Source organism: Dolichospermum sp. UHCC 0260, assembly GCF_009711985.1.
Lineage (GTDB): Bacteria > Cyanobacteriota > Cyanobacteriia > Cyanobacteriales > Nostocaceae > Dolichospermum > Dolichospermum lemmermannii.
In genome coordinates, this window is record NZ_VIKZ01000026.1 from 1 (window position 1) to 47,991 (window position 47,991).

Annotated in this window: 47 protein-coding genes, 1 tRNA gene and 1 pseudogene; 29 read left to right on the forward strand and 20 right to left on the reverse strand. The window is 39.0% G+C overall.

All coding sequences use genetic code 11. The annotated features are described in order from the left end of the window. Positions 1–291 precede the first annotated feature (291 nt). Entirely contained in the window at positions 292–1,209 is a 918-nt protein-coding gene (locus FJR08_RS11915; protein WP_039200443.1) for a phytanoyl-CoA dioxygenase family protein, read from the reverse strand. 267 nt (positions 1,210–1,476) lie between these two features. On the opposite strand from FJR08_RS11915, the gene cysC reads away from it, so the two are divergent. Next, the gene (gene cysC, locus FJR08_RS11920) at positions 1,477–2,007 is read left to right on the forward strand and encodes an adenylyl-sulfate kinase (RefSeq protein WP_168633307.1); all 531 of its coding nucleotides are present in this window, start codon (positions 1,477–1,479) and stop codon (positions 2,005–2,007) included. Positions 2,008–2,075: 68 nt separating this feature from the next. Here the strand turns inward: cysC and FJR08_RS11925 are convergent, their stop codons facing one another. The 3 genes from FJR08_RS11925 to ispG all read right to left on the reverse strand — a co-directional run bounded on the left by FJR08_RS11925 (position 2,076) and on the right by ispG (position 5,343). Beyond that, positions 2,076–3,575: a family 10 glycosylhydrolase gene (locus FJR08_RS11925; protein ID WP_168633308.1), complete on the reverse strand. Its 1,500-nt coding sequence runs from the start codon at positions 3,573–3,575 to the stop codon at positions 2,076–2,078. 166 nt (positions 3,576–3,741) lie between these two features. Beyond that, positions 3,742–3,815 (reverse strand) — tRNA-Pro (locus tag FJR08_RS11930). A 301-nt stretch (positions 3,816–4,116) separates the two neighbouring features. After that, positions 4,117–5,343: a (E)-4-hydroxy-3-methylbut-2-enyl-diphosphate synthase gene (gene ispG / locus FJR08_RS11935; RefSeq protein WP_015078918.1), complete on the reverse strand. Its 1,227-nt coding sequence runs from the start codon at positions 5,341–5,343 to the stop codon at positions 4,117–4,119. 311 nt (positions 5,344–5,654) lie between these two features. Here ispG and FJR08_RS11940 point away from each other — a divergent pair, with 311 nt between their 5' ends. The 4 genes from FJR08_RS11940 to FJR08_RS11955 all read left to right on the forward strand — a co-directional run bounded on the left by FJR08_RS11940 (position 5,655) and on the right by FJR08_RS11955 (position 8,057). Beyond that, positions 5,655–5,930, forward strand: coding sequence for a ribbon-helix-helix domain-containing protein (locus tag FJR08_RS11940; RefSeq protein ID WP_015078917.1), 276 nt, complete (start codon positions 5,655–5,657; stop codon positions 5,928–5,930). Then, complete coding sequence (locus tag FJR08_RS11945; protein WP_015078916.1) at positions 5,927–6,274, forward strand: type II toxin-antitoxin system PemK/MazF family toxin; 348 nt, start codon at positions 5,927–5,929, stop codon at positions 6,272–6,274. The genes FJR08_RS11940 and FJR08_RS11945 overlap by 4 nt, the downstream gene beginning before the upstream one ends. 258 nt (positions 6,275–6,532) lie before the next feature. Further along, positions 6,533–7,138 carry a hypothetical protein gene (locus FJR08_RS11950; RefSeq protein ID WP_168633309.1) on the forward strand — a complete coding sequence of 202 codons (606 nt, stop codon included), beginning with the start codon at positions 6,533–6,535 and terminating at the stop codon, positions 7,136–7,138. A 166-nt stretch (positions 7,139–7,304) separates the two neighbouring features. After that, positions 7,305–8,057 carry a cobalt-precorrin-6A reductase gene (locus FJR08_RS11955; protein ID WP_174783076.1) on the forward strand — a complete coding sequence of 251 codons (753 nt, stop codon included), beginning with the start codon at positions 7,305–7,307 and terminating at the stop codon, positions 8,055–8,057. Between the two features lie 3 nt (positions 8,058–8,060). Here FJR08_RS11955 and FJR08_RS11960 read toward each other — a convergent pair whose 3' ends face one another. After that, on the reverse strand, positions 8,061–10,967 hold the full coding sequence (locus FJR08_RS11960; protein WP_168633310.1) for a tetratricopeptide repeat protein: 2,907 nt from the start codon (positions 10,965–10,967) through the stop codon (positions 8,061–8,063). A 697-nt stretch (positions 10,968–11,664) separates the two neighbouring features. Beyond that, entirely contained in the window at positions 11,665–12,321 is a 657-nt protein-coding gene (locus FJR08_RS11965) for a hypothetical protein (RefSeq protein ID WP_168633311.1), read from the reverse strand. 221 nt (positions 12,322–12,542) lie between these two features. On the opposite strand from FJR08_RS11965, the gene dnaX reads away from it, so the two are divergent. Further along, positions 12,543–14,909 carry a DNA polymerase III subunit gamma/tau gene (gene dnaX, locus FJR08_RS11970; protein WP_168633312.1) on the forward strand — a complete coding sequence of 789 codons (2,367 nt, stop codon included), beginning with the start codon at positions 12,543–12,545 and terminating at the stop codon, positions 14,907–14,909. A gap of 687 nt (positions 14,910–15,596) precedes the next feature. Beyond that, a complete protein-coding gene (locus FJR08_RS11975; RefSeq protein WP_168633313.1) occupies positions 15,597–15,833 on the forward strand; it encodes a DUF6737 family protein in 237 nt (78 codons plus the stop codon). Between the two features lie 6 nt (positions 15,834–15,839). Here the strand turns inward: FJR08_RS11975 and FJR08_RS11980 are convergent, their stop codons facing one another. Further along, positions 15,840–16,847, reverse strand: coding sequence for a sodium:calcium antiporter (locus FJR08_RS11980; protein WP_168633314.1), 1,008 nt, complete (start codon positions 16,845–16,847; stop codon positions 15,840–15,842). Between the two features lie 96 nt (positions 16,848–16,943). On the opposite strand from FJR08_RS11980, the gene FJR08_RS11985 reads away from it, so the two are divergent. The 5 genes from FJR08_RS11985 (at position 16,944) to FJR08_RS12005 (ending at position 21,661) form a co-directional block, all read left to right on the forward strand. Then, positions 16,944–17,657: a TIGR04283 family arsenosugar biosynthesis glycosyltransferase gene (locus FJR08_RS11985; protein WP_168633349.1), complete on the forward strand. Its 714-nt coding sequence runs from the start codon at positions 16,944–16,946 to the stop codon at positions 17,655–17,657. Between the two features lie 3 nt (positions 17,658–17,660). Continuing rightward, on the forward strand, positions 17,661–18,350 hold the full coding sequence (locus FJR08_RS11990) for a TVP38/TMEM64 family protein (protein ID WP_371415555.1): 690 nt from the start codon (positions 17,661–17,663) through the stop codon (positions 18,348–18,350). Positions 18,351–18,494: 144 nt separating this feature from the next. Further along, the gene (locus tag FJR08_RS11995) at positions 18,495–20,042 is read left to right on the forward strand and encodes a mercuric reductase (protein ID WP_168633316.1); all 1,548 of its coding nucleotides are present in this window, start codon (positions 18,495–18,497) and stop codon (positions 20,040–20,042) included. A 136-nt stretch (positions 20,043–20,178) separates the two neighbouring features. Continuing rightward, the gene (locus tag FJR08_RS12000) at positions 20,179–20,946 is read left to right on the forward strand and encodes a sterol desaturase family protein (RefSeq protein ID WP_168633317.1); all 768 of its coding nucleotides are present in this window, start codon (positions 20,179–20,181) and stop codon (positions 20,944–20,946) included. A gap of 115 nt (positions 20,947–21,061) precedes the next feature. Beyond that, positions 21,062–21,661, forward strand: a complete 600-nt coding sequence (locus tag FJR08_RS12005; protein ID WP_148763212.1) for a tRNA-(ms[2]io[6]A)-hydroxylase — start codon at positions 21,062–21,064, stop codon at positions 21,659–21,661. Here FJR08_RS12005 and FJR08_RS12010 read toward each other — a convergent pair. Beyond that, the gene (locus FJR08_RS12010; RefSeq protein WP_168633318.1) at positions 21,658–22,584 is read right to left on the reverse strand and encodes an Rpn family recombination-promoting nuclease/putative transposase; all 927 of its coding nucleotides are present in this window, start codon (positions 22,582–22,584) and stop codon (positions 21,658–21,660) included. The two genes, FJR08_RS12005 and FJR08_RS12010, sit on opposite strands and share 4 nt — an antisense overlap. Positions 22,585–22,702: 118 nt before the next feature. Between FJR08_RS12010 and recR the strand changes: the two genes are divergently transcribed. From recR to FJR08_RS12035, 5 genes and pseudogenes are all read left to right on the forward strand, one after another. Further along, a complete protein-coding gene (recR, locus tag FJR08_RS12015) occupies positions 22,703–23,302 on the forward strand; it encodes a recombination mediator RecR (protein WP_168633350.1) in 600 nt (199 codons plus the stop codon). 23 nt (positions 23,303–23,325) lie between these two features. Continuing rightward, the gene (locus FJR08_RS12020; protein ID WP_168633319.1) at positions 23,326–23,946 is read left to right on the forward strand and encodes a tetratricopeptide repeat protein; all 621 of its coding nucleotides are present in this window, start codon (positions 23,326–23,328) and stop codon (positions 23,944–23,946) included. 62 nt (positions 23,947–24,008) lie between these two features. Further along, positions 24,009–24,737: pseudogene (locus FJR08_RS12025) on the forward strand (DNA polymerase I); the annotation flags it as partial. Positions 24,738–24,888: 151 nt separating this feature from the next. After that, positions 24,889–26,055: a GTPase gene (locus FJR08_RS12030; protein ID WP_168633320.1), complete on the forward strand. Its 1,167-nt coding sequence runs from the start codon at positions 24,889–24,891 to the stop codon at positions 26,053–26,055. Next, on the forward strand, positions 26,048–26,635 hold the full coding sequence (locus tag FJR08_RS12035; protein ID WP_168633321.1) for a GTPase: 588 nt from the start codon (positions 26,048–26,050) through the stop codon (positions 26,633–26,635). The genes FJR08_RS12030 and FJR08_RS12035 overlap by 8 nt, the downstream gene beginning before the upstream one ends. Before the next feature lie 107 nt (positions 26,636–26,742). Here FJR08_RS12035 and FJR08_RS12040 read toward each other — a convergent pair whose 3' ends face one another. Next, on the reverse strand, positions 26,743–26,949 hold the full coding sequence (locus tag FJR08_RS12040; protein ID WP_168633322.1) for a hypothetical protein: 207 nt from the start codon (positions 26,947–26,949) through the stop codon (positions 26,743–26,745). Between the two features lie 278 nt (positions 26,950–27,227). Between FJR08_RS12040 and FJR08_RS12045 the strand changes: the two genes are divergently transcribed. Then, a complete protein-coding gene (locus FJR08_RS12045; protein WP_168633323.1) occupies positions 27,228–27,440 on the forward strand; it encodes a cold-shock protein in 213 nt (70 codons plus the stop codon). 255 nt (positions 27,441–27,695) lie between these two features. On the opposite strand, the gene FJR08_RS12050 is transcribed toward FJR08_RS12045, so the two are convergent. Beyond that, positions 27,696–28,718, reverse strand: a complete 1,023-nt coding sequence (locus tag FJR08_RS12050) for a hypothetical protein (RefSeq protein WP_168633324.1) — start codon at positions 28,716–28,718, stop codon at positions 27,696–27,698. A 252-nt stretch (positions 28,719–28,970) separates the two neighbouring features. On the opposite strand from FJR08_RS12050, the gene holA reads away from it, so the two are divergent. Then, the gene (gene holA / locus FJR08_RS12055) at positions 28,971–29,723 is read left to right on the forward strand and encodes a DNA polymerase III subunit delta (RefSeq protein ID WP_254435742.1); all 753 of its coding nucleotides are present in this window, start codon (positions 28,971–28,973) and stop codon (positions 29,721–29,723) included. A gap of 92 nt (positions 29,724–29,815) precedes the next feature. On the opposite strand, the gene FJR08_RS12060 is transcribed toward holA, so the two are convergent. After that, the gene (locus FJR08_RS12060) at positions 29,816–30,472 is read right to left on the reverse strand and encodes a Uma2 family endonuclease (RefSeq protein WP_323294514.1); all 657 of its coding nucleotides are present in this window, start codon (positions 30,470–30,472) and stop codon (positions 29,816–29,818) included. Positions 30,473–30,698: 226 nt separating this feature from the next. Here FJR08_RS12060 and FJR08_RS12065 point away from each other — a divergent pair, with 226 nt between their 5' ends. From FJR08_RS12065 to FJR08_RS23235, 5 genes are all read left to right on the forward strand, one after another. Then, on the forward strand, positions 30,699–31,988 hold the full coding sequence (locus tag FJR08_RS12065) for a glucose-1-phosphate adenylyltransferase (protein ID WP_168633325.1): 1,290 nt from the start codon (positions 30,699–30,701) through the stop codon (positions 31,986–31,988). Between the two features lie 100 nt (positions 31,989–32,088). Then, positions 32,089–32,598 carry an AAA family ATPase gene (locus FJR08_RS12070; protein ID WP_168633326.1) on the forward strand — a complete coding sequence of 170 codons (510 nt, stop codon included), beginning with the start codon at positions 32,089–32,091 and terminating at the stop codon, positions 32,596–32,598. A 253-nt stretch (positions 32,599–32,851) separates the two neighbouring features. After that, on the forward strand, positions 32,852–33,829 hold the full coding sequence (locus FJR08_RS12075; protein WP_168633327.1) for a DnaJ C-terminal domain-containing protein: 978 nt from the start codon (positions 32,852–32,854) through the stop codon (positions 33,827–33,829). A 433-nt stretch (positions 33,830–34,262) separates the two neighbouring features. Then, the gene (locus tag FJR08_RS12080) at positions 34,263–35,327 is read left to right on the forward strand and encodes a hypothetical protein (RefSeq protein ID WP_015078888.1); all 1,065 of its coding nucleotides are present in this window, start codon (positions 34,263–34,265) and stop codon (positions 35,325–35,327) included. 28 nt (positions 35,328–35,355) lie between these two features. Then, positions 35,356–36,459 (forward strand): hypothetical protein, encoded by a 1,104-nt coding sequence (locus FJR08_RS23235; protein WP_217357512.1) that lies wholly within the window; start codon positions 35,356–35,358, stop codon positions 36,457–36,459. 657 nt (positions 36,460–37,116) lie between these two features. Here FJR08_RS23235 and pyk read toward each other — a convergent pair. After that, positions 37,117–38,886, reverse strand: a complete 1,770-nt coding sequence (gene pyk / locus FJR08_RS12095) for a pyruvate kinase (RefSeq protein ID WP_168633330.1) — start codon at positions 38,884–38,886, stop codon at positions 37,117–37,119. A gap of 542 nt (positions 38,887–39,428) precedes the next feature. Between pyk and crtR the strand changes: the two genes are divergently transcribed. Beyond that, the gene (gene crtR, locus FJR08_RS12100; RefSeq protein WP_168633331.1) at positions 39,429–40,313 is read left to right on the forward strand and encodes a beta-carotene hydroxylase; all 885 of its coding nucleotides are present in this window, start codon (positions 39,429–39,431) and stop codon (positions 40,311–40,313) included. Between the two features lie 179 nt (positions 40,314–40,492). Here the strand turns inward: crtR and FJR08_RS23240 are convergent, their stop codons facing one another. The 6 genes from FJR08_RS23240 to aroH form a co-directional block, all read right to left on the reverse strand. Further along, positions 40,493–41,176, reverse strand: coding sequence for a hypothetical protein (locus tag FJR08_RS23240; protein WP_015078883.1), 684 nt, complete (start codon positions 41,174–41,176; stop codon positions 40,493–40,495). A gap of 2 nt (positions 41,177–41,178) precedes the next feature. After that, positions 41,179–41,628: a hypothetical protein gene (locus tag FJR08_RS12110; protein ID WP_015078882.1), complete on the reverse strand. Its 450-nt coding sequence runs from the start codon at positions 41,626–41,628 to the stop codon at positions 41,179–41,181. A 368-nt stretch (positions 41,629–41,996) separates the two neighbouring features. Further along, positions 41,997–42,215 (reverse strand): type II toxin-antitoxin system HicB family antitoxin, encoded by a 219-nt coding sequence (locus tag FJR08_RS12115; RefSeq protein WP_015078881.1) that lies wholly within the window; start codon positions 42,213–42,215, stop codon positions 41,997–41,999. Next, positions 42,208–42,420: a type II toxin-antitoxin system HicA family toxin gene (locus FJR08_RS12120; RefSeq protein ID WP_015078880.1), complete on the reverse strand. Its 213-nt coding sequence runs from the start codon at positions 42,418–42,420 to the stop codon at positions 42,208–42,210. Before FJR08_RS12120 ends, FJR08_RS12115 begins: the two co-directional genes overlap by 8 nt. A 110-nt stretch (positions 42,421–42,530) precedes the next feature. Beyond that, positions 42,531–42,818, reverse strand: a complete 288-nt coding sequence (locus FJR08_RS12125) for a hypothetical protein (protein WP_168502202.1) — start codon at positions 42,816–42,818, stop codon at positions 42,531–42,533. Between the two features lie 40 nt (positions 42,819–42,858). Beyond that, a complete protein-coding gene (gene aroH / locus FJR08_RS12130; RefSeq protein ID WP_168633332.1) occupies positions 42,859–43,272 on the reverse strand; it encodes a chorismate mutase in 414 nt (137 codons plus the stop codon). Positions 43,273–43,302: 30 nt separating this feature from the next. On the opposite strand from aroH, the gene FJR08_RS12135 reads away from it, so the two are divergent. Further along, entirely contained in the window at positions 43,303–43,449 is a 147-nt protein-coding gene (locus FJR08_RS12135; protein ID WP_168633333.1) for a hypothetical protein, read from the forward strand. Positions 43,450–43,474: 25 nt separating this feature from the next. Here FJR08_RS12135 and sppA read toward each other — a convergent pair whose 3' ends face one another. Beyond that, positions 43,475–44,296 carry a signal peptide peptidase SppA gene (gene sppA, locus FJR08_RS12140; protein ID WP_168633334.1) on the reverse strand — a complete coding sequence of 274 codons (822 nt, stop codon included), beginning with the start codon at positions 44,294–44,296 and terminating at the stop codon, positions 43,475–43,477. 482 nt (positions 44,297–44,778) lie between these two features. After that, positions 44,779–45,075: a hypothetical protein gene (locus FJR08_RS12145; RefSeq protein ID WP_168633352.1), complete on the reverse strand. Its 297-nt coding sequence runs from the start codon at positions 45,073–45,075 to the stop codon at positions 44,779–44,781. A 332-nt stretch (positions 45,076–45,407) separates the two neighbouring features. Between FJR08_RS12145 and FJR08_RS12150 the strand changes: the two genes are divergently transcribed. The 3 genes from FJR08_RS12150 to FJR08_RS12160 all read left to right on the forward strand — a co-directional run bounded on the left by FJR08_RS12150 (position 45,408) and on the right by FJR08_RS12160 (position 47,949). Further along, positions 45,408–46,187 carry an MlaE family lipid ABC transporter permease subunit gene (locus tag FJR08_RS12150; protein WP_015078875.1) on the forward strand — a complete coding sequence of 260 codons (780 nt, stop codon included), beginning with the start codon at positions 45,408–45,410 and terminating at the stop codon, positions 46,185–46,187. A 58-nt stretch (positions 46,188–46,245) separates the two neighbouring features. Continuing rightward, on the forward strand, positions 46,246–46,635 hold the full coding sequence (locus tag FJR08_RS12155) for a DUF3119 family protein (protein WP_015078874.1): 390 nt from the start codon (positions 46,246–46,248) through the stop codon (positions 46,633–46,635). 138 nt (positions 46,636–46,773) lie between these two features. Then, positions 46,774–47,949, forward strand: coding sequence for a DUF3086 domain-containing protein (locus tag FJR08_RS12160; RefSeq protein WP_015078873.1), 1,176 nt, complete (start codon positions 46,774–46,776; stop codon positions 47,947–47,949). Positions 47,950–47,991: the final 42 nt, after the last annotated feature.

Here is a 47,991-nt window from a genome sequence, read left to right on the forward strand (position 1 = left end):
GGATATATTGACGATTTTTATTTAATTTTCCTTCACTATAAACCCAACTAGTATTTAAACCTGTAGTCCCCGTGGTCATTTTTCCACAATGTTCAGTTTTTTCCATGCTTTTTGTTCCTTAATAAATAGTAAGAAAAAGGTACCACGCATTAGCTTGTTCAGACTGAGATAAAATCCTAATTTCATCTCAGTCTCCTGTTGCTTTTTGACTAATTGATAGCTATATTGGATTGACAATAGCTTTTATTATGTCAATAATTGCTAACAAGAAATTAAACGATTAATGATGATTTATTTATTGTAATTCACGTCGCTGTCTACCCGTCGAAAAAATACACCTGCGCCTGGTTTTCCTTCTACCTCTGGTTCATGGAATATGTGTCCATCAAATATTGAGCTATATTTACCCTCTTTAATTACAGAATCAGGTAGCTTAATTAGAGGTCGATAGAGATGATGTTCTTGTCCTTCACGAATAATTGGCTCATTGAAGACTGCGTTGTAAGAACAGTGCATTAAAGTTCGAGGTCTATCAGACCTATTCGGGTCGGAACCATGTAACGTATTGGAATGGAAAAACATAGCATCCCCTGGTTCCATTTCACAATAATCAATCCCCAATTTTTCTAACGCTTTTTCGATACGAAATGGGTCAGGACAATGAGTATCTTTAGTATCTCCAATCCGAACGCGATGAATACGACCCAAATTATGGGAACCAGGCACCATTTTTACACAACCATTGCCTTTATCACTCTTATCAATCGCAATAGTACAAGTTACATGATAGGGAAACAAACAACCATCTTCATACCAAGTCGCATAATCTTGATGAAAATGTAGTTGTCCATCATTGGTCAATTTTCTGACGATTTTTGAGTGCCAATGATAGCATTCCATTCCTCCTAAAAGAGTTTCTACTGCATCTATCATTCGAGCAGTCCGTGGCATTACGCCTAAGAGTGTATCACCTAATTCAGACCAGAGTGTTACCTTAAAATATCCCCCTGCTTTGTCATTAACAGTCGTTTGCGCTCCGTTAATACTGGGGTCAGCTTCACAAGCTTTCCGAATTGGTTCAATTTCTTCTCGGTCAAAGAAATTACGAATAATCACATATCCCTTTTTGTGATATTCATTAATTTGTTCCGCATTTAAGGGGCGGGTTGTACAGATTTTTGCCATATTTGGGTTAATTTGAGTCTTCATTTCTTGTCTATTGTTACTAAAAATCATCAGTAAATATATTCTATGTGATACTACCAAAAGATTGAGTTGTATCCAGTAAATGTTAAATATCGTAACAAAACTTTACATACTTAGATAAACCTAGCCTACAGGGGGTAAAGTCGAGATAGCTGCAATTTGGGACACATTGTAAATAAATGTTGCAGAAACTTTACTACATCAGCCCTCTCTTCATACTCTTTTTTTGGGCAAGGTATTGATTAAGATTTAGAATTAAAACCCATAAAAATGCAACAATCAGGTGTGACTGTTTGGTTTACTGGTTTAAGTGGAGCGGGTAAAACTACCATTTGTAGAGATGTAGAGCAAAAGCTTCTGGAACAGGGCGATAAAGTTGAAGTTCTTGATGGCGATATTGTCCGCCAGAACTTAACGAAGGGTTTAAGTTTCAGCAAGAAAGATAGAGACGAAAATATTCGTCGCATAGGCTTTGTTGCCCAATTATTGACTCGCAATGGTGTAATTGTTTTGGTTGCAGCCATTTCTCCCTACCGAGATATCCGTAATGAAGTTCGGCAGAAAATTGGTAATTTCATTGAGGTTTATGTCAATACTCCGTTAGATGTTTGTGAGCAACGAGATGTCAAGGGTTTATATAAAAAAGCTAGATCAGGGGAAATTAAAAACTTCACAGGAGTTAATGATCCCTATGAACCACCAATTGACCCAGAAGTTGAATGCAAAACAGATCATGAAAATCTAGATGAGAGTGTAAGCAAAGTTCTAAAGGCAATCCTTGAAGTTCGTAACAATTACTGAAGAGCCAAAATTATTGTCAATTATGCTTAAATAAGTATTAGCACTTGAGAGGGTGAGCTTCTTGTATCTTACCGTCCATGACAAGATTTCCGTTCATTATCATCTTGAGGATATTGCCAAGAATATGCAAAATGGCTAACAGCTTTAATTTGAGGAGATAATTGCCGGAGAGCTTGCATTTGCACTTCCAAAGATGGACGATTACTAATTGATTCTCCCCACTTACCAGCTAAAGCCGGAATCACTTTTGTCCCTGGTTGTGCCATCTTCAAAACCTGTCGAACTTGTGCCACAATACAATCAACATTACCGCAATTTGCATAGGACATGGGATGCCATTGTAAGTTACTAGAAAACCTATCCCAAGGTTGCAAACGGGAATCATACCCTTGTCCTAAAGCTTGATTACCTTCGGGAAAAAATACCACTCCAGCGGGAATACCTTTTTGTTTAGCTGGGTAACTTGCTAAAGCCACAAAATCTAAGATACCTTGCATAGCATGAGCAACAGTGAATAACCATAAATCCAATTGCAAAACCCGCTGTTTTTCCGCTGGGGAAGGCAAAGATTTCTGTTTTTTTCGAGGAATACGCCCTTCCCATAATGGTTCATCTTCTTGAGGATAGCGTTTATCAATTTCTGTTATATCACCAGCACTCACATATCCTCTGGTGAGAAAACGGCGAATTAATTCTAATCCTTTGGAATTTTTGGCGCGACGAAATAAGATTTCTTGGGTAGCAGGGGTAAATAGCCATAAATCATGAACTTTGGTAGCAATAGAATCATTACCAATCTGACGAGGATAGCGAACATAATCGAAGAGAATACCATCTGGACGACGGCGTATAACCTGTTGTATCATGCGGTAGTAATCGTTTTTAGCCTGAGTGTTGTAAGGATCAATGAAGACTTGAGAACTATCTTCTACTACGGATAAGCTGGTTTGATTTTTGCCATTACGAGCGATCGCATTTTGTCTATCTGCCCGTTGAGCATAAGTATAACCAAAGTTATTCGTAAACATCCAAGCATAAACTTTCAACCCGCGTTGTTGCCCTTTTTTAATTGCTAATGCCAATAAATCAAATTTTTCTGCACCAAGAATGCGAACCACAGCAGGCCAAACAGTTGGGTTAGCTGCGGCTGGTAATAGTACCCGGCCATCATAAAATACTTCTAAATAAACTTGGTTATAGCCTTGGTTGACAATGCGGTCCATAATTTGATCAACTACTCCCGGCTGGATATCGCAGGGATACAAGCGCAACCAAATAGCTTGAGTTTGTGGCCAAGTCTGACTACGACAGGTTTTTAATTCTTGTGTATGCTGTTTGAGTAATTTCTGATAGCGACTTTCTGCCTCTTTATTGCCTTTAAAAGCTAATAAACGTAATTTTTCTTTTTCTTGAGTTGCTTTTGATGATACCCGACAATCCTGTCCCTTTTGAGCAATAGCTGGTGCGGTAACTAAGTTGAGAATTAATAAGCAACTAGCAATAATTATAGTAAATACACCTTGCCAAGACAAAATTAGTCTTACAAATTTCCAGTTGTAATCAGACATATATAGCAATCAGTTTAAATTTGTAATAGCTTGCATGAAATAGCCTGCACTTAAAATATCCCCAGATTTGGAGAGACATACAACCATCAAAAGCAGTATTCCACACAAACAACTCAAACATTTACATTGAATGAGAAGAATGTGCCATGATTAAAGTTTGCATAAATCGGAACGTAGGGATTTGAACCCTAGACCTCCACTACCCCAAAGTGGCGCGCTACCAAGCTGCGCTACGTCCCGTAAATGTGAACTTGAGATTTTAGACTTTTGGAGTGGGGATGATTCCAAAATTGTCCATCTAAAACTTATTAAGTCACTCTTGTTAATATATCACAAGACTAAAGAAAATAGCAAGGGGTTTTTTGAAAAAATTTTAGAATCCCTGATCTGAAGATTGCTGGCGTTCCGTTGAAGTTAGATCTTCATCTGCGATAAACCTTCTGCCTCCTGCAAAATTACTAATTTTCTATCTTTGGGTTATTCGCGGTCAGATAAAAAATTAAGTAATTCACCGGAGAGATAGAAGTAAAAATTTTATTAATTAAGGATCTACCCAACGTCCGTCGGCTTTAATCAGATTAATCAATTCCTCTACACCTTGGGCTTCTGGAACTTTTTTAATTTCATCCCGACCACGATATAAAGAAATATAACCAGGGTTTTTACCAACATATCCATAGTCAGCATCGGCCATTTCGCCAGGTCCATTCACAATACAACCCATCACAGCAATATCCAGACCTGTTAAATGTTTAGTAGCTTCCCGGACTACGTGCAGCACTTCCTCTAGGTTAAATAAAGTCCGTCCGCAAGAAGGACAAGCCACATATTCAACCATTGTTTTCCGCAAACCCAAAGCTTGCAGAATGCTGTAACAAACCGGAATTTCCTTTTCTGGTGCTTCTGTCAAAGAGACGCGGATTGTGTCACCAATACCGTCAGCCAATAATGTGGCAATACCCGCAGTAGATTTAATTCTGCCATATTCCCCGTCACCTGCTTCTGTCACGCCCAGGTGAAGAGGATAATCCATGCCTAAATCATCCATGCGTTTAGCCATAAGCCGATATGCAGCCACCATGACAGGAACTCGTGAGGCTTTCATGGAAATTACGACATTATGAAAATCCAAAGATTCACAAATGCGAATAAATTCTAAGGCAGATTCCACCATCCCTTCCGGGGTGTCACCATAGGTAAATAGCATTCTTTCCGCCAAAGAACCATGATTTACGCCAATTCGCATAGCTTTACCTTGATCACGCAAGGAAATTACCAGCGGTGCCAAGGTTTCGCGGATTTTTTCGCCAATTTCGTCAAATTCAGTTTTTGTATATTCGGTGCGGCTGGTATTTGCTTTCTCAAATATATACAAACCTGGATTAATTCGCACTTTTTCGATATGTTTGGCAACTTCCAAGGCGATTTTCATGCCATTGTGATGTACGTCGGCTACAATTGGCACATCACGGTAAGTTTGAATTAATTTTTGTTTAATTTCCGCCAGTGCTTTAGCGTGTCCAATACTAGGAACAGTGACGCGGACAATTTCGCAGCCTATTTCATGGAGACGACGAATGCCAGCGACAGAACCATCAATATCCAGAGTATCTTCATTAATCATTGACTGTACCACCACTGGATATCCTCCCCCAACGGTGACATCTCCCACTTGTACAGCGCGGGTTTTGCGGCGTTTGATGGTGGTATCAAAGGTTGGTTGACTAGATGTAGTGTTGGTAATTTCCAAAGTCGGCAGAGTTTGCATAATCTAAATAGGTAGATTTTCTGTAGCTAAAATATCAGATTGCCAGCGGTTATACTTCTCAGATTGCCACAATTTGGGGTATTTTAGGTGCTAAATTGAAAAGTAAATCAAAAAATAACCAAGAGTTTTACAACTAACAACTGTACGGGCGAAGCATTTGGAGAATTATTTTTGGCAATGACCGATAATTTATCTTCCCAATGCTTCGCCCCTACTGACCAATGACTAATGACCAACTTAAATTTACTAAATTGATGCGTAAAACGATATGATATAAGACATCACTTCAGTCATCAAATAATGAACGCTCTATGAAAACAGAAACCGTTCGCACGACATTAACCATTCCCAGGGAACTGCTAGAAGCTACAGATAAGGCAGTTATGGAAGGGAAAGCTAAAAGTCGGAATGATTTTGTCGCTCAGGCTTTACGAAGGGAACTAGCCTTACAAAAGCGATCCGAAATTGATGCCGCATTGGCAGAAATGGCTAATGATCCAGATTATCAAGCAGAGGTCTTAAAACTAGAGGTAGAATTTGCTACCGCGCAGTGGGAGGCGTTGCAGTTAGGGGAATCGCCAAGATGAGAAGGGGTGAGGTTTATGATGCGCGTCTAGAAATGACTGAAGGCTCGGAGCAGGGAGGAACTCGCCCAGTGATTATTGTTAGTCGCGATGTAATTAATCTATCCAGCCCAGTCGTTTTAGCAGTACCCTGTACCACCTATCAAGACGGAAAGCGAGTTTACCCTACTCAAGTTTTAATTTTATCACCAGATGGCGGACTCAAGAAAGACTCAATCGCCATGGCAGATCAGGTGCGGGTGTTATCTAAAACCCGCTTTTTGCGTTTAAGAGGAATACTTTCTGAAGTTGTCATGGCACATTTGGAGCAAGCGTTATTAATTGCCTTAGATTTGCCAGGATATTAACTAGTACACAAGGGCGTAAATCAACCAACGTCTCAACTGAGCTACGCCAAACGTCCATTCTAAATCGCCCAAAAGCCTATACCGTCTTAGGCTTGACTTTTGACTTTCGCCTTGCGGTACTAGCTTTTAAGGGAGGGAATGAGGAACAGGAAATCAGGGTAGATAAGTAGGTCGTTTTGTCAGTCCTATCTCATTTCCTGAATTAACGTGACTTGGTATGAGGAAAACGTGGAAAACTTCAAAATTTATTATTGAAATATGTCTAAATCAATAAAAATATCAAATCATTTAACACAACAGTCTCAAGAGAAAGAGAAAGAGAAACAACTAATTAATGAACTTAGGTTATTAGTAAAAACTTTGATTTATCAGGAAGAAATTACAATTAAATCCATCATGGATTGTCTCTATGATGTTGGTTCAACTAATTTAGTAAATCAAAAATTTAAGTTTGGAACTCTCAATAAAACTCTAAAATTTATGACTAAAATATCTAAACCTGCATTTAAAATACTGGCTTGGCAATGGTTTAAGAAAAATTGCCCTGATTTGATTACTGGATGGCTGCAAGGTAAAGTTACATTTATAAGAGTAGAAGAAAAGAGATTAGAGGTGATGACAGAAAATGAAAATCTCAATTTAGTTTCTATTTCTCAGCTTCCAGAGGAAAATCAAATTAATCAGATAAAACGTCTGCATTTACAAGTGAAATTGTTAACAGGTATTTTAGTTATTACAGTAACTTTATTTAGTGGAAGTTTGATTTGGCTAGGTAATTCATTGCACCAATCCCATTTACAAACTTTAGAAAAACTCCAAAATCAAGTTAAAACTTTAGAATCTAGTACAGTACAGCGTAAGTAAGATAACCATTAAAAGTCCCTAAAAAGCTTATAAAATCTGCTTTTTAATTTTTAATTGTTAATTTTTAATTCCGCCCTGCGGTACTAGTCAATGAACACAGAGAAACTGTTTACCTACTTAGTTAAACTTAAACTGCTGGCTTCAATCCCATTTGTCTTAAATTGATATGTTGCGGGTTTTAATTATCGGTGGAATTGGTGATGCGGTAGAATTAGCTGCTAAGGTAGCAAATATTCCTGGTATTGAGGCTATCTCCTCTCTAGCCGGTCGTACCCGTGAACCTGCTGCTCCTGTTGGTAATGTGCGAATAGGCGGTTTTGGTGGTGTAGCCGGATTGGTGACTTATCTGCGAGAAATGCAAATTGATATATTAATTGATGCTACTCATCCTTTTGCTAATCAAATTTCTGAGAATGCAGCCGCAGCGACTCAGGAAGTAGGTATTCCTCGATTAATGGTAATTCGTCCAGCTTGGGAAAAACTCAAGGATGATTATTGGTTAGAAGTAGAAAATAATTTGGCTGCTGCTGCTGTTTTAGCAAATCAAGCTAACCGAGTATTTTTAACAATTGGTAGACAAGAAATTGCGACTTTTGCACATTTACAGGAAATTTGGTTTTTAATGCGGATGATTGATCCACCAAATGCTGATGTTGTCGTTCCACCTGGATTAATTTTATGCGATCGCGGTCCCTTTAGTTTAGAAAACGAACAAGAAATTCTCCTCAAATACAATATAGATACCATTGTCAGCAAAAATAGCGGTGGTAGTGCCACATATCCCAAAATTATCGCCGCTAGGAAACTAGGGATAAAGGTGGTGATGGTAAATCGTCCACCTGTACCCCCAGGAGAACAAGTTGCAGATGTAGATAGTGCTGTGCAATGGCTTCTTAAACAATTGATCATTGACAGTTGACAATTAATAACTGAGAAAATCCTGAGAAATAGCCAAGGTTTCGCTGATAATTTCTGATGCTAATTTATCAGATTTGAGTAAGGGATAAACCGGAAGACCATGATGTTGATGCCCATTGGAGAATGATTGAGATTGTAAATAAATTCCCATAGCTAAACTAGGCAAATAGGTAATATTGTAATTTGCCACATTTACAGAAGATCCTGAAGCAAAAGACAGATTAAATAAACTGTGCAAAGGTAATTTATACAAGTCCCGATGGGGAACTAAAATTATTGTATCTATCCCTGCCAATTCTTGAGTAATTGTGGAAATATTCAAGATATTTTGCAACTGCAATAGTTTTGATAGTGTTGATGATTCTTGCCAATCTGCTAACCAATGTTCAAATTCAATTAAGCGTTTTATTGCTTCGGGAATTCCTTCTGTCTCTTGGATGGGTGTAAACAGTAAAATCGGAGCTGGGGCTTGATCTTTGATAATGAATGTGTGCAAAGCGGCTGGGCTAAGATGCCAATAAATTATGGCTGTGGTAGGATTCAGTAATTGTTGAATAGAGCGATAATCTCCTGACTCAAGTTGATAATTCAAATCAGGCATTAACAACTGTAAACAGTTATTTCTCCCCTGTTCAGCCATTTCCCAAGCTTCTACTAAATCTCCTGTATTTACAGCTAAATCAACTGCTAGTTGTCCCAAACCTGCAAATTTTAGTACCAGTTGTTTTTTATTTTCATCAGTCCGATTCGGCTGAGTGAGTAATTGTTGTAATAATTCAGTTCCCCATTTTTGTAATTCCTGTGCCGCTACTGTTTCCCCCAAACAGACAAGCACTTTCATCAGAGATTGCAAAATATCCAAATGCAATTCTGGAAAATCTTCTGCTGTCAGCGTAGATAGTGCCAGTTGATATTCGGACATGGCATGATGCCAATAATCACGAGGTGTGGTGGCTTTTTTCGCTTGCTCGTAGTAAGTATTACCAATAGCTATACGTAATCTTCCCCAACCTTCTGGGTGAGTATCCGGGCGAAGATGTTTCAAACCTGTCTGATAACTTGCTAATTTACCTTCATAGCCGCCTAAGTTAAGGGCAGGATTGGATGCAGAAATGCTACTAACTACAATTAGTGATGATTGGTGGGGGGTGAGATGACCAGCCGCCGCACCCCTTCCTAGCCAAGCTTCCCAGTAGTCTAGTTTAATTTCTAAAGCCCTGTCATAGCCGGATATAGCTTGGGCAGAACGGTCTAGGTAAAATAGGGCTACGGCTTGGTTATACCAGGCTGGGTGGAAATCGGGTTTGATGGCGATCGCTTGTTGATAGGATGAGATTGCATCTTCCCGACGACCTAAGTGTTCAAAGGACACACCCCGGTTATACCAAGCTAGATAAAATTCTGGCTGAATGGCCAGGGCTTGATCCCATGATTCAATTGCTTCTAACCATTGTTTTAAATTAAATAGCACCACACCCCGATCAATCCACACTTCATGATAGTTGGGTTGGAGATTGAGGGCTTGATCATAACTAGCAATCGCTTCTGCATATTGCTCAACCACAGCCAAAGCTATCCCCCGGTAGTACCAAGTTTCAGAATCTTGGGGTTCTAAATTCAGGGCTTGATCATAACTATCAATAGCTTCCCCAATTAAACCTAACTTGAGTAATGCTAAACCTCTGCTAGACCAAGCTGCTTGGTAATCTGGTTTAATAGCGATCGCTTGATCAAAGGAAGCAATAGCCGCATCAAAGTCTCCCAACTCGCCCAGAATACCGCCTCGGCTATACCAAACCTGATAAAAATCCGGTCTGAGAGCCAGTGTTTGGTCATAAGCAGCGATCGCTTCGGAAAACCGTTGCAAGTAAAATAATGCTAAACCCTGATTAAACCAATACTCATAAACATGAGGTTGGATTTGACTTGCCCGTTCATATAAAGCCAAAGCCTTCAACAAATCTCCAGCTTTAGCCTGCCGTAAACCCTGATAAAATAAACTTTCCGCCGGATTAGTAATAACTATCTGTGATGTTGATTGCTGGACAAGTTGCCGATCACGAATTGCCAATTCCGACGCTAAATGCTGGACAAGATTGCTACTTTGCTCCAACCGCACCACCAACTCATCTAAAGTGGACGCTAACTGCGGTTCTATATTCATCAAAGACTCGTTCCAGCTTTTCTCCCTGGGAGATTCTGGATCGGCAATTATTTCCGCAGCATTCTGGGAAAATTCCTGAATTCTATACTCATAACTGTGATAGTCATTTTCTGTCTTAGCTGCATTCTCAGCTAAAGACCCATTACTTAACCCTACAGACTGACCAGTGAAGAGATCCTCAACCATTTGGGATACTGATGGATTAGTCACACTTTCCACATTCTGATCTTGCCAGATTTGTTCCTCAAATTGGCGGAGCAATTCCTGACCAGGAGTATCTAACTCCTCTGCTGTGGGGATGGAACTTTCCAACTCCTGTGACTCTTGCTTGCGCTCATACTCCTGATTGAGGTTGCGCCGCAATAGCTGCATCCCAATATCATAGGCCAGGTTGCTAACCTCACCAATACCTAACTCACCCAGTTTCACCATGCGGTTGGCTAAAGGAAGATTCGGTGCGGGAGAAGCTAATAATTTGTCCCCAAATATCAACAGCCAATCTATCCACCGATCAACTGTAATTCTCGGTTCCATCCGCTGCAAATACTTCAACGCCCACTGTTGTCCCCGCGCTTGATGCACACCTTCTAGTAGTTCATTAAATAACAACTCTAGATCCGCATTCGTGAGTTCTGGTGGTTGATCTGCCACCAGATTGCCTTGACTATCCTGGGAATCGGTGATTCCCAGGATAGTCAAGGGGGACTGTAAAAATTTGTTAAGCCACTGCAAGAGCCACCTGAACATCTGCCAATTTATGGGATTTTCTTTCTCCTAGATTGTAGCTATCCTTGTGTCAAAAAAAATTATTAATTACGGAATGGACTAGAAAACCAAATAGACCCACTTGACACTCTCAGCGTCTTTAGACGCGCTCGATTCTTTAATCAATGAGCCAACTTACAATTGCTGGATTACTCCAACAAAAACAGAGGTCGATTCTCCTAAAGCGTTAATTCCGGTATGCCCTACCGTACTCGTTTTTTGCATTTCATTTTTCACCAAATTTAGCTTTCCTAAACAGCAATACCGTTAGGTATGACTACGCACTCAACCAAATAAGTTAAGTTTTTACGTCGTTTAGTTATACTTAAATTCTAGAATTGTTTACATTGTATCACATCTACTGTTATTGAGTTAGGCTAAATATTTTCGCCCGTGTCGCTTATATCTCAGCACTAAAGTGACTGAGCTTTACGCTTACCGGGTAATACTGTAAAAATATTGATAGCTACACCGCACAAATCAAACTTATTGACATACTCACCGACCTGAAGGTGCGGGGAAACACTTGACACTTCGCCAGAACAGCCACAAGTGGTCTTATCGTCCCTCCATGTCCGTTTAAAGTCTCCCAATGCCCTATGGCGACTATGACAAAATTTTAACATAAAGCCGTTCTGGAAGGACCGGGCTTGTGTCCCGTCTTTTCGGTCACTGGGATTTATCCTTGTGATTCAGAAGACTCGTTCGCTTCATTATACTGACTAACTAATACCTGAATAATTTCTTCTGGATTATTTGTTTCCACTCCTAGTTGTTGGGAGATTTGCTCGCATAGGGCTTCATCCTGCTGCAACATCATCAACAATTCATCTAGACTGACAGTTTTGTATTCCCCTTCTGGTAAATTTTCTTCCGTGTTGGCAGGTATTAAAAGATTATTTTCTACTGCATCGGGACCTTCGTATTCCCAAACTGGTTCTCCTGGATTGCCTGTTAAGACTTTCATGCCTATATCGTAGGACAGATTGCTGATTTCCCCAACCCCTAACTCACCAAGTTGAACTAATCTAGCTGCTAATTCATTATGGGGTTTAGAAGATGCTAATAATCTGTCACCAAAACGATTTAACCATTCTAGCCACTGTTGGGTGCTAACACGGTGTTCAAGATTATGTAACCATTTTTGCGCCCAAGTTTCTCCCTTGACCTGATGAACTCCTTCTAGTAGTTCTGTAAAGAGAAATTCTAAATCTGTGTCAGTGAGGGGTGGAACTACTGCTTTGGGGACTTGTTCCCGACTGGGGGTAAAATTTTGTTTACCACCAAACAAGTGCCGAAAAAATTTTTTGAGCCATTGAATTAGCCGCTTAAACATTTGATGCACCATTGATGTTGCTTATTAAAATTTTAACGGTGTGAGTGACTAGTAGTTCGTCAAATTTATTTTGACTGTATATTAGTTTTGACTTTTGACTTTTGACTTTTGACTTCCGCCCTGCGGTACTAGCGGCTATGTCTGAGGCAAAATTACCATGAGTTGTTAGAATGGTAAAACCCTAAAATTTACCTGGGATATACGGATTTAAACCTGTCTCCATGTCTTACGAACCACTGCACCATAAGTATCGGCCAAAGAGTTTCGCTGAACTGGTGGGTCAAGAGGCGATCGCTACTACCCTAACTAATGCCATTCTCTCAGCGAAAATCGCCCCTGCCTATTTGTTCACTGGCCCTAGAGGTACAGGAAAAACTTCCAGTGCGAGAATTCTCGCTAAATCTCTCAATTGTCTCCAAGGCAACCAGCCAACCCCCCAACCCTGCGGTGTTTGTGAAATCTGTCAGGGTATTACTAAAGGCTATTCTACTGATGTGATTGAAATTGACGCTGCTAGTAATACGGGTGTTGATAATATCCGTGAACTGATTGAAAGGGCGCAGTTTGCCCCGATGCAGTGTCGTTATAAAGTTTATGTGATTGATGAATGCCTGACTGGAGACTCATTGATTCTCACAGATGCCGGAATTGTCCGCCTTGATAACCCGAATATTCAAGGTCAGAGAGTTCTTAGTTACAATGACTCCTCTGAAAAATGGGAGTTTAAAAAAGTTGTCCGTTGGTTAGATCAAGGGGAAAAGCAGACCTTAGTGATCAAAACAACTCACAGAGAAATTAAGTGTACAATTAATCATTTAATCAGGACTGACCAGGGATGGATAGCAGCCAAAGACGTAAAAGCAGGAATGAAGATACTATCCCCTGTGAATGTGGATGCGACACGCTCATTTACAAATTTGGAGAAGGTCGAATCTGTTCACCTCGCTGGAGTTGAGCGAGTTTATGATCTTGAAGTTGAGGATAATCATAACTTTGTCGCTAATGGATTACTAGTACATAACTGTCATATGCTAAGTACCGCAGCGTTCAACGCATTACTTAAAACCCTAGAAGAACCACCTAAGCACGTTGTTTTTGTCCTCGCTACAACAGACGCACAAAGGGTATTACCAACAATTATTTCTCGTTGTCAAAGGTTTGATTTTCGACGGATTCAGTTAGAGGCAATGGTAAAACATTTAACGTATATTGCCGCTAAGGAAAGTATTCATATTTCTCATGATTCTCTGACTCTGGTGGGACAAATTGCCCAAGGAGGATTAAGAGATGCAGAAAGTTTACTTGATCAATTAGCTTTAATTGCTGGGGAAGTGACACCGGATAAGGTTTGGGATTTGGTAGGTTCAGTCAGCGAAAAAGACCTATTTGGACTATTAGAAGCGATCGCTCAAGATCAAGCCGAAATAGTCCTAGACTCTACCCGGAAAATCCTAGATCGAGGTCGAGAACCCCTGATCATTCTCCAAAATCTCGCCGCTTTTTATCGAGATTTCCTCATAGCTAAAACCGCTCCCAATCGTCAAGATTTAGTTGCTTGTACTGAATCAACCTGGACATCATTAGTTGACTTTGCCCAAAAATTTGATATTAGTACCATCTTACGAGGACAACAACACCTGAGAACAGCAGAATTACAACTAAAAAACACCACTCAACCCCGTTTATGGTTAGAAGTAACATTACTGGGATTATTACCCAGTGCCAATATTCAAATTCAAACTGCAAATATTTCTCAGCAAGTTAATACAACTGCTGTCACTCCAGCTTATCCTCCCGCTGCTGCACCACCAGCATATCCGCCCACAAATCACAACTCATCTGTGAATTTTGCACCAGTACCCACGTCAGAACCTGTATATGCACCACCACCTACTAACCATCAACCAGAACCAATACAGCCAGTAGGAGAAGGTTCACAATACAATTTAACTCAACTTTGGCAACAAGTCCGTGGACATATTCAGCAGCTACCCACACAAGCATTATTGGGTCAAATGTGCCATTTAATGGAATTTAATGGTGTAGTTGCTCGTGTAGGTGTAAAAGCGGTTTGGTATGACAAAGTGAAATCTTATCTACCGATCATCACTACGGCCTTTAGACAAACCTTCCAGCAGGAAATTCAAGTTACCTTAGAAAAAGCTACCACTGCCAACGCCACATCAACTAAGCGAAATCCACCTCCACAAAATTCTACTCCCGTTCAACAACCACCCCAACCTACATCTTATCAACAACCACCCCAACCTACATCTAATTACCAACCTCCAGCCCCGCAACCCACACCACAGCCACCCTCAGCCGTACCACAGCCAGTAGCTACAGTATCCGCACCACCACCCGTACCAGTCCGAGTTGAGCCTGTTGTTACCAATGCAGCACCAGTGCAACCATCGCCATCAAGTTGGGATCATGATGGTGTGGTTAAAGCTGCGGAAAGTCTAGCAAAGTTCTTTTCTGGAGAAATCATCCGCATGACAGATGATAGTTTTCAATTATCTGATTCTGTTACTTCCACTGAAACGCCTGAAATATATGAATCTTATGTTGATGATGAATATAGTTGAGAAATTCAGAACTGTCGAGATTCTCCCCTTATTTAAATATTTGACAGTTGCTAATAACGTCTGTAAGGATCAGAAGCAATTTTCATAAGACCTCGCGGTAAGCGGGAAACTCAGTCACTTTAGTGCTGAGAGGGAAGCGACACGGGCGGTTTTAACCGCTTTGAATATTTTTTCATTACCGCCTTGGAGTTGGGAAATTTGGGGTACTTTTGTAATGTACTTTCAACGGGACAATTACCGATTCAAATTCTCCAACTCTGTACGCATAATGTTTTGCTCCAAAGAGCCTCCCATTTCTGGGGTAATGTTAGCTAGATGCCTCCGGCACGCTGCGCGAACGACCTGTTATAAGAGCTTTTTAGACTTGCAACACTGTTTCAGTGACCTTAAAACTGTTTAATTGCAAATGACAGAGCAGGGAACTAGTGAAGCAGCGCGGTCTTGGGGGTTTCCCCCATGAGCGACTGCTGAACCCCGAAGGGGCTACGCATTCCGGGGTGTCGTGACTCAAATAACGGCTACCCTTCGACTACGCTCAGGGTGGTCTGGTCAGTACGGCTTGCTTGATTGATTACTCTTGCAAGCCCAGTCCCTTTAGGGCTGGGTTACTGACATTTGCATTTTCCCTGTTTCTTGAGTAAGTGCAAGATATGAGGTAAGGTATAGGTTTACTGATTAAATCAAAAAATGTCTGAACAACAAACCATTAGTCCTTGGCAATCTAAACCTTGGTGGTGTCAACCTTGGTCAATTATCCTAACCAGTTTAACATTAATCAGCGGTAGTTGGTTAATCTTCAAAATTATTTGGTTAACAATTTTAGTTGCTATTCCATTATTGATTTGGATGGGATTTTTTCTGTTAATTTGGCCGCAGATGATGATTCGCAGTGGAGTTTTGGATAATTTAGAAAAACATCCTTAATTCCCATCAAAATATATCCCGATAAATCACATACATTCCACCAACATAGAGCGCAACGAGAGTTAATCCATCCCAGGTAATGTACATTCGTGAACCGCTGACAGCATGATAAATCAGTCCATTAATAGCTACTGAAGTCATAATCATGGCAACAATAGCAGTAAATATATGTATCTGACTGATATTTAACCAGAGATTACCTTGTAAATACACCAAGTCATAAAAGCCTAAAATTGCTAAATTGGTGATATTAGAACCAAAAACATTGGATACTGCTAAATCAACCGCATTAAGTCGCACAGCGGCCAATGATGCTACTACTTCGGGAAGTGAGGTGGCTGTCGCTAAGAGAATTGCACCAATAAAGCTTTGTCCCAATCCAGTTACTGCTGCAATTCTATCACCTAAAAATGCCAACCAAATACCGAGAATGACAATTATGACTGAGAGGAAAATAAACCTCAGATATGCTTGTTGTGAGGTAATATGTTGATATTGAAAAGCCTCAATTTCTTCTTCTAGCACTTGTGCGCGTCGTCTCATCTCAAATTGAGCAATCATGCGGGCGCTCAACCAGTAGAGAAAGAGTAAGATAATACTGGGAATACCCACCCATCCTATAGCTAAATTCATTTCTGTTTTGGCTAGGAGTATTCCCAGAGTCGTCACACCTAGCATGACACAGCCCAAACTAGCGGCTAATCCATGACTAATCTGCGCTCGCTGTAGTACGGGTTCAGGACCGTTGTAAATATCCAGTAATGCCAAAATGAGCAAATTAAAGAGACAACTGCCTAAGATGCCCCCTACAGCTAAGTCTGGAGAGTTAAATATAACTATGGCACTTGTCCCTGTGGCTAGTTCAGGTAAAGATGTGACACCTGCTAACAGAATTGTACCCACCCAAGTCCGTCCTAATCCGGTTTTTTCTGCCACAATATCAGCACTTTGGGAAAGCCATGAGCCGATAAAAATTACTAAAGTAAGACATATAATCACTTGGAGAAGTAGCATAGTTATTTAGAGAAGATAGGGCTTAATTAAATATTATTAATTTTGCAGAAAAATGGGGAAAAATTTATTATTTATTGACTAATTATTTTTATGATTATGACAGAAATTATCAATCAAAATCTTAATAACAGGTTAATTTCTATTATTATTCCCACTCTCAATGAAGCGGATAATATTAAAGAAGCAATTATTAGCAGTCAATCTAGTAGTAATGTAGAAATAATTGTAGTTGATGGTGGTTCAAAAGATGAAACATTATTAATCGCTAAATCATTGAATGTTAAGGTAATTATTTCTCCTCCCGGACGTGCTAATCAAATGAATACAGGTGCTATGGCTGCTAGTGGGGAAATTCTCCTATTTCTCCATGCTGATACCCGTTTACCGACTAATTTCGAGCAGATGATTCGCACAACCTTAGCAAAACCGGGAATTGTGGCTGGTGCGTTTGCTTTACGGATAAATGCCCCTAATTGGGGGTTGCGTTTGGTAGAATTTGGTGTAAAATGGCGATCGCATCTTTGGCAAATGCCCTATGGTGATCAAGCTATTTTTCTCACCAAAGATGTATTTCAGCAAGTTGGTAATTTCCCGCAAATATCAATTATGGAAGACTTTGCAATGATGAGAAAATTAAAAACTCTGGGCAAAATTTACCTATTACCAACACCCGTAATTACCTCACCTCGCAGATGGTTAAAAAAAGGAATTATCCAAACTACTATTTTGAATCAAATGATTGTCATTGCTTATTTACTCGGTATTTCCCCAACCCAAATTCGTAATTGGTACTCTTCCCCAAAATCCTAGAGAATTTTTATGCTTATTACCTTGTTATCAGAAATAGATTTTGCTGTAATTCAAGAATCTGTTAAAGTATCTTCTCCCAATCTTCAAGAATTTTTACAGAATGCTTTACAGTGGATTAATAGCCTTGGTGCTATAGGAGGAATAGTATTTATTGGCATCTATATTATAGCTACTCTAGCTTTTTTACCGGCTGCACTGCTGACATTGGGTGCTGGGGTAATTTTTGGTGTAATTTGGGGTTCTATATATGTCTTTATTGGGGCTACATTAGGTGCTATAGCAGCATTTTTAGGAGGACGTTATTTAGCGCAAGGTTGGGTAAAAGAAAAAATATCTAGTTACAAAAAATTTGCCATCATTGATAAAGCAGTTAGTAAAGAAGGATTAAAAATTGTCCTATTAGTTCGACTTTCTCCCCTCTTTCCCTTCAATTTATTAAACTATGCTTTCGGAATTACTAGTGTTTCTTTTCAAGACTATTTAATTGGTTCAGTGGGGATGATTCCTGGAACAATTATGTATGTTTATTTTGGATCTTTAGTAGGAGATATAGCCTTAATTGGCAGTAAAAATCAACCTGGAAACATCATCCTCCACTGGGTAATTCAAATCATGGGGTTGATAGCAACAATTGCTGTCACAGTTTATGTCACGAAGATAGCTAAGAAAGCTTTAGAAGATGAGAACTTATAAAAATTCTTTGTTTTTTATTTTTCAATAATTTTAGTAATTTTGTTAAATATAAAACCGATAAATTTCTGATGATAATGTATTTATAAATAACAGATCATATAATCAAAAACATAGTTTATACTTAACCATTCAGAGGTAATACTAATGTCAACTTCAGAATCTCCAAGAGTCACAATTCGTCCCATGGATGAGTATAATCAAAAACTCCTCAAAAATGTTCATCCAGATAATTGGGTAAATCCCCAAAGGGCTGATTGTTATGATTTAGTAGTAATTGGTGGGGGAACTGCGGGTTTAGTTGTCGCTGCGGGGGCTGCGGGATTAGATTTGGGTTTAAAAGTAGCATTAATTGAAAAAAATCTCATGGGAGGAGATTGTTTAAATTTTGGTTGTATTCCTTCTAAATGTTTAATTCGTTCTTCTCGTGTAGTTGAAGAAATCAGAAAAGCCAAAGATTTAGGGATTAATATTTCTCAGAAATTTGATGTGGATTTTGCCACAGTTATGGAGAGAATGAGACGCATTCGGGCGAGTATTAGTCATCATGATTCTGTGGAAAGATTTAAAAGTTTAGGAATTGATGTTTTTTTAGGTGATGGTAAATTTATAAACAAGAATACTATAGAAGTTGATCAGCAAACATTAAAGTTTAAAAAAGCTGTCATTGCTACCGGTGCGAGGGCTGTTAAACCGAAAATTCGGGGAATTGAAGCAGCAGGTTATTTAACCAATGAAACTGTTTTTTCCCTAACTCAGAAACCCGAAAAATTAGCAATAATTGGTGGTGGACCTGTTGGTTGTGAATTAGCACAAACATTTCAGCGGTTAGGTTGTGAAGTGACATTATTTCATCGAGGTTCACATATTTTAAATCAGGAAGATTCAGAAGCAGCGGAGATTTTGCAAAAAGTTTTAATTGATGAAGGTATTCGTTTAGTATTAAATTGTCAATTAGAAGAAGTTGTTACAGTTACGGAAGGAAAACGCCTATATTTTTCTGTGAATAGTGAACGAGATTCGGTGACAGTTGATGAAATATTAGTTGGTGCGGGACGGGCTCCAAATGTGGAAAATTTGAATTTAGAGGCAGTGGGTGTAGAATATGATCAAACCTGGGGTGTAAAAGTGAATGATTATTTACAAACCACAAATCCCAAAATTTACGCCGCTGGTGATATCTGCATGAATTGGAAATTTACTCATGCGGCAGATGCGGCAGCGCGAATTGTGATTAAAAATACCCTGTTTTCGCCTTTTGGTTGGGGACGATCTAAACTTAGTAGTTTAGTGATGCCTTGGGTGACATATACCAGCCCGGAAATTGCTCATGTGGGGATGTATGCAAATGAGGCAGAAAAATTAGGTATAAAGATAGAAACTATTAAGATTCCTTTTAAAAGTATAGACCGAGCGATCGCAGATCATGAAGAATCTGGTTTTTTAAAGATTCATCACAAAAAAGGATCAGATCAAATCCTCGGTGCAACCATAGTTGCTAATCATGCAGGGGAGATGATTTCGGAAATTACTACAGCTATTGTTAATAATATTGGTTTAAGTAAACTGAGTAGTGTAATTCATCCTTATCCCACTCAAGCGGAAGCCATTAAAAAAGCCGCAGACGCTTATCGCAAGACTTTACTCACACCAAAAACTAAGCAATTATTGGGATTTTTAACCAAGTTTTCTTAAATTTGAGAGTTTCAGATCCCCGACTTCTTAGAGAAGTCGGGGATCTTGTTCTTGAAGAAAATATTCATGGTAAAATTCATGAAGAAAGAGAAAAAATTGCCCCAGCTATGCCAGGATTATCAGGACATCAAACAAAATGGAATATAAATCTCTGGCTATTGTCAGCAGTATCGTTATATTTGGAATTCTGGAAACCTTAGTTCCTTTCTTTCAATATCGTCAAAATCCCATTAAAAGAGTTATTCACAATTTAATTTTGGGGTTAATAAATTTTTTTGTGGTTAATTTAACTGTTATTTTAATCTTAAATTCTCTCTGGAAACCAACTTTATGGCGGGGATTATTTTATGATATTAATTTACCCTGGTTACATTTTATTCTCTCTTTTTTATTGCTTGATTTGTATATGTATACGTGGCATAGATTAATCCACACTTGGGGTTTTGCTTGGCGTTTTCACAAAGTCCATCATACAGATAGATGGATGAATATATCCACAGCTTACCGCTTTCATACAGGAGAAGTTATTGTTGCCAATATTCCCAAAATTGGGTTAATTTATCTGTTGGGAATTACACCAAACGCTTGGATATTATATGAATCTTTATTTGCGGTATCATTAGTTTTTCATCACAGTAATTTTGCCTTACCTTTTAAAATAGATAAATTCCTGAGTTATTTTATTGTTACACCTAATTATCATCGCGCTCATCATTGTCAATTAACAAAATATTTAAATAGTAATTATACAAGTTTATTAACTATATGGGATCTAATTTTTCAATCTCGTTATTATCCGCCCCAACCAGAAAGCATCCAGTTAGGTATATCGGAAGAAACCAGAGATCTTAATTTTATCAGTTTATTAAAATTACCGTTTGTGTCTGTTAATAAACACAATTGATAGGATCAGAGAACGGAATTCAAAAGTAAAACATTAAGAAACTTATCCAAAGATGCAGAAGCTGATTTAAGATTAAAATTAATGAGCTAAATTGTTCAATTTGGAGTTTTTCGCTGTGTTAAGTTCACCTTTACCCACAATCAACGCCCTCAAACAACCTACCAGTGATGCTTGGGTAGAGCAAGCGATCGCTAACCTTGATATTATCTTACTAGATCACTCCCACTGTGAACGCAAAGCCGCAGGAGTAGCATTAAATATGATGTTTCGCTATCCCTCTAATGCTAAAATGGTGAGAGAGTTAACAGCGATCGCTCGTGAAGAACTAGAACACTTTGAACTCGTCAATCAATGGCTAGAACGCCGTAACATCAAACTAGCAGCCCTATCCGCACCCCCCTACGGTGCAGGGTTAAAATCCCAAGTTCGGGGACAAGAACCCCAGAGATTTTTAGACTCCTTACTCGTCACCGGCTTAATAGAAGCCCGTAGTCATGAACGCTTAGGACTCCTAGCTGCTAACTGTCCAGAACCAGAATTAGCCGCATTTTACCGCAGTTTAATGGCATCAGAAGCCCGACATTTTGGGATGTATTGGGTATTAGCTGACACCTATTTTGACCGAAAAATCGTCATGGACAGATTAGACGAACTAGCAGAGGTGGAAAGTCAATTATTATCAACCTTACACCCAGAACCCAGAATACATAGTTAGTCAGTTTTTGCCGGAGTATGGATTAACAACCAAGATTGCAAATCATTCAAACTCTGAAAATCTAAAAGAGCTTCACTCAATTCTTCCAACACAGATAATGGTAAACCAGAAATAGATTTTATCTTTCTCTGAGATATTTTACCAAACCGCTTTGTTAATTGTCGAATCACCAAATTAATTGTAGCTTGTTCTATGCCTTGTTCTATGCCTTGTTCTAGTCCTTCCTCTAGTCCTTCTTCTCTGCCTTGTTCCAGTCCTTCCTCTCTGCCTTCTTCTTTAATTTCTTGATAAACTCTAGTTTCTTTGAGTGTAATTCCTAACATTGATTCTACCTCCCGACGACTCAGATTTTCAAACTTGTAGACCATGATTGTCGTGATCATCTCCATCATAGCTTGACTTGATGGTGTGACAATCTCCTCATGGGTTCTGGTTAATAAATATCTAGCTACTGCTGGGGCTTGACTTTCTCCCAGAGTAGTTAGTAACATGACACCTAAACCTAATGGTAATTCTTGAATATCTCCCAATTCATCTAAATATACTCGATGTACTTGAGGACTGTTGAGAAATCCACGATGAGGATAAATGTCATTTTGTTCTGTATTTCGAGATGGATAAATAATCACTATTTGCCAATCACAAAATCTTTTGCGATTACGATAAAAATATAGTGAAGTTTCCGCACAGATTCTTTCATACAATTCCTCATCTCTTTGAAATTGTACCTCACAAAAATATACTACTCCTTGTCCATCACTTTCTGGTGGTAAAAATACACCATCAATTGCAAAAGTCGGTTCTTTGACAGCCACAGAATCAAAGCGGTAAGCCTGAGCATTAATCGGCGGATCTGTCAACAGTTCAAACAACAAAGATGGATATTGTTGAAAGAGTTTATAAAAAAGTGAATCTCTTCGCATAAATCATGATTATAATATTTACTGGTTAAAATTCCTCAAACTTTGCGTCTTTGCTCCTTTGCGCCTTTGCGGGAAACATAATTTTAACTGTAAAATAGAAAAAAACCCCGGAGGTAGAATTACGGTTTACGCACGTCCCCTAGCCAAATTAATCGAACAGTTGCAACGGCTACCCGGAGTTGGTCCAAAAAGCGCCCAACGTTTAGCTTTGCACATCTTAAAAAGACCAGAAGCAGAGGTAGAAGCTTTAGCCCAAGCACTTGTTGACGCGAAAAAACAGGTAGGTTTATGTAAAGTTTGTTTTCACCTTTCATCAGATCCAGTCTGTGAAATTTGTCGTCACCCTCAACGAGATAATACAACTATTTGCGTAGTTGCAGATTCCCGTGATGTGATTGCCTTAGAAAAAACTCGTGAATTTAAAGGTAAATATCATGTTTTATGTGGTGTAATTTCCCCTATGGATGGTATTGGACCAGAACAGTTAACCATTCAAGCTTTAGTGAGACGAGTAAGCGAACAAAAACCCCAAGAGGTGATTTTAGCTATTAGTCCCAGTATCGAAGGGGAAACCACAACATTGTATATCGGTCAATTACTAAAACCATTTACTAAAGTAACCCGTATTGCCTTTGGTTTACCCGTCGGTGGTGATTTAGAATATGCTGATGAACTCACCTTAGCTAGAGCATTAGAAGGACGCAGAGAACTAGATTAAAAGTAGCAAATTTCATTACCAAAATGTTTTTTACCAATTCCTTAGAAAATCAACTTCAAGAGTGTCACAATACCATTATTAATCAACCAAATAATGCTAATGCCTATGTTCGACGAGGCATGGTTTATTTTAAATTAGGAAAAATTACCGAATCAATTCAAGATTTTGATCAGGCAGAAAAGTTAGATATTCAAATTACTCCTTATCTTTGGCAACGCGGGTTAAGTTATTATTATGCAGAACGATTTGCTCAAGGTGCAAAACAGTTTGAAATTGATTTAACTGTTAATGCTCAAGATGTGGAAGAAACTGTCTGGAGATATCTTTGCATAGCCAGATTATCCGGTGTGACAGAAGCTCGTAATTCTTTATTATCTGTGAAAAATGACCCGCGAAAAATCATGAAATCTATCTATGATTTATTTGCAGGTAATTGTAGCCAAGATGATGTTTTAAATGTGGGAAAATTGGCAGGATTAAAAGGTAAGTTTTACAGTCATCTTTATTTGGGTTTATATTATGAAGCTGAGAATAATTTAGAGTTAGCGCAGGAATATATAGTTAAGGCTGCTGATGAGTATAAAATTGATGATTATATGTGGTATTTAGCCGTAGTACATAAGCAATTACGAAAATGGGAGTAATATATGAAATACAGTAGGGCTGATTCCTAGTAAAGAAAGCTGCTAAACAAGCTGAAGCTGCTCTCAAAGTGTTAATCAACTCGTTGTTTGGCTTTTATGGGACTTCTGGTGTTGGTTTTAATGATATGGAAGCTGCTGCACTGGTTACAGCTTATGGTAGACGGATTCTGCGATTCATGATTGATGTAATTGAAAAAGCGGGAGGTATCCAGGTTGAAAGTGATACTGATGGTGTGTTCTTCTCCCACTCTGAACCTCTGCTGATATTTGAGAGGCTGCAAAATGCTTTACCTACGGGTATCAAAATTGAGTTGGAAATTCTTGCTCAAGCGATGTTTGTTCCCTCTAGAGGAGCTAAGAATTATATTATCTGGCACGAAGATGGTAAAATTACTACTAAGGGTTCATGGCGGAAACGCGATTCCTACGGAGCGCTTCGCTATCGTTCTCGTCTGGAAAAGGAGTTTCCTTTGAACTACCTGACACAATATCTTCAGTCAAAGGCTAAGGCGGAACAATATTACCAGGAATTAACAAAGGTTATTCGTTCTGGTGATTTTCCTGTGGAACAGTTACAGGTTACTCGGAAAATTAAGAAGGGTGAAAAGGCTCTTTTGGTTCTGGGTAATACTGGGGATGTTGTGACGTTTTATCAAGGAATTAGGGGATTGACTAATTCTGAAGCCTATTCCAGTGGGTATTATTTGGAGTTGATGGCTAAAAAACGGGATGAGTTACTTTCGGTTGTTGAACCTCAAGGTGATGTGGGTAAGCAGTTGAGTCTGTTTTGAGTAGGGTATTATACTAATGATGAGAGCGATCGCCTATATTTCTTTGTTTTTCTCTAAGTATTAATTCAGTGTAATATTTACCCATATTTTGCAATAATAAAAATTATAAGGTTACACCTACCCTTTAATTAATTTTCAGGAATTTGGCTTTATGGATGAACTTATAAGAAAAGTAGCTGCTTTAGGATTACCCGCAGTAATACTTGCAGTTGTTATGGCTAGTACAGGGTTAGCTGGTGCAGCAGCCATTACATCAGCTTTAGCAATTCTTGGTGGACCGGCTGGTATGGTTGGAGGGATTTTTGCATTAGGAACAGTTGGAATACTTACTGATCTACTTGCCAAATTTGGTATTGAACTTGTCTTGATGCGTATATATGAAATTCGCAGTGAAAAGGAAAATGTCGAAAAACTTTGTCAGGAAATTGATAATTTGCCATTTATTAGCAATGAGTTAAAACAAAAGGTAAAAACATTAATTAATAAACAGATTATCTTTGTTTTAGCAGGTCGCACAGGAGTTGGAAAGTCTAGCACTGTTAATTCTCTATTAGATTGTGAAGTTGCTAAAACTGGCAAATATGAACCTACAACAAAATCGGTAGATACTTATGAACATAAAGTAAATGGTATCAATTTCATTATAGTAGATACTCCTGGTCTTTGCGATGAAGAAGAAGAAGCTGGTAATGACCAAAAATACCTGAACTTAATGAAACCAAAAATTCAAAAAATGGTTTCAATGTGGTTTGTAAGTCAGCTTAATGATACTAGAGTCACAAGTGATGAAAAAAGAGTTATTAAACGTCTTTCAAAAGCATTTGGTAAGAAGGTTTGGGAATGCTCCGTAATTGTTTTTACATATGCTAATTCTGTTACTGCCTCAGAATATGAAGAAACTTTAAAGATAAGAACAGAATTAATACGCAAAGAAATAGCTAAGTATGTGGGAGAAGATACAGCTAATCAAATTCCATCTATAGCCGTAGATAACAAAAGTGAAACAACACCAGATGGCAAAAAATGGCTGGGAGAATTTTTTACAAGAGTTTTTGTCAGAGCATCTGAATCCGGTTCTGTAGTATTCGCAGCAGCTATGAAAGATAGTGCATTTTCTTCATCGGGTAAATCACGAATTGAACTAGATGAAAATCAAAAAGAAGAGATTAAAAATAAGATTAAGAAAGGCCTTATTGGAGGACTTGCATCTGGTGGAACAGTTGTAGGTTTATTTCTTGGTCCTGGTGGTGCAATAGTTGGTGGTTTACTGGGTACTGTAGTAGGTTTGTGGTTAGAGTTAGATCGTAGAAATGCGTAATTTTTTAATTGTTGGACGTACTGGAGTTGGTAAATCAAGCTTTATTAACTCAATTTTAGGCAAACCTGTTGCTGAAACATCAAAATACGAAGCTTGTACCAAAGTAATTAGGCATTATGATCATACTAGCCATTTAGGTGATATTTGCCTAATTGATACACCAGGACTAGCAGAAGATGATCTAGAGTGTGACAAACAATATTTAGATTTGATAATCAATAATGTTGATTTAAAAACAATCAACACATTAATTTATGTTTCTCGCTTAGATGAAACAAGATTCCGTCCAGAAGAAAAAACGACAATAAGCTTGTTGACAGAAAAATTAGGAGCATTTATTTGGAATAATGCTTGGCTAGTTTTCACGTTTGCAGGATCAGTTCCTCATGAAAACCGTGATATAGTTTCAAAAAATAGGAAATTACAAATTGAAGAATTTGTTAAAGCTATCACATTGGAATATAATCTGAATCCTTCATTTCAAGGATTTCAGGTAAAGTTAAGAGTTGATAATAGTTCAAAAAACTGGTCTTCCAAAAGTATACCTATTATATCAGTATTAACCACTAAGAGTTTGTAATAACTTAGGTCTAAAAGATGTTATAGAAAATAATAACTAAAAAGTATATTTAGCAATACTTTCAGTCTATCTTATTTCTCATAATGCCCTTGGTAGATTTCGCCCTACTAATACAGTGTGTAGTCTGTTAAAACAGTATAGTTGCCTGTTTCGTATTGTCTTCTTTTATATTCAAGATTTTCACCTTGTGTTACATAAACAGGTTTATAGCTTCCATCTTTGGCATCGTATACTATAATTAAATGAGTAGCATTTTGGTTTTGTCCCTCAAATATCCACTCGGCAATGGGAAGGTTTTCTGAATTGTGGCTCATTTTTTAGCATTTAATAAATGAACTTTCTATTATACGTTATAGTTGTCAAGGGAGATATAAACAAATGTTACAAAATATTAATTTCTAACAAATTAACTCACATAAATCTTAAGATAAAGAGGCTTTTAGCATAAACTAAGTGTATCTATTTCCAATGAAAGATACTCTAAAAAGAAGAGTTTCAGGGATTATTATTGAAACATCCAATAAAAAATTAAATAAAACTTAATACGTTATACTAATGTAATACCTCAATCTATAACACTTAGGAATTTAAAATGGAAACAGGTACAATAAGATTGGTGGATCACTCCTCTAAATCAGGCTACATAACACCTGATAACACAAATGAAACCATTTATTTTCACTCCGCTTCTATGAGAACCAATAGTTTTACAAGCTTTGCAACAGGAAAGAAAGTATCTTATACACGTGAAAAGCTTGAGGGTTCGCAGGGCTATAAAGCGGTTAATATTGTGGTCAATGAGTAGATATAATAGGTTTTCTTAATACAAGAATCTATTATAAGGATATAAATATGTACCCTACTAGCTTGGTAGGGTATTTATTCAGGGAAAAACAAAACCTATTAATTATTTAATCAGGTTTATTTTTCTTAAAAATATATTAGATTATTTTTAATAAATGCTAATTTTTAGAGAAAATTACAATTATTTTAGCTTGAAGTGTACTATACCCCGTCTAAGATAAGACCTATAGCTTCAAAAATGGATATTTATTATTTTTTATCCATCAAGCATCCCAGCCCTTACTTTTGCAATATCTATACCTCGCTTTTCTAAAGATTTTTTCATTTCCTCAAAAAAACAAATATCACTTTCGGTAATATTTTTGAATGGATATTTAGGATATACAGGAATCCATTCATATTTATATATAAATCCATCTCTCCTTCTTGCAATTAACTTGATCATTTCTGTATTTTTATCTATTAAATACAAAATTTTACTATTAAAATCCCATTTACCTATATAAATATCTCCACAATATTCTTTACTTTTTTTATACTCTAAAAAAGCATACAATATAGGTGCTATTATTTCAGTCCCATTAACTTGTATTTGAATGTTTTTTATAACTAAATCCCTATCTTCTGGATTTGAAGCACAACCTGGCAGTTCGTCTAAAGGTATTTCAGTATTATGCTTAATATAATTATCAAAATCTATTGCCTTAATATAATGCATTCTTTTGAATTTTATACATTGTGTGCTTTGTCGAAAACGTAATATACTACCCGGTTGTATCATTTGGTGTAGATGGGAAGGAATTTCCAAGAAATCAAAAATAACATAGCTACAATTGTAGGTTTTAAGAAAACCATAATTCTCATCTAATAAAATTTTGGATACAATACCTAGTATTTTAGACTGTTCATCAATGTTCATAATTGAATAAATTATTCTTTTCAAATCTGCAATAAAACCTTTTACTGTTTCATGCCATTTCTTTTTATATATTTCACCTTTATATGGATTACAATGATAAGGTAATTCTTCTGTATAATTTATGTCCTTCCTAGTAGCACTCGCTGTATAAGATGCTGGAACACGATGCACGCCATAATGCAAATTTACTTTGATAATGTATAAATTATCTTCATACTCTAAAGTTAGAATAGAATTGTTAGGTTTGTAAGTTTTTTTATTTAAACTTCTTCCCAGAAGATTACAGTTATAATTAACTATAAAATCTATAAAATCTTCTGTATCTAAAAAATTCAGTTCATTAAGATTCTCAATTAACATAAATTTAGTACCAGAAATTAAATACTTTCATTTTATGAGTTAATACACTAATTTAGTCTATAGTTTTTGTTGACAAAAAATGTATATGCAAATTACAATAGACTATTTTTGAATCAGATCATGTTGTTTAGTAACAATACCATAATAAACTTATTTGTTGTAAGAATAAAGAACAGTATGAATAAAAGTAAGACGTGAGAGGTAAGCAGCAGAGCTAACGCTCATGTACGGCAGTCCTATTGCCGTACTACCATGCCAACACACTTATACTTTGGTGAAGACGAATTCTTCCTAACTCGCACCATCAAACAACTAAAAACCCACACTCTAGATCAACAATGGGCAAACTTCAACCATACAGAATACCCCCCAGAATCTAAAGAAACCATTCCTCAAGCATTATCCGATATCATGACACCACCAGTTGGGAGTGGAGGAAGATTAGTACATTTGCCCAACAGCACATTACTGGGAGTTTGTTCAAAAGAAATTTTGTTGCAGTTGGAGTCCATTCTCCCCAAAATTCCCTCAACAAATACCCTCCTGATCACCAACACTCACAAACCTGACGCGAGAAATAAATCAGTCAAACTCCTACTGGAGTACGCACAGGTAAAAGAATTTCCTCTCATTCCCCAATGGCAAACCCAAGCATTAATACAGCAAGCTCGGACTTTAGCTGATGAAGTAAGTGTAACACTCACTACCGATGCTTACAAAGTATTAATTGATTACACAGGCAATCATACACGACTGATATTCACCGAACTAGAAAAGCTCAAAACCTATGCTTTGGGTAAAACAGTCAATGGGGATATGGTGAAAGAATTAGTGTCAGAAAGTGCTGCTAATAGTTTACAACTAGCGATCGCCATTCGCTTGGGTAACATTGCTCAAGCATTAGAATTTGGCGATCGCTTAATTAACTGTAACGAACCAGCTTTAAAAATTACCGCTATATACTCAACACGGCTTAATTATTTGATTCTGTGGGTAGGGGTTTAGCACTGCTAAACCCCTACTACAAATCTAGGTTTTTCATGATTTCGTAAAAGTCCATTTCCCAACCGTGTTTAGTATAAATCGTGAGTCGGCTTTTAGAAATTAATGCGGCGATAAACTTCACCAAGAGGAACTTCTACATTTAAACTATGTAATAATATAGACTGCTCAAGATGATCATAAACCTGCCATTGCCAGCGAACTGCTTGCAGCAGCGCTAGTTCCCTCCGGGACGCTCCGCGAACGCTATCGCTACTATCATCAAGTTTGTGATAATGCTCAATATAGGGTTCAGTTTGGCTAACTAGCAGATATTCGCAAAAGCTAGGAAGTGAGCGATATTTTCTAAATTTATCACCTCTATCATAACCTTCAGTAGAGGGTGATAAAACTTCTACAATTACTAAAGGATTGAGAATTTCGTCAGTGCGATCGCCGTTAAACTCCGGTTCACCATTAATTACAAGAACATCAGCATAAGTACCATGATTAAACTCAGAAATCCAGATTCTTAAGTCCCCATTATAAGTTTGAAAATTAGTGTCTCTGAGAGCTACATTAAGTAAAGTAGTAATATTGACGGTAAGACGGCTATGAACTTCTGAACCTCCAGCCATTGCAATAATTTCTCCGTTACGATATTCATGTTTTTCTGCGGCGGTTTCCTCCATCACTCGATACTCATCTGGAGTGAAGTGAGTTGTTGTTATATCCTGGGTAATATTGGGGGGACTGGTTTGAGTAATAACCACGATCAAACCTCACGAATAATTGGTTTTATTTCAAGATAGTTCTTCCTTATCAAATTCATGATAACAAATTTTAAATCAATTGTCAAGCCCCAAATACAGTTTTTCGCCATCGCTATTTCTGGGTAAAGGAAAAATTCATCCCTAAGATTCTTTGATCCCCCTTTATCAGTTGTTACATACAGTCCTAAACTGGAGATGAGAGTGAAAGGCAGTTGGGAGAAATTTTGTGAAAAAAGTTTTAGCAATTATTCTGGGTGGGGGTGCGGGGACTCGGCTTTATCCGTTAACTAAACTCCGCGCCAAACCAGCAGTACCAGTGGCCGGGAAATATCGTCTCATAGATATCCCTGTTAGCAACTGCATCAATTCCGAAATATTCAAAATCTACGTTCTGACTCAATTTAACTCAGCCTCTCTGAATCGGCACATCGCCCGTGCTTACAACTTCAGTGGGTTTAGTGATGGGTTTGTAGAAGTGTTAGCAGCACAACAAACCCCAGAAAACCCCAACTGGTTCCAAGGTACGGCTGATGCTGTGCGTCAGTACATCTGGATGTTACAAGAGTGGGATGTAGAAGAATTTCTGATTCTTTCCGGTGATCACCTTTACCGCATGGATTACCGGCAGTTTATCCAGCGACATAGAGATACAAATGCTGATATTACACTTTCCGTCATTCCCATGGATGATCGTCGAGCCTCCGATTTTGGCTTGATGAAAATTAATGAATCGGGTAGGGTAATTGATTTTAGCGAAAAACCCAAAGGTGAAGCTTTAGCACAAATGCGTGTTGATACCACCATATTGGGATTGACAAAAGAACAAGCCGCATTACAGCCATATATCGCCTCCATGGGGATTTATGTCTTTAAAAAAGATGTTTTGATTAAGTTGTTGAAACAATCTTTAGAACAAACTGATTTTGGTAAAGAGATTATTCCCGAAGCTGCTAAAGATCACAACGTTCAAGCCTTCTTATTTGATGACTACTGGGAAGATATTGGGACAATTGAATCTTTTTATGAGGCTAATTTAGCCCTGACGAAGCAACCCCTTCCTCCCTTTAGCTTCTACGATGAAGCAGCACCAATCTATACTCGCGCTCGTTATTTACCACCTTCTAAACTGCTGAATTGCCAAATCACAGAATCTATGATTGGTGACGGTTGTATTTTGAAAGATTGTCGCATTCAACATTCAGTTTTGGGAGTGCGATCGCGCATAGAATCAGGATCTGTAATTGAAGAAACCCTGATCATGGGCGCTGACTATTATCAACCATCTGTTGAAAGACAATGCAGTTTAGAGGAAAATGATATTCCCGTCGGTATTGGTACAGACACCATTATTCGCCGTGCCATCATTGATAAAAATGCCCGCATTGGTCACAATGTGAAAATTATCAATAAAGACAACATCCAAGAAGCAGAACGAGAAAAGCAAGGCTTCTACATCCGTAGCGGCATTGTTGTTGTTCTCAAAAATGCTGTAATTCTTGATGGTACAATCATTTAGTTAGTAGTGATTGGTAATTGGTAATTGGTAATTGGTAATTGGATGATTTATCTTTCTTGTCCCCTGTTCCCTGTTCCCTATTCCCTATTCCCTATTCCCTATGACTAAATTAATTTTGCTAATTGGTCTTCCTGGTAGCGGTAAATCAACCCTAGCAAAACAATTATTGACAGAATGCCCCCAGATGCAGCTAATTTCCACAGATGCTATCCGGGGGCAGCTTTTTGGTTCAGAAGCAATTCAAGGACCTTGGCTGCTAATTTGGCGGGAACTGGAACAACAATTGCAAACAGCCATAACCGCAGATAAAGGGGTTATTTTCGATGCTACCAACGCCCAAAGGAAAAATCGCCGGGAAGTGATTACCCTAGCCCGTAATTGTGGCTTTAGTTATATTATGGGGGTTTGGGTGAGAACTCCTGTTTGGCTATGTTTAGCAAGGAATCAAAGCCGGATTCGCCAAGTTCCTGAAGAGATAATTCTCCGAATGTCCCGTCAACTCCGGGATGCTCCCCCCAGTAAAGAAGAAGGAATAGATGAACTTATTTTCTGTTCATCATGGCAAGAGTACGGGAATTGCGCCAGTACATTCAGCAAGAACCACACTTAATTTTGGCAATTGTTTGTTAGTTTAACATCAGAATCTTTTGCCTGGCACTAGTACCGCAAGGCGGAAGTCAAAAGTAATATTCAGCAAGCTTTTTGGCGATTAAGAATGGTTGGTTTATTTGCGCCGTGCTGTACTAGACCAAATAAAAGGAAACAGGCCACAGAAAAAACTCAGCCCCCACAAAGGTTGATTAATAGTAAATTTCATATCTTAGAAAAAAAACATAACCTAAACTTCTACAGGAGGCTAGTAGATGGCTGCAACCGACTTTAAAGACTATTATGCAATGTTAGGAATTAGTAAAACTGCCACTTCAGAAGAAATTAAACAAGCTTTTCGCAAACTAGCCCGTAAATTTCATCCTGATGTTAACCCCAATAACAAACAGGCTGAAGCCAAATTTAAAGAAGTTAATGAGGCTTACGAGGTATTATCTGACCCAGATAAACGCAAAAAATACGACCAATTTGGTCAATATTGGAAACAAGCTGGTCAAGGTTTTCCCGGTGGTGGTCCTGGGGATATGGGCGGAGTTGATTTTGGTCAATACGGCAGTTTTAATGACTTCTTAACTGAATTATTTGGTGGTGCAGGTCCTGGCAGCGGACGACAAAGTTACTCTTATCGAACTTCTCCAGGTAGACCAGGTGGCGGTTTTAACGATTTTGGTCTTCAAGATGGCGGTGCTGGTGGTACACAAGATACAGAAGCTGTAATTATTTTAACTTTTGCCGAAGCATTTTCCGGTGTTCAAAAACGGTTTAGTTTAGGCAACGAAACTATTGATGTGCGTATTCCTGGTGGCGCTAAAACTGGGACTCGTCTACGGGTGAAAGGAAAAGGCCAAATTAACCCCATGAGTCAACAACGGGGAGATTTATACTTAAAGGTAGAATTACAACCCCATACTTTTTTCCAAATAGAAGGGGACAATCTGGTTTGCGAAGTCTTAATTACCCCTGATGAAGCCACATTAGGTGCAGCGATAGATGTACCCACACCCGATGGTCATGTTAGTGTTAAGCTACCTGCGGGAGTTCGTTCTGGTCAATCTCTGCGCTTACGTGGTAAGGGTTGGCCTGTAGCTAAAGGTGGACGTGGTGATCAATTTGTGAAAGTAGCGATCGCTCCCCCAAAAGACCTCACACCCCAAGAGCGGGAATACTATGAAAAAATCCGAGCTATCCGTACCTATAACCCCCGTAGTCATTTAGCACAAGTTAAATTGTAAAGATTATTGAGGGTATTTCCGTAAACAACGATCCATAAATGTTATTTTCTATTGCTTGTAGGATTTTCACCATTTTATGATTTATGCTATCCCTGTTCCTTAAATAATCGCCTCTGAAAGCCTTCTGGAATGATCATAAATTTTAAGAATCATTACAGAATTACTTGAAAATCACTGAGTTCCTTTTGCATCAAGGCTTTAATTCCCCTTTGGATCTCAAAATCAGCAAACGGACAGTATCTAATGCTTGCCTTTAAAGTTATATTCCCTGTATAATCACAAGTGTCTGCCCAAGTCTTTGTCGGTCTATACACAAAATAGTTAGTTATTTTGCCTGAATGTTAATTCAGTCAGAGTTAAACATTTTTTTGTACCTAGCTATATCTGTTTATAGATTTTTGCCACTGCATAACATCTTGTGAGGAGTAATATTTTGAAGATAAAAAAGCATTCCATTAGACTAGTCAATTATTTAAGACATTTTGTCTACTTGAGTTTATGGCTAACCTTACCAAGCTTACTGCTGGGAACAACTATCTCAGTTAATTCCGCATCTGCGGCAGATGACATGGTAGCAGCAAATCTCAATAATGAATTAATTACAGATCAAACGACAACAACCACTTCTTTAGCCGATACCAAACAAGTATTCACAGCCGCAGACTTAAAACCAAAGGTTGAATCTACTCCTGGGCAAAAACAACTAATTGCCCAAAATGCCGACAGTGATACCAATGATCTCAATAAAATCCGCCAAGAGTTATTAGTTGAACCCCTAATCAAAGCCAAGATAGTATTACCTAAGCCAACTTACCCACCCGGACTCAGTTTTGCTGCTCCCAGTGCCTTCGGAGCTAACATGGGTGACGCTTTTATAGGAGCATCAGGGGCAACCGCTGGTACGAGAGGTAACAGTCTAAATGATATAGACGGAAGTACCAGTCTCGGTTTTGGCTTAGGAAATTCCCAAAAAACAGTTGGTTTGGAATTATCCTTCAACAACGGTAGTATCAAAAGATTTGGTAGTAATGGAACTTTTGACCTCAAAGCTCACCGCATTGTCTATGCCAAAGGAACCAATCAAGTCGGTGTAGCTGCTGGCTGGAAAACCTTTGCTCAGTATAAGACTGAAGCTAGTATTGAACCTATTAGACCTTCCAGCGTTTATGGCGTGGTAACAACTTACTCCCTTTTAAAGCCTAATGATCCTGTTAATAAAATGCCTATCTCCTTCTCACTAGGGGCTGGGGGTGGCGATTTCAGGCAAGGTAATGCCAGTACGGGTGTATTTGCTGGAGCAGGTGTGCAAGTTCATCCCCAAGTAGGTGTAGGTCTAGGTTGGAGTGGAATTGGTTTCAACGTTGGGGCTTCCTTTGTTCCTGTGCCGACTTTACCCTTAACAATTACAGCCCAAGCTTCGGATCTCACTGAGAACACCGCAGGCGGCACAGTATTCTCCTTGAGTGTAGGTTATGGTTTCAATTTCTTGCCTAAATAAACACTTCAATATTTAAAGAATCATTATCATGTTGAAAATCAGAAATCTCCTTTTTGCCCTCAGTCTTAGTCCTGTACTATCCGTTATTTGGCAATTACCAAACCAAGCCCAAGTTAGTAAAGGTACGGCTGGAGTTGACAGTGGTGCTGCTACTGGTGCTTCACAAACTAGTGGTTTTTCCACGCCCCCAACAACAACGATAGGAGGAACAACAACAACAACGATAGGAGGAACAACAACACCAGCAGTAACAGCAACAACAGCAACAGGAATTTCTATCACCATTCCCATCATATCTGGTGTTTCACCCGCCATTACAACTGGTGTTTCCACAGCAGGTACTCTGTCGGCGGTTAGTACAACTGGTGGCACAACTGGTGACACAACTACGGCATCACTTACAATTACCGTTTCAGCAGCAACCGTAGAACCAACTTCACCTGGTATCACTGTAACAAACGGTGCAACGGGAAACTCTATTGTGATCACTCTTTCACCGCAAGTTCAGGTTACTGTGAATCAGGTGGCTGCTGCTATTACTCAGGCTCTTAGTACAACAGGTGGTACAACAGGCGGTACAACAGGCGGTACAACAGGTGGTACAACAGGCGGTACAACAGATGGTGGTACAACAGGCGGTGGTACAACAGGTGGTGGTACAACAGGTGGTGGTACAACAGGTGGTGGTACAACAGGCGGTGGTACAACAGGCGGTGGTAGTGCTGCTAACGTTGCTTCACTGCTGACAGGCGGTGCTGGGTCACAACAAGTTGCGGTAGCTCTGACAAACAGCTTCACTGCTGCGGGCATTTCCCCACAACTAGCAACAGCACTAGTCACATCTCTCACAGGTTTGTTTGGTTCTACTCAAGGTTCCTTACCAAATCAGCCCCTAGCCCAAGCAACATCAGGACAGCTAGTAGCCAGCACTAAAGCTTTGAAACCTATTCTTGTTATTGCTCAATCTGGTGCAGCAATAAATGTAGATATCAACAAGCTGAACGATGCCATTGTTGCCTACAATGGCATTATTCTCACCAGCGAGGCAGAAAATCTCAGGAAACTTTATAAGGATACCGACTTCGTTGGTATTGGTAAAGTTCTCAAAGAACTAAGAAAGTCAGTTCAATAGCACTCTATCACAAAAGTATCACCAAATAGAACGAAAGGCACGGAAGCCACTTGGCTTTAGAGGGTGTTTGAAAAGTTATGGTTGATGTATCAAATATTTTTTACCCCACCCTAACCCTCCCCTTGTAAAGGGGAGGGAACTGGATTTTTATTGTTTCCCCCCAAAGCATAGGGGAAAGGGGGGTAGCAATGTGATGAAAATTACGGAATACCACTTTTCAAACATCCTCTTAGACAGTGGAGGAAGTGCCAACGGCGAATTTATTCGCGGTGACATGATAGAATTAATTAGCAAGTAGGAATAACCATCAGCGCAAAGAAGTGTTTTATTAAGGAGAAACCCCTGATTTATCTCGTCTCGGCATAGCTGTAGCCTGGGTAAACAAGCAATGGTAAATCATGGAGCGTTTAACATTAAAAATTGATGGACTCACAAAAGCAGCAAAAAAAATCAAAAGTAAGCGCAATTGCAATACCTGTCGTACTGGTAGTTGCCTTGAGCGTCTAGGAGGATAATTGACTATCCTTTTTAAGCAGGTCTTAAAGAATCTGCGTGTCTTTAGACCGCAGAGTGTCAATAAAAAGCACTGCTTCCACTTATCTGTTTCATAGTCGGGGCAGTGCTAATGCTATGAGATTATTAGATTAGCGATTGAATTTAAGTTCCCACAGCACCAGAGTAAATTAAACCTCGCTGCATATCCAAAGTCAAAATCGCCCCATCCTTAATTACCTGTGTCGCTTCCTTGACACCCACAATCACAGGCACACCAAGACGTAAACCAATAACAGCGGCGTGACTTGTGAGACTTTCTTCCTCAGTAATAATCCCCCCGGCTTTGCGAATTGCTTCTACGTAATCAACACCAGTGCGGGATGCCACCAAAATATCACCAGGGTTGAAATTACTGGCATCCATAGCATTATGAACTACCCTAGCGCGGCCACTTACAGAACCTTGTCCTAGACCAATTCCCTGACCGAGTACGGCAGTGACTATTTCTACTTTAATCAAGTCCGTTGACCCAGAAACGCCTTGAAGTGTACCAGCAGTCATGACGACTAAATCACCTTCAGTTAAGAGGTTTTTTTCCTGGGCAACATTAATAGCCGCTTGGAATGTCTGACCCGTAGAAGGTAATTCCAGCACCAACAGCGGTCTTACTCCCCATACCATCTGTAACTGTCGTGCCACATTAACATGAGGTGTGATGGCTAAAATTGGGGTTTTGGGACGGAACTTAGAAACGTTGCGGGCTGTAGCCCCGGTTTGTGTCAAAGTCATAATTGCCGCCGCGCCCAAATTTTCCGCAATTTGACCAACGGCTTGGCTAATCGCATTGGGAATAGAACGCCTGTTATCTCGTGACAGACGGGAGTTGGCGTTGAGGGTTTCTTCTTGTTCAATCCGTTCAGCAATTCTGGCCATAGTAGCTACAGCTTCCACTGGAAAACTACCAACAGCGGTTTCATTGGAAAGCATGACCGCGTCTGTACCGTCTAAAATCGCGTTGGCGACATCAGATACTTCCGCACGGGTGGGACGGGGGTTGCTGACCATGCTATCGAGCATTTGGGTGGCGGTAATGATGGGAATACCCAAGCGGTTGGCTGTCGCAATGAGCCGCTTTTGCAGTACGGGTACATCTTCCGCCGGTAATTCTACCCCTAAGTCACCTCTAGCCACCATCACCCCATCACACAAAGATAGAACTGCTTCCATTTGTTCGATAGCTTCATGCTTTTCGATTTTGGCAACCACAGGCACATTTTTGCCAGTGCTGGAAATTAGTTCTTTAATTTCGATAATGTCCTGGGGATTGCGGACAAAGGAAAGGGCTACCCAGTCAACACCTTGGTCTAGACCAAACATCAGATCCTCGCGGTCTTTGTCGGTCATGGCTTTAATGGATAAGTAAACTCCCGGAAAGTTAACACCTTTGTTGTTGGAAAGTTTACCGGGAACTGTAACCCGACAATGTAAATCACCTTTTTCGCGGTTAATTTCCTCTACTACCATTTCGACTTTGCCATCATCGAGGAGGATATTTGAACCAACGGGAACTTCATCTGCTAAGTAATCGTAGGTAACGCAGCTTATTTGCTGTGTTCCTTCGATGAGGCGATTTGTTAACGTGAAGCGATCGCCTTTTGCTAGAATTATAGAGCCAGTTTCAAACCGCCCCAAGCGAATTTTTGGACCTTGTAAATCTTGCAGAATTGCTACTGGTCTATTTAGTTCAAAAGCGGTTTGCCGAATTAACCGAATACTACGCTGATGATCAGCATGAGTTCCATGGGAGAAGTTTAGCCGCAGGGTTGTTGCGCCCGCTTCAATAATCGCTTTTAGCATTTCTGGGCTGCTGGTAGCAGGTCCAATAGTAGCAACAATTTTAGTTCGGCGCTGAGAATCTCTTAATTTCGTCATGGGCTGGGTTCAAGATTTTTGGGATCTACCTGGGAATTAATCGTCATGTTGTCTCATACCATTTGAAATTTGAGATTTTGGATGATGAAATACTGACTGTATCAGCAAATCATTTTTCGGACTTGCTGAAACCAAGTATGAATTGAGGTGTAGAGACGTTCCATGGAACGTCTCTACAAGAGTTTTCACATCATTAAAAATCACGTTCATACCTCAAATCAGCAACACCCATTTTTCCATTAATCGCCATCATTTTACAAATTGGTATGAATTAAACGGACTCTCTTTTTGAGTAACTGCTATATCAATGTTATAAGCGGTTAGAGAGGTAATTATGGTATAGATTTGATATCGTACACTAATCTGATCGGCAACCTGCTTCTGGGAGAGTTTTTTGTCTACAGCGCTGGTTTAGCAAAGAATCATAGCCTGATTTATTGATTCTGCAGCCAGACTGTGAATAAATCTTGCTTTACATAACTTTACTCTTAACTAAGATTAATAGTATGATCCGTAAAGATTGATTATTAAAGGAGTTAGTAATGCTCACGTCGGAGGCACAAAAGCCACTGACAATCCCCCCAAAAGAACTTTTATCACCTCCTGGTGATTTTAACCCGACGTTACTACTGTTTTTAGTAGTGGTGATCATGTTGGTTTTATCCAACTTTGGGTATTGGTGTTGGGAATGGCCAGATTGGTTATGTTTTAGTATAAATACTCTGGCGTTACATTGTTCAGGAACGGTGATTCATGATGCTTGTCACCAGTCTGCCCATCGCAATCGCATTGTTAACGCTATCTTAGGGCATTGTAGTGCCTTAATTCTAGCTTTTGCTTTTCCAGTATTTACAAGAGTACATTTACAACATCATGGTAATGTTAATCACCCGAAAGATGACCCAGATCATTATGTTTCTACGGGCGGTCCCCTGTGGTTAATTGCGGTGAGATTTTTGTACCATGAGGTATTTTTCTTTCAAAGACGGTTATGGCGGAATTATGAACTACTAGAATGGTTTATTAGTCGCTTAATTGTCATTACTATTGTTTATATTTCTGTCCAATATCATTTTTTGGGCTATATTCTTAACTTTTGGTTTATTCCCGCTTTTTTGGTGGGAATAACTTTGGGTTTATTTTTTGATTATTTACCACATCGTCCTTTTGTGGAGCGAAATCGCTGGAAAAATGCCCGCGTCTATCCTGGTAAGGTTCTCAATATCCTGATTTTGGGACAGAATTACCATTTAATTCATCATCTCTGGCCTTCGATTCCTTGGTATAATTACCAGCCAGCTTATTATTTGATGAAGCCGTTGTTGGATGAAAAGGGGAGTCCGCAAACTTCCGGGTTATTGCAGAAGAAGGACTTTTTTGAGTTTGTCTATGATGTTTTCATAGGTATTCATTTTCATCACCATTGATGTGTTTTTCTACATCTGAAGTTGTAAGTATTCATCTGTGATACTTGTTGATACCCAGATCCCCGACTTCTTTTATTTATTCTGTCCATAAATAATAAATTGATCACAGAAGTCGGGGATCTTATCACCTTACCTGAATTATTAAACTTTTATTGGGTATAAGCTATTATTCTTACACACTAAATCAACACAGAATGTGATGTTTCTGGTAATGTAACATTCATTGCAACTGAACCATCTTTGATAGCATCATAAAGTCCTGATGTAGTTGCCCATTCTAAACTATCTTTGGAGCTTTGAGAATTAACTAAATCTCTTAACCAATCATAAACTAATAACTCAAACTCTTGTGGAGACATTTCTTCTAGAGAAATTTGTCTTTTCTCTGCATAGTTTTTAATAGTATTCTTGGCATTAAATTGATAGTCTGCTGATTCGTGATCTCTATCAGGTGTTTCTTCTTTCCATAAATAGAAATTATCAGGAAAAGCAATGAGAAAGAAGGGAGTATTTCGTATGGCTGAGTGTGCTAGTAAATTACGTCTGATTTCAGTTGCACGCCGAAGTTGGGCAGATGTTGCGGATAGAGATATCTTCTTAACTTCTGCTATTAGCTGAATTTTTCCTTCTGCATCAAAAATAGTTATATCAGGGCGAGGACTTAACCTAGCACCTTTAACCTCCCATTCTCCCCTGCGTACCATTTCATCGAGACAGGAGCGACATACATTAACCTGTTTACGTCCTGGAGAATACCAAACAGCCGTAATAGCTGCTGGTGAATCTTTGGCAACACACTTTTCTGTTTGAATCTCACAGATATCTTTTAGGATTACACCACTTGGCTCTACTCTTGTAATCATAGTTATTCTCTTGACTGGGATTGATTATCTAACCATTCGATTAGTCTATCTCTTGCATCTTCTATTAAGTCTTCTCTATCTTTTGAACCGAGCGCAATATGAAAAGAAGCATTCAAACTTGTTTCAGCTTCATCAATAAGTATATCAGGCATATCCAAAGGTCGCCTATATTCCCTATCAAAACGTTGCATATGTGATAATTCGTGAGCTAAACAGGCAAGGACAGACATTCGAGAATTTGCACTAGAGTTATTTCCAGGATAAGCATCTGCTCCTAAATCAACAACATTTCTATCTTCTACAAAACGCGTTCGAGAACTATTTATATTGGCTTCATCTGTAATTAGGATTCTATCCTCGTCACCACATAAGACTTGCCAAGCCTCAATACAATATTCTATTTGTCTATCGGTTAACCCGTTACGATTTCTCTGCCCTAAGTAAAGTGACATATATGCTGAAACTCCTGCTAGATAAAGCAGCAGAAGCTTTAATTATCTTTTTAACACAATGTCGAATATAAATGATAACCAGCAAGGGATTAATATTTATCCGCCATCTGATTTATTTTATCAAATATCCGTCCCTAAACTCTGAGCATAAATCACCTCAATATTGCTACCAAAATCCAATTTATCTAAGGATTCTGTAACCAAGGATCGCCCGATTTTGTATTTAAGACAACAACAGTGAGTATAATGTATTAACTATTGGCTTAGTAACATACAGTAATTATACGTAATAATATGATTTAATCAACCCAAAAACCAGGTCAGAAAACCCAACCAGCATTGTTGGGTTATTTTACTTCAATGCTTGCCTATGCCGCATTACAAACTGTCGGTTTTGGAAGTGCATCACCCGCAGCTTCGTAAGCAATAATAAGAGAGTCTAAGGCTTCAATTCCATTGGTTACGGCTAACTCGTAAGTATCCCCATGAGTGCGCCATTTTTGTCCTGGAAAATCAGGGAATCCTACTAAGAAGCAATTATCTTCCTCAGACCACTGAATTATCATTTGGTACTTGAGTTTATTCATCTTCTTTCTTATCCACTATTGACTCAATTGCCTGTTTTACTTCCTTTTCTTGGTAGCGTTTAGCATCTGCTCCATCTTTGCCTGAAATCGTTACCTTTCCATAATATAGGGGATGTATCCAGTTAGTATGACTTCCTTTTCCTGGTAGTTCTGTAAAACCAGCCTGGACAAGCATTTGCTTAAGCTCTCTAATTTTTTTTGGCATCTTTTTTCAAAATTAGTCTTATATATGCCAATCTAGTCAGATATTGAAAGACAACCAAATTTTTCCAGTTAAATAGTTATTTTCAATATTTTACCTTGTCAATTGTCACTTCAAATATCCGTCCCTAAACTCTGAGCATAAATCACCTCAATATTGCTACCAAATTCCAATTTATCTAAGGATTCTGTGAAAAACACAAAACCCTTATACGCCGTCACATACTTATATATTTTCGTAAAATAACCTTCACTGGTGACAATGACAAGCGGCTCTTCACCTTTGGTGAGAATATTTAAAAAAGCGTCTAATTTCACACATACACCAGTACCCCGATGAGTGAAAATACTCCCACCAATAGCAGCAGGTTGAGCAGCCGCGTCACCACTGTAATAGCTCATGAATGCGCTAACTTTTAATTATGTTATTGACCTGCTAATTTTAAACTTTCGTCTCCACGACGTGCTGTGAAGTTTGTAACGTTTGGGGTAAACTCCAATCAGGACGCAATTTAGCCGCTTGACGTAAATAAACGTGGTGAATTGGCGTAGAAGTTGGTAAATTGGCGTGAATTAGAAAGCGAATGCAGCGCGGTAAACTGCCTACAACGTGCATTTGTTGAACATCTAACATAGCTACACTATCCCACAAAGGACGACTGCGAGCGATCGCTGCTGGGAAAATAGCATCTAAATCTTTTGTTACTGAAAAAGTCACACTAATCATATCGTCTGGTTGGAGTTGATTTCTTTGCTCCAATTCATCTAATAATTCTGTCACTGAATCTCGAATTGCTTCGACGCTGTTTTCTGCAACGGTTGTTGCACCCCGAATTGCTCGCATTTGCCATTCCACTTCTAAAATCCTCCTTTTGTCAGTTGTCAGTTGTTAGTTATCAGTTGTCAGTTGTTAGTAGGGGCGAAGCATTTGGAAGATAAATTATCGGTCATTGCCAAAAATAGTTCTCCAAATGCTTCGCCCGTACAGTTGTCAGTTGTCAGTTGTCAGTTGTTTCCTACTTCTAATGACTAATGACTAATGACCAATGACAACTTTACTATGGACGATATAACCACATAGGTAAACCACTGGTAGAAACTTCAAATTCTAGCCAATTGATTCCCGCACCAATAACCGATTTAGCTTGACGACTTCCCGGTAAAACACGACTCAAAAATGGTTTCCGTTCTTCTAGCGTATAGCAAAGAGTTTTATCAGGATCAAGTCCTACTAATTCTGCTGTCCACCGTCGTGCATCTTCTTCTGTTCCTAAGCGGTCGACAACGCCCAATGCTAAGGCTTGCTGTCCGGTAAAAATCCTGCCGTCAGCAAAGCTTTTTACCTTTTCTACAGTCAGTGAACGAGCTTCCGCTACCGTTTCCACAAATTGTTGATAGCTACAATCAATCAAGTCTTGCAGAATAGTTTCTTCTGGTTCTGTTAGTTGCCGATCAAAAGCTAATATATCTTTGTAGGGTCCTGACTTAATGACCTTAAAAGAAACGCCAATTTTTTCCAGCAGCACTTCTAGGTTATTTCCTCGCAAAATCACCCCAATACTGCCTGTAATCGTGCCTGGATTCGCCATGATATGTTCTGCCCCCATACCAATATAAACGCCACCAGAGGCAGAAATATTGCCAAAACTGGCGACAATTTTGGTTTTTTTAGCTAATCTCTTGAGGGCGCTGTAGATTTCTTGGGAGTCTCCCACTGTACCCCCAGGACTATCAATGCGTAGTAATAAAGCGGGAAATTTACTTTCTTCTACGGTTTTCAAGGCTTTTAGGACGTGCTTACGGGTTGCACCAGCGATAGCACCGCTAACTTCAATCCGCGCAATTTGTTTCCGAAAGTTGGGCTTAAATGGCCAAATCATGGGCAATCAAATAACTTTTTAATCTTTGTGAATATCTTTAATATAGAACGCCTAGGGTGAAGCTAACGGGCTTTACCTTTAATCCGATTGGGAATTAGGGCTTGGGAAGGGGACAGGGAGTAACAATTTTTTATTTTGAATTGTTTTGTCCTCTCCTGGCTATGAATAAAAGTTAGCAGCTAGATCATTATTGAAAAGCTTTAGGAAATTTTTAGATTTGATGTGTAGTTTTATTTGGTATGTTTAAGGAGCAAAAGACAAGTATTGAAAAATATTTGCTTTTACAAATATAGACATCTAAAAATATTGTGTCGTACCACTGCACTACACAAGCATTTGGGAAAATAAGGACATTAAAAAACAGAATTTTCCAGCCCAAGGCCAATAGCTTTTAGGAAAATTAGCTAAAATTTACGACTGGTTAAGATTACTTGTTTTTGATTGTGTAAATCATCAACACTCATTTGATGCATTATTAACTTTTAAGAGTCAGTGCGGAGAATTTGATAGCGGTAATAAACATAGATATCAAATAACGCCCCGACAAAGCCACAAGTCAGACCAATTGTCAAGAGACCGTTGAAGGAACTACCACTGCCGAAAGTGGCGAGAAAATACAGAATTTGGATAGAGACATCGGAAATTATCCCTTGTAGCCCAGGGACATAGCCAAAAAGGCATAAAACCACCAATAAACCCCCAATGAAGAAGACAGGGACAAGAAAACTAAAAATGGTGGTGAGGACGAGAGAGCGAAAAAAGTTACTAAAAATAGTCATTGTGAGACCGGGATAGTGGGTAACTTGAGAGATAGCCGAAAATTTATCTGCCACTCTCTACAATACTGGCGATCGCTCCCAAACATTTATTTCGTCAAGAATCTTAAGTTTTCATTAAATTGTACTGGTAATAGTTACTCAAGGTGCATTGAGTGTTTGCGATGTTTCAAATCTGTAAAACCATGAAATAATCAGGGTTTGTATCTCAGTGTGCAGTTTACTAGAAGTAAAAACACTGTAAAAACTCGCTCAATTTTATGAGACTAGTCGTAAACTAAGTTAATAATTTGCATATTAGTAATGTTAATTCCATTCCCCACTACCAGTGACCAATGGCTAAATCCAGTTTAGAAACATGGAGTCAGCGATTGCTGGCCGCGATATTTTTAGGTGGACAAGTCTTATTTCACCTAATCCAAGGTAAAATTCACCGCCGGAACACCCTAGAACAATTGGCAATAGTTGGACCCGACTCCTTCTTTATTGCCCTATTAACAGCCATATTCGTGGGTGCAGTATTTACAATTCAGGTAGCAAGGGAGTTCATCAATTTTGGGGCAGGAAACCTCGTTGGTGGCGTGTTAGCAGTAGCATTGACGAGAGAACTTACCCCCGTATTAACAGCAGTAGTTTTAGCTGGAAGGGTAGGTTCGGCTTTTGCGGCAGAAATCGGCACAATGAAAGTCACAGAACAAATAGATGCTCTGTTAATGTTAAAAACAGATCCTATTGATTATCTAGTCATTCCCCGGCTTCTGGCTTGCTTCATCATGCTGCCGATTTTAACTTTGTTATCCTTAATTACAGGAATGTCTGGGGGAATGCTTATAGCCACTCATATTTACAACCTTTCAGATACAGTATTTCTAGACTCAGCGCGTGACTTTCTCGATATCTGGGATATTGGCAGTGCTATGATTAAAGCTGCTTGCTTTGGTGTATTAATCGCCATTATCGGCTGTAGTTGGGGCTTAACCACTACTGGAGGTGCTAAAGGTGTGGGACAATCAACAACAACTGCTGTTGTCACTGCCTTATTAGTTATATTCATTAGCAACTTCTTTCTGTCTTGGGTCATGTTTCAGGGTCCGGGTAGTGGATTAGTAAAATGATTTAGAGGCAAGATAGAGTCGTTAAGAATTACGAATTATGTAAGTAGGAGAAAAGATTTTGACCAGTTCATTGACACCTAACACCATATCAACAGTAGAACTAAAGCCAAGTTACAATATTCCTGTTGTCTTAGTCTTGGGCGCTATTCCCGTACTATTGGTACAACCTTGGTTGGGAGGAATATTGACGTTATTGGGTTTGTTTTTGATGTTGCAAGCTGTAACACTACGCTTTCAATTTACCGCTACCGATTTTGATCTTTATAGAGGAGAAAAGTTAATTAAGCGTTTTCCTTACCAAGAATGGCAAAATTGGCGAATATTCTGGAATCGAGTTCCCATTTTGTTCTATTTTAAAGAAGTGAACAGTATTCACTTTTTGCCAATTTTATTTGACCCCAAAACCTTAAAATCTTGTTTAGAAGAACGTTGTCCACGCATTGATTAGATTTTGTTGTTTCGCGCAGAGTCGCAAAGGAGCAAAGGCGCAAAGGGAAGAGTTTTGATAGTGCGGTGTCAGCCATAAATTAAAGTAAGAGAATTTCATAGCTGAATTCAGTAAGTCTGAAAATTTATATTGTTGTTTATGAACCCAGAAGAATCTCAAACTCCAGAAACCATAAATAAGTGGTTAGAAAAAATAGAAGTGCAACCTCCTACAGATGAAATACTAGAAAAACCATCTGCTGATTTAGAATTAGAAGCTGAAGCATCTGGTGAATTGGTAACGTCATTAACCACAGAAACAACAGCATTAGAATCGGCAGATTCACTATATACACAACCAGCGCAAAAAGTAATCCAGTTGCAGCATAGGTCAGCAGACTTAAAAGCAGAAATTACTCAATTGGAAATTACTTATGAAACCCTTCAGAAGCAAGTAAGTGTAACCCAAATCGCACTTTCGCAAGTTGTCCAAGAGTCATTATCGCAGTTAGAACAACGCAAACAAACTTTACAAATTTCTGTAGAACAACTCGAACGTCGTCAAGAACGCATTCGCAATGAAATGCGGACTACTTTTGCGGGGACTTCTCAAGATATAGCAATTCGGGTACAGGGTTTTAAGGACTATCTCACAGGCAGTTTACAGGATTTGGCATCAGCGGCGGAACAAATGCAACTGGTACAACCTGTCCGAGAACGGGAAAAACCACCACAGGGAGAAGCAAAACCTGTTAAAGAACAATTAGAAGCCCCACAACTTGGCCAACAGCAGTTTCAGGATACTACTAAAAAAATCCGCCGCTTGCTTGACCAATATCGTAACCAGCCAGATTATTATGGACCACCCTGGCAGTTACGCCGGACTTTTGAACCAATTCACGCCGAAAAACTATCAAATTGGTTATTTACCTTAGGTGGACGGGGTGCTTTGCGGACAATGGGTAGCCGCTTACAGAATATTTTAATTGCTTCGTCGGCAGTTTCTATATTACATCAACTATATGGGGACAGGGTGCGAACTCTGATTTTAGCAAATACTCCAGAACGTTTAGGCGAATGGCGACGCGGTTTACAAGATTGTTTAGGTATTGGTCGTCCTGATTTTGGCCCCGACAGAGGAGTGGTATTATTTGAAGCACCGACAGCTTTAGCCCAAAAAGCCGAGAGATTAGTTACAGCCAATCAAATGCCTTTTATTATCATTGATGATTCTGAGGAACAAATTAGTTTAGCTTTACTGCAATTCCCTCTCTGGTTAGCTTTTGCCCCTGACCCGAAAACTATGAAAGATCGGAATTTTGACGATGATTTTTAATTAGTCATTGGTGATTGGTGATTGGTGATTGGCAAAACAACT

Excerpts from the sequence above, each read along its gene's own strand:
- FJR08_RS11915 (WP_039200443.1), bottom strand. The coding sequence starts at position 1,209 with ATGAAGACTCAAATTAACCCAAATATGGCAAAAATCTGTACAACCCGC.
- cysC (WP_168633307.1), top strand. The coding sequence starts at position 1,477 with ATGCAACAATCAGGTGTGACTGTTTGGTTTACTGGTTTAAGTGGAGCG.
- FJR08_RS11925 (WP_168633308.1), bottom strand. The coding sequence starts at position 3,575 with ATGTCTGATTACAACTGGAAATTTGTAAGACTAATTTTGTCTTGGCAA.
- ispG (WP_015078918.1), bottom strand. The coding sequence starts at position 5,343 with ATGCAAACTCTGCCGACTTTGGAAATTACCAACACTACATCTAGTCAA.
- FJR08_RS11940 (WP_015078917.1), top strand. The coding sequence starts at position 5,655 with ATGAAAACAGAAACCGTTCGCACGACATTAACCATTCCCAGGGAACTG.
- FJR08_RS11945 (WP_015078916.1), top strand. The coding sequence starts at position 5,927 with ATGAGAAGGGGTGAGGTTTATGATGCGCGTCTAGAAATGACTGAAGGC.
- FJR08_RS11950 (WP_168633309.1), top strand. The coding sequence starts at position 6,533 with ATGTCTAAATCAATAAAAATATCAAATCATTTAACACAACAGTCTCAA.
- FJR08_RS11955 (WP_174783076.1), top strand. The coding sequence starts at position 7,305 with ATGTTGCGGGTTTTAATTATCGGTGGAATTGGTGATGCGGTAGAATTA.
- FJR08_RS11960 (WP_168633310.1), bottom strand. The coding sequence starts at position 10,967 with ATGTTCAGGTGGCTCTTGCAGTGGCTTAACAAATTTTTACAGTCCCCC.
- FJR08_RS11965 (WP_168633311.1), bottom strand. The coding sequence starts at position 12,321 with ATGTTTAAGCGGCTAATTCAATGGCTCAAAAAATTTTTTCGGCACTTG.
- dnaX (WP_168633312.1), top strand. The coding sequence starts at position 12,543 with ATGTCTTACGAACCACTGCACCATAAGTATCGGCCAAAGAGTTTCGCT.
- FJR08_RS11975 (WP_168633313.1), top strand. The coding sequence starts at position 15,597 with ATGTCTGAACAACAAACCATTAGTCCTTGGCAATCTAAACCTTGGTGG.
- FJR08_RS11980 (WP_168633314.1), bottom strand. The coding sequence starts at position 16,847 with ATGCTACTTCTCCAAGTGATTATATGTCTTACTTTAGTAATTTTTATC.
- FJR08_RS11985 (WP_168633349.1), top strand. The coding sequence starts at position 16,944 with ATGACAGAAATTATCAATCAAAATCTTAATAACAGGTTAATTTCTATT.
- FJR08_RS11995 (WP_168633316.1), top strand. The coding sequence starts at position 18,495 with ATGTCAACTTCAGAATCTCCAAGAGTCACAATTCGTCCCATGGATGAG.
- FJR08_RS12000 (WP_168633317.1), top strand. The coding sequence starts at position 20,179 with ATGGAATATAAATCTCTGGCTATTGTCAGCAGTATCGTTATATTTGGA.
- FJR08_RS12010 (WP_168633318.1), bottom strand. The coding sequence starts at position 22,584 with ATGCGAAGAGATTCACTTTTTTATAAACTCTTTCAACAATATCCATCT.
- FJR08_RS12020 (WP_168633319.1), top strand. The coding sequence starts at position 23,326 with ATGTTTTTTACCAATTCCTTAGAAAATCAACTTCAAGAGTGTCACAAT.
- FJR08_RS12030 (WP_168633320.1), top strand. The coding sequence starts at position 24,889 with ATGGATGAACTTATAAGAAAAGTAGCTGCTTTAGGATTACCCGCAGTA.
- FJR08_RS12035 (WP_168633321.1), top strand. The coding sequence starts at position 26,048 with ATGCGTAATTTTTTAATTGTTGGACGTACTGGAGTTGGTAAATCAAGC.
- FJR08_RS12040 (WP_168633322.1), bottom strand. The coding sequence starts at position 26,949 with ATGAGCCACAATTCAGAAAACCTTCCCATTGCCGAGTGGATATTTGAG.
- FJR08_RS12045 (WP_168633323.1), top strand. The coding sequence starts at position 27,228 with ATGGAAACAGGTACAATAAGATTGGTGGATCACTCCTCTAAATCAGGC.
- FJR08_RS12050 (WP_168633324.1), bottom strand. The coding sequence starts at position 28,718 with ATGTTAATTGAGAATCTTAATGAACTGAATTTTTTAGATACAGAAGAT.
- holA (WP_254435742.1), top strand. The coding sequence starts at position 28,971 with ATGCCAACACACTTATACTTTGGTGAAGACGAATTCTTCCTAACTCGC.
- FJR08_RS12070 (WP_168633326.1), top strand. The coding sequence starts at position 32,089 with ATGACTAAATTAATTTTGCTAATTGGTCTTCCTGGTAGCGGTAAATCA.
- FJR08_RS12075 (WP_168633327.1), top strand. The coding sequence starts at position 32,852 with ATGGCTGCAACCGACTTTAAAGACTATTATGCAATGTTAGGAATTAGT.
- FJR08_RS23235 (WP_217357512.1), top strand. The coding sequence starts at position 35,356 with ATGTTGAAAATCAGAAATCTCCTTTTTGCCCTCAGTCTTAGTCCTGTA.
- pyk (WP_168633330.1), bottom strand. The coding sequence starts at position 38,886 with ATGACGAAATTAAGAGATTCTCAGCGCCGAACTAAAATTGTTGCTACT.
- crtR (WP_168633331.1), top strand. The coding sequence starts at position 39,429 with ATGCTCACGTCGGAGGCACAAAAGCCACTGACAATCCCCCCAAAAGAA.
- FJR08_RS23240 (WP_015078883.1), bottom strand. The coding sequence starts at position 41,176 with ATGATTACAAGAGTAGAGCCAAGTGGTGTAATCCTAAAAGATATCTGT.
- FJR08_RS12110 (WP_015078882.1), bottom strand. The coding sequence starts at position 41,628 with ATGTCACTTTACTTAGGGCAGAGAAATCGTAACGGGTTAACCGATAGA.
- FJR08_RS12115 (WP_015078881.1), bottom strand. The coding sequence starts at position 42,215 with ATGAATAAACTCAAGTACCAAATGATAATTCAGTGGTCTGAGGAAGAT.
- FJR08_RS12120 (WP_015078880.1), bottom strand. The coding sequence starts at position 42,420 with ATGCCAAAAAAAATTAGAGAGCTTAAGCAAATGCTTGTCCAGGCTGGT.
- FJR08_RS12125 (WP_168502202.1), bottom strand. The coding sequence starts at position 42,818 with ATGAGCTATTACAGTGGTGACGCGGCTGCTCAACCTGCTGCTATTGGT.
- sppA (WP_168633334.1), bottom strand. The coding sequence starts at position 44,296 with ATGATTTGGCCATTTAAGCCCAACTTTCGGAAACAAATTGCGCGGATT.
- FJR08_RS12145 (WP_168633352.1), bottom strand. The coding sequence starts at position 45,075 with ATGACTATTTTTAGTAACTTTTTTCGCTCTCTCGTCCTCACCACCATT.
- FJR08_RS12150 (WP_015078875.1), top strand. The coding sequence starts at position 45,408 with ATGGCTAAATCCAGTTTAGAAACATGGAGTCAGCGATTGCTGGCCGCG.
- FJR08_RS12160 (WP_015078873.1), top strand. The coding sequence starts at position 46,774 with ATGAACCCAGAAGAATCTCAAACTCCAGAAACCATAAATAAGTGGTTA.